General features: G+C 60.5%; 46 protein-coding genes and 1 tRNA gene (1 of these 47 running past the window's edge). 30 read left to right on the top strand and 17 right to left on the bottom strand.

The window, feature by feature from the left end; translation table 11 throughout:
• Positions 1 to 807 carry the 3' portion of a DUF2130 domain-containing protein gene (locus DXD39_RS08090; RefSeq protein ID WP_117803741.1) on the top strand. 951 nt of this gene lie to the left of the window's left edge, so 807 of the gene's 1,758 nt are visible here — the last part of the coding sequence; its start codon lies beyond the left edge, outside the window; it ends in the stop codon at positions 805 to 807.
• A gap of 80 nt (positions 808 to 887) precedes the next feature.
• On the opposite strand, the gene DXD39_RS08085 is transcribed toward DXD39_RS08090, so the two are convergent.
• The 3 genes from DXD39_RS08085 to DXD39_RS08075 all read right to left on the bottom strand — a co-directional run bounded on the left by DXD39_RS08085 (position 888) and on the right by DXD39_RS08075 (position 5,709).
• Positions 888 to 3,569, bottom strand: a complete 2,682-nt coding sequence (locus tag DXD39_RS08085) for an RNA helicase (protein WP_117803740.1) — start codon at positions 3,567 to 3,569, stop codon at positions 888 to 890.
• Between the two features lie 309 nt (positions 3,570 to 3,878).
• Positions 3,879 to 4,718 carry a tRNA (guanosine(46)-N(7))-methyltransferase TrmB gene (locus DXD39_RS08080; protein ID WP_117803739.1) on the bottom strand — a complete coding sequence of 280 codons (840 nt, stop codon included), beginning with the start codon at positions 4,716 to 4,718 and terminating at the stop codon, positions 3,879 to 3,881.
• Positions 4,719 to 4,836: 118 nt separating this feature from the next.
• On the bottom strand, positions 4,837 to 5,709 hold the full coding sequence (locus DXD39_RS08075; protein WP_117803738.1) for a hypothetical protein: 873 nt from the start codon (positions 5,707 to 5,709) through the stop codon (positions 4,837 to 4,839).
• 267 nt (positions 5,710 to 5,976) lie between these two features.
• On the opposite strand from DXD39_RS08075, the gene DXD39_RS08070 reads away from it, so the two are divergent.
• From DXD39_RS08070 to DXD39_RS08055, 4 genes are all read left to right on the top strand, one after another.
• Positions 5,977 to 6,699 carry a helix-turn-helix domain-containing protein gene (locus tag DXD39_RS08070; RefSeq protein WP_117803737.1) on the top strand — a complete coding sequence of 241 codons (723 nt, stop codon included), beginning with the start codon at positions 5,977 to 5,979 and terminating at the stop codon, positions 6,697 to 6,699.
• A complete protein-coding gene (locus DXD39_RS08065) occupies positions 6,699 to 7,595 on the top strand; it encodes a DUF4097 family beta strand repeat-containing protein (protein WP_158565490.1) in 897 nt (298 codons plus the stop codon). Before DXD39_RS08070 ends, DXD39_RS08065 begins: the two co-directional genes overlap by 1 nt.
• 97 nt (positions 7,596 to 7,692) lie before the next feature.
• Positions 7,693 to 9,600 carry an elongator complex protein 3 gene (locus DXD39_RS08060; protein WP_117803735.1) on the top strand — a complete coding sequence of 636 codons (1,908 nt, stop codon included), beginning with the start codon at positions 7,693 to 7,695 and terminating at the stop codon, positions 9,598 to 9,600.
• Positions 9,601 to 10,479 carry a spermidine synthase gene (locus tag DXD39_RS08055; RefSeq protein ID WP_117803734.1) on the top strand — a complete coding sequence of 293 codons (879 nt, stop codon included), beginning with the start codon at positions 9,601 to 9,603 and terminating at the stop codon, positions 10,477 to 10,479.
• 26 nt (positions 10,480 to 10,505) lie between these two features.
• Here DXD39_RS08055 and DXD39_RS08050 read toward each other — a convergent pair whose 3' ends face one another.
• The 5 genes from DXD39_RS08050 to DXD39_RS08030 all read right to left on the bottom strand — a co-directional run bounded on the left by DXD39_RS08050 (position 10,506) and on the right by DXD39_RS08030 (position 18,457).
• Positions 10,506 to 12,950, bottom strand: a complete 2,445-nt coding sequence (locus DXD39_RS08050) for a DEAD/DEAH box helicase (RefSeq protein ID WP_117803733.1) — start codon at positions 12,948 to 12,950, stop codon at positions 10,506 to 10,508.
• Between the two features lie 117 nt (positions 12,951 to 13,067).
• Positions 13,068 to 14,372 (bottom strand): ATP-binding protein, encoded by a 1,305-nt coding sequence (locus tag DXD39_RS08045; protein WP_117803732.1) that lies wholly within the window; start codon positions 14,370 to 14,372, stop codon positions 13,068 to 13,070.
• The gene (locus DXD39_RS08040; protein WP_233541148.1) at positions 14,365 to 16,104 is read right to left on the bottom strand and encodes a TerB N-terminal domain-containing protein; all 1,740 of its coding nucleotides are present in this window, start codon (positions 16,102 to 16,104) and stop codon (positions 14,365 to 14,367) included. The genes DXD39_RS08045 and DXD39_RS08040 overlap by 8 nt, the downstream gene beginning before the upstream one ends.
• Before the next feature lie 87 nt (positions 16,105 to 16,191).
• The gene (locus tag DXD39_RS08035; protein WP_233541147.1) at positions 16,192 to 16,977 is read right to left on the bottom strand and encodes a DUF554 domain-containing protein; all 786 of its coding nucleotides are present in this window, start codon (positions 16,975 to 16,977) and stop codon (positions 16,192 to 16,194) included.
• A gap of 49 nt (positions 16,978 to 17,026) precedes the next feature.
• Positions 17,027 to 18,457, bottom strand: coding sequence for a hypothetical protein (locus tag DXD39_RS08030; protein WP_117803731.1), 1,431 nt, complete (start codon positions 18,455 to 18,457; stop codon positions 17,027 to 17,029).
• Positions 18,458 to 18,508: 51 nt separating this feature from the next.
• Here DXD39_RS08030 and DXD39_RS10185 point away from each other — a divergent pair, with 51 nt between their 5' ends.
• Complete coding sequence (locus DXD39_RS10185) at positions 18,509 to 18,709, top strand: hypothetical protein (RefSeq protein WP_147348102.1); 201 nt, start codon at positions 18,509 to 18,511, stop codon at positions 18,707 to 18,709.
• Positions 18,710 to 18,740: 31 nt separating this feature from the next.
• On the opposite strand, the gene DXD39_RS08020 is transcribed toward DXD39_RS10185, so the two are convergent.
• The 3 genes from DXD39_RS08020 to DXD39_RS08010 form a co-directional block, all read right to left on the bottom strand.
• The gene (locus tag DXD39_RS08020; protein WP_117803730.1) at positions 18,741 to 19,340 is read right to left on the bottom strand and encodes a hypothetical protein; all 600 of its coding nucleotides are present in this window, start codon (positions 19,338 to 19,340) and stop codon (positions 18,741 to 18,743) included.
• Positions 19,341 to 19,430: 90 nt separating this feature from the next.
• The gene (locus DXD39_RS08015; protein WP_117803729.1) at positions 19,431 to 19,940 is read right to left on the bottom strand and encodes a hypothetical protein; all 510 of its coding nucleotides are present in this window, start codon (positions 19,938 to 19,940) and stop codon (positions 19,431 to 19,433) included.
• Positions 19,937 to 20,233: a hypothetical protein gene (locus DXD39_RS08010; RefSeq protein ID WP_089573322.1), complete on the bottom strand. Its 297-nt coding sequence runs from the start codon at positions 20,231 to 20,233 to the stop codon at positions 19,937 to 19,939. Before DXD39_RS08010 ends, DXD39_RS08015 begins: the two co-directional genes overlap by 4 nt.
• Before the next feature lie 346 nt (positions 20,234 to 20,579).
• On the opposite strand from DXD39_RS08010, the gene DXD39_RS08005 reads away from it, so the two are divergent.
• Genes DXD39_RS08005 through DXD39_RS07995 form a run of 3 tightly spaced genes read left to right on the top strand, consistent with a single transcriptional unit; the run spans position 20,580 to position 24,205 of the window.
• Positions 20,580 to 22,181: an FAD-binding oxidoreductase gene (locus DXD39_RS08005; RefSeq protein ID WP_117803728.1), complete on the top strand. Its 1,602-nt coding sequence runs from the start codon at positions 20,580 to 20,582 to the stop codon at positions 22,179 to 22,181.
• 2 nt (positions 22,182 to 22,183) lie between these two features.
• A complete protein-coding gene (locus DXD39_RS08000) occupies positions 22,184 to 22,999 on the top strand; it encodes an electron transfer flavoprotein subunit beta/FixA family protein (RefSeq protein WP_117803727.1) in 816 nt (271 codons plus the stop codon).
• Positions 23,000 to 24,205 (top strand): electron transfer flavoprotein subunit alpha, encoded by a 1,206-nt coding sequence (locus DXD39_RS07995; protein ID WP_117803726.1) that lies wholly within the window; start codon positions 23,000 to 23,002, stop codon positions 24,203 to 24,205.
• Here the strand turns inward: DXD39_RS07995 and DXD39_RS07990 are convergent.
• Entirely contained in the window at positions 24,202 to 25,014 is an 813-nt protein-coding gene (locus DXD39_RS07990; RefSeq protein WP_117803725.1) for an HD domain-containing protein, read from the bottom strand. The two genes, DXD39_RS07995 and DXD39_RS07990, sit on opposite strands and share 4 nt — an antisense overlap.
• A 126-nt stretch (positions 25,015 to 25,140) precedes the next feature.
• Between DXD39_RS07990 and DXD39_RS07985 the strand changes: the two genes are divergently transcribed.
• The 4 genes from DXD39_RS07985 to DXD39_RS07970 all read left to right on the top strand — a co-directional run bounded on the left by DXD39_RS07985 (position 25,141) and on the right by DXD39_RS07970 (position 28,652).
• The gene (locus DXD39_RS07985) at positions 25,141 to 25,833 is read left to right on the top strand and encodes an AzlC family ABC transporter permease (protein WP_117803724.1); all 693 of its coding nucleotides are present in this window, start codon (positions 25,141 to 25,143) and stop codon (positions 25,831 to 25,833) included.
• Complete coding sequence (locus tag DXD39_RS07980) at positions 25,823 to 26,146, top strand: AzlD domain-containing protein (protein WP_035137063.1); 324 nt, start codon at positions 25,823 to 25,825, stop codon at positions 26,144 to 26,146. Before DXD39_RS07985 ends, DXD39_RS07980 begins: the two co-directional genes overlap by 11 nt.
• A 150-nt stretch (positions 26,147 to 26,296) precedes the next feature.
• Positions 26,297 to 27,319, top strand: a complete 1,023-nt coding sequence (locus DXD39_RS07975; RefSeq protein WP_117645720.1) for a 2-keto-3-deoxygluconate permease — start codon at positions 26,297 to 26,299, stop codon at positions 27,317 to 27,319.
• A 343-nt stretch (positions 27,320 to 27,662) separates the two neighbouring features.
• Positions 27,663 to 28,652 carry a diguanylate cyclase domain-containing protein gene (locus tag DXD39_RS07970; protein ID WP_369832335.1) on the top strand — a complete coding sequence of 330 codons (990 nt, stop codon included), beginning with the start codon at positions 27,663 to 27,665 and terminating at the stop codon, positions 28,650 to 28,652.
• 100 nt (positions 28,653 to 28,752) lie between these two features.
• On the opposite strand, the gene DXD39_RS07965 is transcribed toward DXD39_RS07970, so the two are convergent.
• Both DXD39_RS07965 and DXD39_RS07960 read right to left on the bottom strand, forming a co-directional pair.
• Entirely contained in the window at positions 28,753 to 29,688 is a 936-nt protein-coding gene (locus DXD39_RS07965; protein ID WP_117803722.1) for a DMT family transporter, read from the bottom strand.
• Between the two features lie 99 nt (positions 29,689 to 29,787).
• Positions 29,788 to 33,534 (bottom strand): phosphoribosylformylglycinamidine synthase, encoded by a 3,747-nt coding sequence (locus DXD39_RS07960; RefSeq protein WP_117803721.1) that lies wholly within the window; start codon positions 33,532 to 33,534, stop codon positions 29,788 to 29,790.
• A gap of 184 nt (positions 33,535 to 33,718) precedes the next feature.
• On the opposite strand from DXD39_RS07960, the gene DXD39_RS07955 reads away from it, so the two are divergent.
• Positions 33,719 to 35,281, top strand: a complete 1,563-nt coding sequence (locus DXD39_RS07955) for a cation:proton antiporter (protein ID WP_117803720.1) — start codon at positions 33,719 to 33,721, stop codon at positions 35,279 to 35,281.
• 280 nt (positions 35,282 to 35,561) lie between these two features.
• Here the strand turns inward: DXD39_RS07955 and DXD39_RS07950 are convergent, their stop codons facing one another.
• Complete coding sequence (locus tag DXD39_RS07950) at positions 35,562 to 36,311, bottom strand: SDR family NAD(P)-dependent oxidoreductase (RefSeq protein WP_117776084.1); 750 nt, start codon at positions 36,309 to 36,311, stop codon at positions 35,562 to 35,564.
• A 221-nt stretch (positions 36,312 to 36,532) separates the two neighbouring features.
• On the bottom strand, positions 36,533 to 37,876 hold the full coding sequence (locus DXD39_RS07945) for a homoserine dehydrogenase (protein WP_117803719.1): 1,344 nt from the start codon (positions 37,874 to 37,876) through the stop codon (positions 36,533 to 36,535).
• Between the two features lie 495 nt (positions 37,877 to 38,371).
• Between DXD39_RS07945 and DXD39_RS07940 the strand changes: the two genes are divergently transcribed.
• The 7 genes from DXD39_RS07940 (at position 38,372) to DXD39_RS07910 (ending at position 45,037) form a co-directional block, all read left to right on the top strand.
• On the top strand, positions 38,372 to 39,559 hold the full coding sequence (locus tag DXD39_RS07940; RefSeq protein WP_117637819.1) for an ABC transporter substrate-binding protein: 1,188 nt from the start codon (positions 38,372 to 38,374) through the stop codon (positions 39,557 to 39,559).
• A 139-nt stretch (positions 39,560 to 39,698) separates the two neighbouring features.
• Positions 39,699 to 40,580, top strand: a complete 882-nt coding sequence (locus DXD39_RS07935) for a branched-chain amino acid ABC transporter permease (RefSeq protein ID WP_117635470.1) — start codon at positions 39,699 to 39,701, stop codon at positions 40,578 to 40,580.
• Positions 40,581 to 40,589: 9 nt separating this feature from the next.
• Positions 40,590 to 41,669 (top strand): branched-chain amino acid ABC transporter permease, encoded by a 1,080-nt coding sequence (locus DXD39_RS07930; RefSeq protein WP_117635469.1) that lies wholly within the window; start codon positions 40,590 to 40,592, stop codon positions 41,667 to 41,669.
• The gene (locus DXD39_RS07925; protein ID WP_089573307.1) at positions 41,659 to 42,519 is read left to right on the top strand and encodes an ABC transporter ATP-binding protein; all 861 of its coding nucleotides are present in this window, start codon (positions 41,659 to 41,661) and stop codon (positions 42,517 to 42,519) included. Before DXD39_RS07930 ends, DXD39_RS07925 begins: the two co-directional genes overlap by 11 nt.
• A gap of 12 nt (positions 42,520 to 42,531) precedes the next feature.
• Entirely contained in the window at positions 42,532 to 43,233 is a 702-nt protein-coding gene (locus DXD39_RS07920; protein ID WP_035137222.1) for an ABC transporter ATP-binding protein, read from the top strand.
• Positions 43,234 to 43,558: 325 nt separating this feature from the next.
• Positions 43,559 to 44,236, top strand: a complete 678-nt coding sequence (locus DXD39_RS07915; RefSeq protein WP_117635467.1) for a copper homeostasis protein CutC — start codon at positions 43,559 to 43,561, stop codon at positions 44,234 to 44,236.
• Positions 44,237 to 44,239: 3 nt separating this feature from the next.
• A complete protein-coding gene (locus DXD39_RS07910) occupies positions 44,240 to 45,037 on the top strand; it encodes a DUF4931 domain-containing protein (protein WP_117803718.1) in 798 nt (265 codons plus the stop codon).
• 30 nt (positions 45,038 to 45,067) lie between these two features.
• Here the strand turns inward: DXD39_RS07910 and DXD39_RS07905 are convergent, their stop codons facing one another.
• On the bottom strand, positions 45,068 to 46,066 hold the full coding sequence (locus tag DXD39_RS07905) for a bile acid:sodium symporter family protein (protein WP_117803717.1): 999 nt from the start codon (positions 46,064 to 46,066) through the stop codon (positions 45,068 to 45,070).
• 276 nt (positions 46,067 to 46,342) lie between these two features.
• Between DXD39_RS07905 and recJ the strand changes: the two genes are divergently transcribed.
• The 9 genes from recJ (at position 46,343) to rplT (ending at position 57,277) form a co-directional block, all read left to right on the top strand.
• Positions 46,343 to 49,630 carry a single-stranded-DNA-specific exonuclease RecJ gene (recJ, locus tag DXD39_RS07900; RefSeq protein ID WP_117803716.1) on the top strand — a complete coding sequence of 1,096 codons (3,288 nt, stop codon included), beginning with the start codon at positions 46,343 to 46,345 and terminating at the stop codon, positions 49,628 to 49,630.
• A gap of 15 nt (positions 49,631 to 49,645) precedes the next feature.
• Positions 49,646 to 52,006, top strand: a complete 2,361-nt coding sequence (locus tag DXD39_RS07895) for a bifunctional (p)ppGpp synthetase/guanosine-3',5'-bis(diphosphate) 3'-pyrophosphohydrolase (protein WP_117803715.1) — start codon at positions 49,646 to 49,648, stop codon at positions 52,004 to 52,006.
• 84 nt (positions 52,007 to 52,090) lie between these two features.
• Positions 52,091 to 52,774: an MBL fold metallo-hydrolase gene (locus DXD39_RS07890; RefSeq protein ID WP_117629661.1), complete on the top strand. Its 684-nt coding sequence runs from the start codon at positions 52,091 to 52,093 to the stop codon at positions 52,772 to 52,774.
• A gap of 195 nt (positions 52,775 to 52,969) precedes the next feature.
• Complete coding sequence (fba, locus tag DXD39_RS07885) at positions 52,970 to 53,836, top strand: class II fructose-1,6-bisphosphate aldolase (RefSeq protein WP_035137086.1); 867 nt, start codon at positions 52,970 to 52,972, stop codon at positions 53,834 to 53,836.
• 251 nt (positions 53,837 to 54,087) lie between these two features.
• Positions 54,088 to 55,521 carry a transglutaminase-like domain-containing protein gene (locus tag DXD39_RS07880; RefSeq protein WP_117803714.1) on the top strand — a complete coding sequence of 478 codons (1,434 nt, stop codon included), beginning with the start codon at positions 54,088 to 54,090 and terminating at the stop codon, positions 55,519 to 55,521.
• A gap of 39 nt (positions 55,522 to 55,560) precedes the next feature.
• Positions 55,561 to 55,647, top strand: a tRNA-Leu gene (locus DXD39_RS07875).
• A 430-nt stretch (positions 55,648 to 56,077) separates the two neighbouring features.
• Positions 56,078 to 56,647, top strand: coding sequence for a translation initiation factor IF-3 (gene infC / locus DXD39_RS07870; protein ID WP_117635460.1), 570 nt, complete (start codon positions 56,078 to 56,080; stop codon positions 56,645 to 56,647).
• Between the two features lie 32 nt (positions 56,648 to 56,679).
• Positions 56,680 to 56,871, top strand: a complete 192-nt coding sequence (gene rpmI / locus DXD39_RS07865; protein WP_006234422.1) for a 50S ribosomal protein L35 — start codon at positions 56,680 to 56,682, stop codon at positions 56,869 to 56,871.
• Positions 56,872 to 56,917: 46 nt separating this feature from the next.
• Positions 56,918 to 57,277 (top strand): 50S ribosomal protein L20, encoded by a 360-nt coding sequence (rplT, locus tag DXD39_RS07860; protein WP_006234421.1) that lies wholly within the window; start codon positions 56,918 to 56,920, stop codon positions 57,275 to 57,277.
• Positions 57,278 to 57,671 lie beyond the last annotated feature (394 nt).

Here is a 57,671-nt window from a genome sequence, read left to right as displayed (position 1 = left end):
CGCCTGTCCACCAAGATGGTGGGCGAGTCGCTCGAGCAGCACTGCGAGACCGAGTTTAACCGTCTGCGCATGACGGCGTTTCCCAATGCGTACTTCGAGAAAGATAACGATGCATCCGAGGGCACCAAGGGAGACTTCATTTTCCGTGAGTGCGACGCGAGCGGCAACGAGGTCATTTCGATTATGTTCGAGATGAAAAACGAGAACGACGAGACCGCGACCAAGCATAAAAACGAGGACTTCTTTAAGAAACTCGATCACGATCGTCGCCAGAAAGGCTGTGAGTACGCGGTGCTCTGCACGCTGCTCGAGCCCGAGAGCGAGCTTTACAACGCGGGAATCGTGGACGTGAGCTATCGCTATGAGAAGATGTATGTGATCCGCCCGCAGTCCTTCATTCCCATCATTACGCTGCTGCGCAATGCCGCCATGGGTTCGCTTCGCTATAAGCAGGAGCTGGCGGAGTACAAGCAGCAGAATATCGATGTCACGAACTTCGAAGCCAAGATGGAGAAGTTCAAGAACGATTTCGGCCGCAACTACGAAATCGCGAGCCGCAAGTTCCAAACGGCAATCGATGAGATCGACAAGACGATTAGCCATCTGCAGAAAACCAAGGAGGCGTTGCTGTCCTCCGAGAACAATCTGCGCCTTGCCAACAAGAAAGCCGACGATCTTACCATTCGCAAGCTCACGTGGGGCAACAAGACCATGAAAGCAGCGTTTGACGAGGCACGCGGGGCTGCGGCAGAGACAAACGATGAGCCAGCCGAGGCGGATTCGTATGAGGTCGAGGATGCCGAGTAGGGGATAGCGTATCGCGCAAAAAGCGGGGCCGCTGGCGATGTTGCCAGCGGCCCCGCTTTGTTTCGTCCCATTGCGCCCGGCTAGTCCTCGAGCAGGTCCTCGATAAAGCCGACACGGTAGTTCTTGAAGATTACCTCGCCGCCGTCTTGCGTGGCGTCCAGATCGACATCGCCCATGATGCCAAAATCGTGGTCGCCATCCTCGTCAGCAAAGATCTGGTGCACGTGCCATACGTGCGCGGTCTTCTCGTCGGACTCGTCGATGGAAAACATCGCGGCGCTGCGGGCATCTCCGTCGGTGAGGATTTCCTCGTGCTGCTCGTGGTAAGCGTCGAGTGCTTTTTGCCAGCGGATCTCGCTCATGCCCCAGTCGTCGTCGAGCTCGCCCAGGTCGCGAACGTGCTCGCGGGCGGCAAGGGTCACGCGGCGGAAGAGCGCGTTGCGCACCAACAGCGTGCAGCCGCGGCGGTCCGCCACGACCTCGTCGATGCCCTGCGGCGGCGCAGCATCGAGGGCTGCCGGGTTGCCGGCGTTCTCCCACTCGTCCACCAGGCTCGAGTCCACCGAGCGCACCACAAAGCCGAGCCACGAGATAATGTCGCGCAGACGCTCGTCGCGCTTCTCGATGGGCACGGTGCGGTCGAGCGAACGGTAGGCCTCTGCCAGGTAACGCAGCAAAATGCCCTCGGAGCGGGCGATGCCGAGCTTTTGAATGTAACCCTTAAAATCGCTCGCGCTTTCCAGCATATCGCGCAGGACGCTTTTGGGAGAGAGCTGGTAGTCGTTTGCCCAGGGCACTTCCTGGCAGTACTTGTCGAAGGCGGCGTCGAGCAAGTCCTCGAGCGGTTTTTCGTAGGTGACATCCTGGATGCGCTCCAGGCGTTCCTCATATTCGACGCCGTCAGCCTTCATTTCGGCCATCGCGCGGTCGCGCGCTGCGCGCTCCTGAGCGCGCAACACCTGCTTGGGATCCTCGAGCGTTGCCTCGACCATCGAGATCAGGTCCATGGTATAGGTCTCGCTCTCGGGATCGAGCAGCTCCAACGCGGCAAGCAAAAACGGCGAGAGCGGCTGGTCGAGCGCAAAGTCCTCGGGCAGGTCGACCGTCAGTGCGTAGTCGATGTCCGGCGCGGCGTCAGCCGGAGCGTCGGGTGCGGGCGGCACCTCGGTGCGCACGACGACGCCGGAATCGATGAGCGTGGCGCAGATCTCGTCGGCACGAACCTCGAGCTTAGCCTTTTCCTCGGGGGTCTGCAGGCTCGTCTCGATGAGGTCGTGTACGCGGGCTCGGGCATCGCCACCCTGCTCGACCACGCTAATCACCATGGAGTGCGTGATGCGCAGGCGCGGCTTGAGTGTCTCGGGCTGCGTCTCGATCAGGCGCTCGAACGTCTGCTTGTTCCAGGTGACAAAGCCCTCGGGGGCCTTCTTCTTTTTAATCTTGCGGAGCTTTTTGGGGTCGTCGCCCGCCTTGGCCATAAGCTTGGCATTCTCGATCTCGTGCTCGGGTGCCTCGGCGATGACCATGCCCTCGGTATCGAAGCCCGAGCGGCCGGCACGACCGGCAATCTGATGGAACTCGCGGGCGCGCAGACGACGCATCTTGTAGCCATCGAACTTGGTGAGCGCGGTGAGCACCACGGTGTGGATGGGCACGTTGATACCGACGCCGAGCGTATCGGTGCCGCAGATGACGGGTAGCAGGCCCTGCTGCGCCAAGCGCTCGACCAGCAGGCGGTAGCGCGGCAACATGCCAGCATGGTGCACGCCGACGCCGCATCCGAGCAAGCGCTTGAGGATTTTGCCGAAGGCCGTCGAGAAGCTCGTGCCCTTGGCCGCCTCCTTAATGGCCTCGCGCTGCTCCTTGCTGGCAATGCCAAAGTTGGCGAGGGATTGCGCCGTTGCAAGTGCGGCGTCCTGGCTAAAGTGCACGATGTAGAGCGGGGCCTCGCCACGGCGCATGGCGAGCTCGACCGTGCCCTCGAGGGAGGTCGTCACATAGTCGTAGCTCAGCGGAACAGGACGTGGGGCGTCGACAACCAAGTCGCAAGCAGCGCCGGTGTGCTCCTCGAGTGAGGCGGCGATGGCAGTGACATCGCCGAGCGTGGCGCTCATGAGCATGAATTGCGTGTGAGGCAGGGTGAGCAGCGGCACCTGCCAGGCCCAACCGCGATCGGGGTCGGCAAAGTAGTGGAACTCGTCCATGGCGACGCAGCCAACATCGGCATCTTCGCCCTCGCGTAGTGCGTCGTTGGCGAGGATCTCTGCCGTACAGCAGATGACGGGCGCCTTGGTGTTGATATGCGTGTCGCCGGTGATCATGCCGACGTTATCGCGGCCGAGCACCTGCACCAGGTCGAAAAACTTTTCGCTGACCAAGGCCTTGATGGGGGCCGTGTAATAGCAGCGCTTGCCCTGCGCCATGCCCATAAAGAGCATGCCCAGTGCGACGAGCGATTTGCCCGATCCGGTCGGTGTGCCCAAAATGACGTGATCGCCGGCGGCTAGATCCATGAGGGCCTCTTCCTGGTGGTCCCACAGCTCAATACCGCGATTGCTCGTCCATTCAAAGAAGCGCTCGAAGGCCTGGTCGGGCGTGAGCCACGGTTCGGGCTCGCTGCCGTCCTCGGGCTCCCACCAGGTGGGGGAGAGCGCACCGAGTGAGCCGAATTCGGCTTCGGTTCCCGTGCCGCCCGAGAATGAGCTGGCGGCTCCGGCGCCGGAGACGGTGCTGGCGGCGATATCTGTCGTGGTCTGTGCCATGTGTTTGCTTTCTCTCGCGATTGTCCGCCAACTATTATGGCGTAGCGGCGGCGCGGGGTGCCAGCGCGAAAGAAAATGCAGGAAATGGGCGTTCTGCTCAGCCGTTTGGTGCGGCCGCGAGCTAAGTGAGTAGACTTTTTGCGATTTCGCCAGCACATGGCTTTTGCGTAAGTGATTTACCTGCGGTTTTACTTGTTCCTATGCGGGTTGTGCTTGGCTATTGCTAAAAAGTCTACTCACTTAGGCTTGAGGGTCGTTCGTCGGTGCCTATTTGCGCTTGCTCGCTGGCGACGTGACTGTCAAAAGCCCCTATGACTCCTGCGGAAGGCGCTTTTTGCCTTTGCGGGCGCGGTTTCTAAAGTTCTCGACGGCCTCTTCCATGCCCAGGGGTACATAGGTGAGCTCATCGAGGTCGTCGGGCAGGTAGCAGGCAAGACTTTGCTCCTGCATGCGGCCCGCCGCGAGCGCATCGTTACTGGGCTGCGCGCCGGGTGTGGCACAAATGCCATAGACGGTGGCGCCCATATCGCGGGTGCGCTGCTCGTATTCGGTTTCGGGATGCTCGGGATGGTCGTGGCGGACGTCGTCACTTACCCAAAGCGTGTCGTAACCTGCCGCGGCAAACTGTCCCAGGGCGTAGTCGCGCAATGGCTTGCTGTCGGTGCGCAGTGTGACGGTGGCACCGGCTGCAAAGAGCGGGCGGTAGAGCATCAGATGGTCGACATGGACGAGTCGTTTTTTGGCGTACTTGGCCTTGGGCTGTGGCGTGGGAAAGTTGATGGTGATGGCGTCGAGCTCGCCTGCGGCAAACAGCTGCGGCAGCGATGCGGCACCTCGGGGCAGGACGAGTGCGTTGGACAGCTCCTGCTCGCAGATTTTCTGTGCGGCATAGGCAATGCAGATGGGCTCCTGGTCCATGCCGATAAAGAGCGCTTCGGGTTCACGGTGAGCTCGCTCAACCAGATAGGTGCCTTTGCCACAGCCCAGATCCAGATGAAGGCGGGCGAAGGATACGCTGCCGGCCGGCGCGCAGGCTTCGCGCCACTCTCCGGCATAGGCCTCGGGGTTCGTCTCAATTGCATCGGCGTAGCGCTCCAGGCGCTCCTCGAGCACAAAGTTCTTAGGCGTGCGAACGTGGACGGCTCCCATGAGGCTCCTTGGTCATACGTGTGGAACGCATAGCCATGCGTTCCGTCAATGGGTTGGAAAAGGGTGGGCATAGCTTGCCCGAACGTTACGGCGCGGCTCGGTGGCGAGTCGACGATGCCTACAGGCGCTTGAGAATCACATAGCGGTTGAGCTCGCCGCTGCGACCGTCGGCATGGAAACGCTCAAGCTCGCGTACGGGAACCTCGCCACTCTTGTAGAACGTGCGCACGCCGCGCACCAGGTCGGTGATCTGCTGATCGTCAAAGTGATGACAATAGCGGTAGGCGTGGCGGTCGTTTTGCCAGCCAATGAGGTGGTCGCCGGCTTCAAACTGTGCGGAATCGTAACCCTCAAACGGCGGGGTGAGCTCGGCGCGGGCCTCGGCGCGAACGGCCTTGCGCGCCATGCGCTCGTCATTCATAAACTCCCAAAAGCTGATGGCGATGATGCCGCCCGGGCGTGTCTGGCGCACCAGGGCGTCGAGCACGCGTACGCGGTACTCGCACGATGGCACGTGGTGCATAAAGCCAAAGCAGACCGAGATGTCGGCGAGCGGGGCATCGAAAAGCACGTCGGGCGTCTCGGCGGGGTTGAGCCTCATGAGGGCGTCGAGCACGTCGAGTTCCTGGAAGTGCAGGTTGGGAATGCGCAGTGCGTGGCCACGTGCATCGATGGCCAGGTCTTGGCATGAGTCGACGCCGTAGAACTCAAACGGGCAGCTGGCATCTGCCGAGGGGTTTGCGCCATCGACGCCCTTGGCGGCAAGTGCGCCGCCGGCGGCAAAGTTCTCGAATCGCATATTGCCGCAGGCGAGATCGAAGACGCGGACGGGATGCTCGATCGTGGCGACGTCGAGCTGTTCGAGCGCGATGTCCATGGTGCGCACCCAGCCGGGCCACGGGGCCTGGCGCGTATCGGAAAAGGAGGCGGAGTGCTCGCGATAGAACGTATTGTTGAGCTGGATGAGCGATGAGGCGAAATCGCGGTTCACGGCGCGGAACTCCCTCCGTTGGCGGTGCGGAATAAACAGTACGACCATACTACCGTTTACGCCGCAACGGGGACAACCAAGCTACGGGTCATTGCTTTGTTTGGACACATTTCCGCAGCTCATATGCACCCGCAACCGCCGGTTGTCAAAAATCTCACTAGAATAGGTGGCATGCTTTTGGCGGTGGCGGATAGATTTTTAACTGTGCAAGGCGCCTTAAGAAGAAAAACGGTCCGGCGGCACGGCTGGCATCACATAGGAGGAACCATGAATGTAGAAACTGCGCAGCGGCTCGCCGACCTTCGTCGCAGCAAGGGTTTTAGCCAAGAAGGGCTCGCGCGAAAGCTGGGGCTGTCGCGCCAGGCGGTCAGTAAATGGGAGCGCGCGGAGAGCTCGCCCGATACCGAGAACCTGATCTCGCTCGCTAAACTCTATGGCGTGAGTTTGGACGAGCTCCTCAATCCGAGTGACGAGATCGAGGACGATATCGAGTTTGAGAACGAGGACCGCGCTCGTCAGCGCGAGGCCGAGGCGGCAGAGCGTGCCCGCACCCATGAGGCGGCGGCGCGCGCTACCGAGGCGGCAACGCAGGCGAGTGATGCTGCGGCCAAGGCGGCGCAAGCGGCAAGCTGGAGTGCGCAGGCCGCCAATGCCGCTACGGCGCAGGCGACGAGTGGCGGCGCAGTTGGTTCGACTCCGGTGAAGGGCCCGTTCCAGTCGTTCCCGTATTGGGCCGTGTGCTGGCTGCTGTTCTTTTTACTGATGTTCCTGGTTGGTGCCAGCCCCTTTCCCGCACTGATCTTCTTTACGATTCCCATCTATCACTGGGTGGCGCGTGCGCTCGATGGCGATTGGGCACGTGGGGATATCCAGGTTGGTCCGGTGCCGGCGGTCGCTAGGACTAAGGGGGAGGACGTTTCCACTGCGGTTGACGCTGGCATGGCTGCCGCGACCACTGCTGAGTCGAGTGCCAAAGAAGGTGATGAATGATGAAGCTCTCGCATGAGTCTAAGAGGCGCTTGGGCATTGGCATCGGAGCGTTTGTGCTTATCATTGGACTTGTCTTTGGCACTTCGCGGACTTTGATTCATTTTGATGGTCCGTGGGATCTCGACGATGTTGTATCCGGCTTGTCTGGTATGGACGATGCGCTTGACGAGGACGATCTTTTGGATAGCGGTAACTATTCCGCTCGGCCTCAACAGCTTTCGAGCGAAACGTTTGATGCCGACGCGTTCACATCGCTTGACTTGGACGTGACGTCGGGCACGGTCGAGGTCAAGTACGTTTCCGATGGACCGGTGCGTGTCATCGAGAGTGGTCGCGTTGCAAAAGGAGTAACTGCTTACGATGCTGCCACGCAAAATCTGGCCGAGATTAGGGGCTCTACGCTCAAGATTAACCAGTTCGACTGCGATGACGAGCGTGCGCTTGACCGTACGGTCACCATCGAGCTGCCGCGCGAGCTTGCCGATAACATGATGGACATTTCGGCGAATGTGGGGTCGGGGGATCTGACGATTACGGACATTGCGTGCCACGACTTCGATTTGACGTTGGACTCGGGAGACATCGAGTTCGCGGGCACTGTAACTGACACCCTGAATGCCGAGGTCGGTTCGGGCGATGTGGCGTTCGAGCTCTACCAGGCCCCCGCGAAGTCGATGGACGTAAGCGTGGGCTCGGGCGATGTGGAGATATCGGTTCCGAACTCTACGGGCTTTAAGGCGAGCCTCACCGTGGGCAGCGGTGACTTTGAGAGCGATTTCCTTCCGCTTGGCTACGATGGCGAGACCATATTGAATGCTGAATTCGACAACGGTGACAAGTCTGCAACGTATCGTTTTAAGGTCGGTTCGGGCGACATGTCGTTCGAATCGGTGTGACATGCGGTTTTCGGAGATCGGTGCATATAGGCATGCTCTTTGATGGAGGCGTCGGGGCCGTGACGGGCTCCGGCGCCTTTGCCTTTACAATGGGGACATGGAACAGATTATCTTGAACATACTCGAGGCTCTGCGTCGCGGTGAGACCGTGGACGACAAGGCGCTCGTCAAACTGATACATGCCGAGGCGCGCCGTGAGGGTGCCGACAAACGCGATTTGGCCAAGCGCCGTCTGCTGCCGTTCTACCAGCGGGCTAAACGTGAGGAGCCGGCTCGGTGGGCTGCGTGGAATGTCGATGCCGATCTGGAACGCCAACTGCTGCAGGTGCTGCGCATGAAGCCGCGCCGCACGGCTTCGGGCGTGGCGACCATTACCGTTATCACCAAGCCCTGGCCATGCTCGGGCGATTGCCTATTTTGTCCCAACGATCTGCGCATGCCCAAGAGCTATCTGCACGCTGAGCCGGCGTGTGCCCGTGCGGAGCAAAACTGCTTCGATCCGTATCTGCAGGTGAGCGCTCGTCTGACCGCGCTTTCGCAGATGGGGCATGCGACCGACAAGATAGAGCTCATCGTGCTCGGTGGTACCTGGAGCGACTATCCGCAAGGGTATCAGGCATGGTTTATGTCGGAGCTCTTCCGTGCGCTCAATGACGATGCCGTCGCCGGCGTGGCGGCAAACCCCATGTTGGCGCGTCCGGGCATCAGCCGTGCCGAGGCAGGGCGCCTGCTCGATGATGCTCCCGCCGATGCCCTGCCGCCGGTGGTAACAGAGCGCCGCGAGCGCTATCGGGCTGCCGGCATTGCGACAGACGAGGCCAAGCTCGCTGCCGGCGTTGCCGACGAGCAGGGGCGTGTGGATGCTGCCGTGGGCGGCTATAACCGCGCGGTGCGTTGTCTGTACGGCTCCGGCACGCCGTGGGGCGAGGTCGCCGAGTGGCAGACGGCGACGATGAAAGAGCTTGAGCGGCAGCAGCGCATCAACGAGACGGCGAAGCATCGCGTGGTGGGGCTCGTTATCGAGACGCGCCCCGATGCTGTGACACCGCAGGCGCTCACACTCATCCGCCGTCTGGGCTGCACCAAGATTCAGATGGGTATCCAGAGCCTCGACCAGCATCTGCTCGATATCAACGAGCGCCGCATTTCGGTGGCGCAGATCGAGCGGGCGTTTTCGCTCGCGCGCCTGTTTGGCTTTAAGATCCATGCGCATTTTATGCTCAACTTGCTGGGCGCCACGCCCGAGGGGGACAAGCACGACTACGAGCGCTTTATGACCGAGGGCGCCTTTATGCCCGACGAGGTCAAGGTCTACCCGTGTGCGCTCATCGAGGGCTCGCGTCTGGTGGGCTGCTATGAGCGTGGCGAATGGCGCCCTTATACCGAGGAAGAGCTGCTCGATGTGTTGGCCGACGACATCGTGGTGACGCCGGCGTTCTGCCGCATTAGCCGTATGATTCGCGACTTTAGTTCCGACGACATCATGGTGGGCAACAAGAAGCCCAACCTGCGTCAGCTCGTTGAGAACCGCCTGGCTGCTCGGGGTGACGGTGCGACGGTGCGTGAGATTCGCTATCGCGAGATCAGTACCGCGGGTGCCGACCTGGGCGAGTTGACCCTTGACGAGGATGTAGCGTACGAGACGCCGGTGACGCACGAGCGCTTTTTGCAGTGGGTAACGCCGCAGGGCAAGATCGCGGGGTTTTTGCGCCTGTCTCTGCCCGATCGCGCCTTTGTCACCGCACATGCGGACGAGTTGCCGACCAGGCCGGAGGAAGCGATGATTCGCGAGGTGCACGTCTATGGTATGGCGGCACGTGTGGGCGATCAGGGCCAGGCGGCTCAGCATCACGGTCTGGGGCGTCTGCTCGTGGAGCGTGCGTGCCAGATTGCTCGGGACGCGGGCTATGCGCGCATCAACGTGATCAGCGCGATTGGCACGCGCGAGTACTATCGCCATCTTGGTTTTTATGACCATGGCCTTTATCTGCAAAAGGAGCTCTAGATGAACAAACCGAGTGTTTCTGCCGGCGTCGTTGCCAGCGTTGCTCTGGGAGCTGCGGCGCTTGGTGCGGCCGCCGTCGCTGTTCGTGCTGCCTGTCTGCAGGTTGCGCGAACTCGCAATGGGTTGGCGCGTGTGAAACGCATGCACGACGAGAGCGGTGACGAGGTCCGTGTGCTCGTGCAGGGCGGCGTCTACCAAAGCGCGAGTTACGTTGGCGAGCGCTGGGCGGAGCCCGTCTTTGCGTACTATCGTGCGTTTGACGACGTATTTGAGGCCGAGGATGCGATGCGCGACGTTTGTGGTCACGGCGTCGACCGCATGCTTATGCTGGGCGGCGGTGGGTTTGCCTATCCCAAATTTGCGCTGATGTCGCACGAGAGTTTGCGCATGGACGTCATCGAGTATGACGCAGAGATTACGCGTCTGGCACGTCGTTGGTTCTATCTGGACGAACTGGAGCGCACGGTGGGCGACCGCTTGCGGGTGATTACCGCCGAGGCTCGTTCGTATCTGGGCGTGACGAGCGTGGGCCATCGTCGCTACGACGTGGTCGTGAGCGATTGCTTTGGCGGTGCCGAGCCCGTACGCGAGCTGGCGACGGTTGAGGCGTTGCGTTTAGTGCGGGGCAGCCTGAACCCCGGGGGTATCTACGCGGCCAATATCGTGAGCGCAAACGAGGGGAGCGACGTGACGTTCCTGCGCGACTGCGCTGCCACGGCACTCGAGGTATTCGCCCACGCCTGGGTGGTCCCATGTGGCGATGCGGAGTTCGGCGGCGAGGAGAACTACCTGCTCATCGCCAGCGACGGCGACTACGCTTTTGCCGAAGCCGTGCCCTTCGACACCGACTTCCTCGGCACCGTCCTCCACGACAAGTAAGTCTCCCCGTCCCAAAAAGACTGGTTTTATGTGTGGTCGCGCCAGCTGCGGACACGCTGCTTCATGCCCTCTATGTCGAGCACGCCTTCGGCGAAGCCTTTGCGCACAAGCTCCTCGGGAACGTACTCGTCGTAGCGATCAAAATAAGGCACCTCGCCGGGATAGACGAGCTCGATGGGGTCGAAGTCCTTCTCGGCCTCGTCGGCGAGCACCTCAAAGAACGTCTCCTCATCGGCCTTCATCTTAAACTGCATAAAGTATGGACGCGACGGATCGAGCCCGCGAAGGCCCAGCTCCGCGGCGCATTTAATCTTGAGCATGCGCTCGAGCGCCAAAAAGGCGTAGCTTCCCAACCAGGGGAAGAGCACCCAGGTGTCGCCGCCCAGGTTAATGAGCGGTTTAGTTCCCGCGCCCGAAATCTCGGCGGTATGACGAGCCTGTGCAAGGCGTGCCCGCGCGTTGCCCATGAGGTACGGATATGCCGCGTGCTCGTTGAGCGCCTTGCGCATGCGCTCGAGTACGTGTGTATTGATATCGCCGGGACAGTCGCCAAAGTAGGCCGGCACACGGCCCTTGACCTGCGTGGCAAAGACGGTATGACGCTTCCAGTCCACTTCCTCGACAATCCAGCAGTGTCCGGCGATGGCGATGCGCTCACCGGGCGGTGGGGGATTGACGATCGTGCCCAGCTCGGCCGATTCGCTGCGAACGGTAAACTCCTCGTTTTCCTGGAACACGGCGTAGAACTTAAAGTTGTTGATGATGCGCTCGCCCGCGAGGCCCACGATGAGCCCACCGCCCTCGGTGACCTGGATGTGGTCGATCTTGATGAGGTGGCGCAGCAGTACGCGATAGTCATCGGCCGAGACGCGGTGGAAATAGCTGAGCGTGAGCACGCGCTGAGCAAGCTCGGCCGGTGTGAGCTCGCCGGTGCTGGCGAGTGTCGACATGGTCTGGTGATAGAGCAAACTGTAGGGGAGTCGATCGAGCTCGGGCGGCTCGACCCACTTTTCCTCGCGATAGAGTTGTACGAGCGCGATGCCCTGGAGGAGCTTCCATGGAATGGTCTCGGGCATCATCGTGCGCGGCTCGGGTTCCTCCTCGCGCATGACAAACCACATCTCGGGCGGAAGATCGCGGCGTCCCGTGCGTCCCATGCGCTGCAAAAAGGAGCTGACGGTAAACGGTGCATCGATCTGGAACGCGCGCTCCAGGCGACCGATATCAATGCCGAGCTCCAGCGTGGAGGTGGTGACGGTTGTCTGTGCCTGTTCTTCGTCGCGCATGAGCTCCTCGGCGGTCTCGCGTAGCGATGCCGAGAGGTTGCCATGATGGATAAGGAAGCGGTCTGGCTCGTGTCGGCTTTCACAGTAGCTGCGCAGCATGGAGCATACGGCCTCTGCCTCCTCGCGCGAGTTGGCAAAGACCAGGCACTTGCGGCCGCGCGTATGTTCAAAGATGTAGCCCATGCCGGGGTCGGCGTTGTCGGGTGCGGTGTCGGTGGGGTTGAGCAGTGCCTGTTCGGTTGCCTGCGGGATGTCGACTTCGCCCTCGGGGGCTGAGGAAGCGCGACTGTCCTTGGGGGCAGCCTTGCCCCGTGCCCGCTCACGACGTTGACGGCGCTCCTCTTGTGTGAGCTGTCCGCTATGGCGCATGTCTTGGGTGCTGACGGGCAGTGCCGCGGGTGGTGCCGCCTCAATGCGCTCGCATGCGAGCACCTCAGCTTCCTGCGGGCCTGTGCTCGTGAATCTTCGCTGCTGTGCCTGGGGGCCCGAGTTGTAGAAGTGCTCCATGGAGATGCGCCATACGCGGCGCGGTTCCTCAAAACGGGGGACAACGCAGTTGCGCCCCGTTCCCTGCGAGAGAAAGGCACCCGTGCGCTCGGGGTCGCCGATGGTGGCCGAAAGGCCGATGCGACGGGGCTGCACGCCTGCCATGCGCGACAGGCGCTCAATAAGGCAGAGCGTCTGTCCGCCACGGTCGCCGCGCATGAGCGAGTGGACTTCATCGATGACCACATAGCGCAGGTCGCAAAACATGCGCGGGATCGCCATGTGCTTATGGATTAAGAGTGCTTCGAGTGATTCGGGCGTAATCTGCAAGATGCCGCTCGGTCTTTTGATGAGCTTAGCCTTGTGCGACTGCGAGACATCGCCATGCCAGTGCCAGACAGGGATATCGGCCTCTTCGCAGAGGTCGTTGAGGCGGACGAACTGATCATTGATGAGCGCTTTGAGGGGGCCGATGTAGAGGGCGCCCACGCTCGCGGGCGGGTTCTCCCAAAACTCGGTCAGGATGGGAAAGAAGGCCGCCTCGGTTTTGCCGGAAGCCGTGGATGCCGTCAGGAGTACGTTGTCCTGCGTGTTAAAGATGGCGTCTGCCGCCGCAACCTGGATAGAGCGCAGACTCTCCCAATCGTGGGAGTAGATGAAGTCTTGGATAAACGGGGCATATCGGTCAAAGGCGTTCATGGGACCTCCTCTCAACAACGGGCTGATCAACGCAACGGGCAACGGCTCGATATCTTGCAATATCGGCGTTTGCCCAGATAAAACCTGCCAAAATAAACCTGTCCCTTTTTTGGCAGGTTAGATGGTGAACTCGGCGAAATTGCGGTCGCCGCCTGCGGTATCGGTGTCGCCTGTTGCGGTCGCCGGCGCTAGCGTGTCGCCACCGACGCTTTGCAGCAGCTCGGCTACGTTGGCGTCAGGGTTCTGACACAGGATGTCGAGCAGCTCAATAAAGTCGCGGATGACCTCGCGGGGCGTCAGATGCGTGTCGGCCCCCACGCGGCCAAACTCAATCTTGAGGAAGTCCACCAAGTCGTTCTCGGTAAGCGTGGGCGTCCAGCCAAAGTAGCCGGCGTGAATTTGCATGAGCTTTTCGATCAGCACCAGCAGCTCCTCATAGGTGAGTGGCTGCAGGCGGATGATGGGCGCGAGCATGTCCTTAAGGTCTTCGCGCGCAAAGCGGCCCTGAGCGAGTCGACTGCGCAAGGCCTCGTAGGAGAATACGCCACGGCGGCGGTCTTCGATGGAGGTTGGCGTGCCGCCCATGATCACGCCCAGGTACTGCGCCTTGCCCTGAAGCGTGTCGTTGTACATGGTCAGAATCTTCTCGTAGTTGTATTGGCGCGTGATCGCGTTGGGAATCTTGTACAAATTTACGAGCTCGTCGATGAGCACCAGCATGCCCTTGTAGCCGCTGCAGACCAAAAAGCGCGCAATGAGCTTAACGTAGTCGTACCAGTCGTCATCGCTGATGATGGTCGAGGAGCCCAGCTCGGCGCGTGCCTCGCTCTTGGTGCGGTATTCGCCGCGAATCCATTTGGTCACGCGGCTCATGGCCTCTTCGTCGCCCCCGGATGCGGCCATGCGATAGCGGCGGAGCATGCGGGTGAAGTCGAAGCCGTGGACCATCTCCTCGAGCGGGGCCAGTTGGGCATTGACGACCGACTCGTCGACGCCGGCACACGAGGCGACCCAGCGATCCAGAATAAGGTTGAGCGCACCGCCCTCGGGGCGCGTCTTGGTCGATATATTGCGGATGAGCTCGCGGTAGGTGGCAAGGCCCTGTCCCTGACCGCCCTGCAGGCGGCGCTCGGGCGACAGGTCGGCATCAGCGACGACGAATCCCTCGCCCATGGCGTGCGTGCGGATGGTCTGGAGCAAAAAGCTCTTGCCGGCGCCGTAACGACCGACCAGAAAGCGGAAGCTCGCGCCACCGTCGGCGATGAGACTCAGATCGGTGAGCAGGGCGCGGATCTCGACCTCGCGCCCTACGGTGATGTAAGGAAGGCCGATGCGCGGGACCACGCCGCCCTTGAGCGAGTTGAGAATGACGGCAGCGACGCGCTTGGGCACGCGAGGTGCTGCGGATGCGGTATCACTCATGGTCTAGGTATCCTCTCACGTCTGCTTCGTAGTCCTCGATAATCTGCGGCCCTGCCGCGCTAAATTCAATTACGGTGTCGCCCACCAGGTCAAAGAGCGCCTCGTTGATGCTATCGACGAGCATGTCCTCACTCTTGCCCGACTGTTCCACCGCCGATGCCGTCTGTGCTGCGTTTTGCTCGAGTAGTGCTCGAAGATAGGCGTCTGCGGCGGGATCGAGTGCGGACGCGGTGTCGGCGGGCGCGGGCGTTGGCGCGAGGAGCGGGGCTACGACGCCAAACTGCTCGGTGGAGATGGTCGGCACGCTAGCCTCGTCCTGCTGCATAGTCGTCGCGACTGGTTCGGCGATCGTGTCGGCCACGGGCTCGGCTTCCCGTCGTTCGGCAACTGCCACCTCGGCATCCGTAAGCGTGCCGTCCTCGCGCTCCTCATCGATCAAAAGCGCTTCGCGCGTTTGCGCGGCGGCGCTCCGAATGTGCCCCAGCTGGCTCAGGTCGATATCGATCTTGACGGGCTGGTGCGCGGCATCCCACGAAAGCCATGCCACGATCTCGTCATCGATGATCTTGGCCATATATTTGGGGACCTTCTCTTCCTTTAGAGGATGGGCGGGGTCCAGGGCCAGGCGCAGGCGTTGGTCGCAGGCGCGCATCATCTTGCCAAGCTTGCTGCTCTTTTGCCTACTACCGTGGATACGCATGCATTCCCAAAAGCCGTTTTGGCAACGGTAGATATGGATGGGGTCCAGACGGTATTCGCAGTCCTCGTGGCGCTCGGGCGCAAAGAATACGGCCGAGGCAAACATGGTGTAGGGCATGGCCGTCTCCTCCCCAAATAAACTTGCCACGATGCCGGTCTTTCGGTGCGTGTCATAGTAGCGCACCATGCGGACATACACGGCGCACGCCACGTGGCGCAGATCACGGTGGTGGCTGCGGTCGAGCCGCGAGCTACTTAGGTTGTACGTGGAGAGGGCGTTGATGGCGGCCATGAGTCGCTCCTCGCGCACCTCATCGGGCGGAAGGGGGAGCGTGGGCTCGGAGGTTTTGCGACGCTTAGGGGTCTGGCCGGACGGTGCCGGTACAAGGTCTCGTGCCGCGCGCCGCAGTTCGATAAGGGCGTTATCGAACATGACGGTTTTAGAGTCGCGAAGCAGCTTGGGGTCGAGCCCGTGGAACACGGCGTAGTCCTGCAGCCACACGCGCGCAAACCGGTCGATGCCGGGCTCGAAGGCGCGATAGACATCCCAAAAAGCCTTGATCTTGTTAAAACCATCGAGCGGATCATCTACGCCAATGCCGCAGATCAGCTCGTAGAGATACAAGAAGGCAAACGAGGTCGATGTCTCCTCGATATTCCCGCGGCGCACTTGGGCACGCCAGGTAAAGTAGCCGCGCAACTGCCGGTCGCTCATGGCGTTGTAGGTGGGAAAGTACGACTTAAAGGTGCCGTTGTAGGGACAGTCGTCCTCAAAGTCGGCCATCAGCAGGCCTTGGCGGTAGAAAAGTTCGGCTTCCGAAAGCCAACGGCCCGCGCCGCCCTTTGGGTCTTCTTGCCAACGCGATATCTCACGCATCTTGCGGTATTGGTCGGGGAGGAAGTTCTGCATCTGGCGGCCGGTCTTGAGAATCGGCTCGTCTGCGTAGATTTCGTTTGAGAAGCGGGCGGACTGATGGGTTCGGGCCTCGGCCATAATGCGCTCGATGAGCATCTTGATGTCCTGGTCGGCCACCGCTCCTCCTCTCGAACGCAGCTACGATGACCTCATATCATAGCACAGCATCAAACAGATGTTCGAGATACCGCTGCGTTGATAGATTTAGAACAGGAGGGCGTATATGACGGCGATGACGACGGAGGGAAGCATATTGGCCGTGTGGAACGTCTGAGGACGGATGAGGTTGACGCCGACGCAGAAGATGAGCATGGAGCCTACGAGCGAAAGGCTGTTGAGGGCTGCTGTGGTCATGATGGGGGAGAGCGCGCCGGCAAACAACGTGATCGTCCCCTGGAACACGGCGACGGGCAGGGCCGAGAAGATGCAGCCGCGGCCAAGCGAGGCCGTCATGGTGCAGACGATGATGCAGTCCAGTGCGCCCTTGAGGGCAAGCGTTGACCAGTCGCCGAGCAGACCGTCCTGGATCGATCCCACAATGGCCATGGCGCCAATGCACACGGTGAGTGAAGTCGAGACAAAAGCGTTGGTGAACTCGTTATCGCCCTCACTGCCAGTCTTGCGCTTGAGCCATTCGCCAAGGTTCTCGATGGCGGCTTCCAAGTTGACGGCCTCGCCGATGAGCGAGCCGAGCGCAAATGAGACGATGGGCATGGTGGTACCGGTGGTCGCTAGCGCCTTTCCATCGATGATGAGCATCTTTTGCATGGTGCCGCCCAGGCCGATAAACAGGACGCACAGCCCCGATGCTTTCATGAGCGTGTCTTGGATGCGCGGTGTAATGAAGCGGCCGCCCGCTAATCCCAAAAGACCGCCCGCAACTAAAAGCGCAACGTTGATGATTGTTCCCAAGCCCGGCATGAGCCCTCCTGTATTGATGCCAACGTGGCAATCGTAGCAGAACGAAATGCGAGGCACATCGCGACTCATCTAATACGTTATATAAGTGGTATTAGGAATGATGCGCAGCATTTAAGCCTCAGGTGGTTGTCGGGACATAGGGATAGTAGTCAAAGCGCAGTGTCATAAGCCGCTGTGGGGATTCAATAGCCGCGGCGATGATATTGGCATCGCGGGCACGATCAAACCCTTCGAGTTCGATCTGATACGAGACGTCTTGCATAATGTCCAGACGTCGCCAGGCTAGAAGTGTGTCGCCATCGAATTCCAGGGTCTTGCTTCCGTCTGGGGCAACGGCGTATAGACGCAGTTTAGCGGTGGTTGCAGGGTCGACAACCGTGACCTTTTTAATTTCGTTTCGAGTATTCTTGGCGCCCAACAAGGTGAGCAGTGTTGGGGCCACGACCTCGCCCGATGGCAAAAAGACGACTTCGATGGATTCGGGAAATGCGATGATGGCCGACTTGCGGACGGGCTGATTGGCGGCGGCAACTTCGATGCTCGCGGCGTCGATGACCTCTGTGTGGTCGAGGGCGGCAAGCACGCAGCAGTTACCTTCATCGATCTCCTGAGGATCAGCAAGCCCCAGACTGTCCGCGAGCTCGGGATCGTTTGGACCGGTAGCGGGCTCATTCGGTGCTTCGAAAGAAGCTGGGACGCTGTTTGTCGGCGACGGCGTGTCGCCCGCACCTGCTTCTTTGTCCGTGCTCTCTTCTTGTATGGTTGCGTTGATGAGTTCGTCGTTTGAGGGGAGCGTCTTGGCGTCAAGCGCGGAGGGGACAATCCCGATGGCTCCGGATCCGTTCCACTCCATCTCGAGAAGCGCCGGGTCGGCAAGAATGCGTTGCCTGCCTAGCGTGTGGGTATCGATCGCAATAGGGCCTGCCTCCGTCCCGCGCGTAAGGCTGAGCGATCCGGCCGGCTTCTCGAAATGAATGTCTGTGTCTTCGGTACTGGCGGCGTAGAACAGCAGGGATGCTTCTCCCGCCGCGATGGCATCGGTGCCCGCCTTGGTCAGCCGCAGCGATGCCGTGAATGAGAGGGTGGGCTGCACATCGTCTGCATTCGCGGCGGCGCAGCCCAGACATATACCGCCTCCTTTCTCGAAAAACGCACCGTCGAAGGCGACCTTCGCTCCGTTCGCCGAGTCATCGACCGAAGCGATATCGATGCGCAACCCCAAATCGCACGGATCGCCATCTGCATCGAGCACAATCGAGCGCCATGTGCAGACGGCGCACCCCGCCTGGGAGCCGTTTGCCTTGTTCGAACGATTGATATCCACGACTATCGAGCCGTCCGTATTACGACGAAGGCATCCCGAGGTTGAGATTGCGGCCTGTGCGAACGAAAAACGCTTGCACGCAATGGCGCTCGACGGATTTGGTGCGGAGCTTAGGGCTGCTGGTAAGGAGTCTGCCATGACGGGAGTCGCCCAAGCGGCGACAGGCGTTCCGGTTGCGAGCGCGCCGCAGAGTGCGACGACGGGCAAAAGGTTCTTCGATGCCATGGGGTCTCCTTAGCTAATTTAGTGCGGCCTATCCGTGTTTTGTTTCTGGCTGTGTTTGATGTGCAGACCGAGGCCGGCGGTCCCCGCGCCTGCTGCTGTGGCACCTACTGCCAAGAGCCATCGTCTGTCGCCTGTCTGCGCCAACGGTTCCTCGCGGTCGCCGCGGTCGAGTTCCGAGAGATCGACCGTCACTTGCGTGGCGGCCTGTGCCTGTTCTTGCTGGGCAAAGGCCATGGCTGGCCCAAACGCTAGGATGCTGACGGTGGCGGCCAGGGCGATAGCCTTATGCCGTGTGCGCACCGGGCTCGACCGTCCAGGTGATCGTTGCAACCTGATCGCCTTCGCCGGTTACGCGGAAGATGTCGCGCGTGACGCGGGCGACGTTTCCGCTTGTCTTGAGCTTAATTTTGTCCGTGCCGCCGGCAATGCCCTGGTAGCCCATGTCGAAGGCTGCATTCTTGGAAAGATCGAGGCCCGTCTCCTGCATTGCGGCGCTGGCGTTCTGGAGTGCGCCGTCGGGGCCGACCTTAAGGTCGATGGAATTCTGCGCGGTTCCGGCCTTGGCGTCGGCGGCAATGGTCCAGGTGTTCATGGCGTCGATCTTCATGTTGGTGACATGGATGCCGTAGGCCGAATGATTGTCGATGGTGGTCGCGTCTTCTGAGGGGCCCTGAAGCGTGCCGTCGGCCTTGGCGACGAAGGGAATAACCGTCGGAACTTTGAACTCTACGTTGTCGATCTCGGTCCTGACCATTACTTTCGTGGTTCCAACGCGCCCGGCTGCCAGAGCTGGCGTCGGGGCGGCGCCCATTGCGAGCGCGAGCGCGAGCCCTGCGCCCACGACGAGCGCTCTGGCTCCGTTCATGTTCCTGGTGATGTCCATGGTCGTTCCTTTCTATTCGCCGCGGGCCGTCCCCGCGATGATTGGACGAATGCTGGTGAATTGCGTGCGGTGCCGCGTCGGCCGAAAAAGCTAGTTCTCGGCTTGCTCAACCCGTACCCTGACACGTGTCGGATTGCCGTGGCTGTCGAGGGTCTTGGCATCGAGTGCCTGGATCTCGATGTATGCCTCGCCTTCTTTGATGTCGCCGGCGGGGCACGTCTCGATTGTCTTGCCGGTCTCGACCACACCGGATTCGTACATGGTCTCGTCGTTTTGGATGACGCGGAATCGCTGGGGAAATTTATTGTCTTGGACGTTTTGCACGTTGACGCGCAGCTTGCCGTCCTCCTGTAGCTGAGCGACCGGCGCGACCGAAATCGTCATCATGTTGTCGCGGACGATGGCATCGAGCTCATCTTGGATTTCTTGTCGCGATTTGCCCTCTGCCGTCGTGACTGAGGCGCCCGCTTCGGGCACGGGCTGCGACTGCCAGGCGTATAGCCCTACGGCGATGAGGGCGCAGACGATAGCCAGGCAGACAACGACGAGTTTCTTGCGACGCCCCAGTCCTGCGAGGCGGGGCGGCTTCTTCGCACTCATGCGGCGTCCTTGGTGGTGTAGACACGTGCGAACGTGGACGGGTCCGCTCCAAAGAGCATGTGAAGCATCAGGCGGCGCGAGTAGATGAGCTCGTCAAAGTCGTGAGGGAGCTCGATGTCGTGGATACGCGCGATGTGGTGGGCGAGCGCCGAGAACGACTCGGGGTCGCAGATAACATCGGTGGTGACGTGGTAGACCGCCGTATCGGGGAACGCCTCTTCGTCGAAAGGCAGGAGATAGGGATCGTCGTCGACCTCGATGGCGACGCCGTACTGGGGCCAGTAATATGCCATGGGAACCTCCCTGCTTCTGGGGCCAAAACTTCTATCGGTTTTGGTTGTCGACGCCGACCGTATCAGCCGCTACTTGACCAATTTCTGACCAAATGCTTGACGGATTGACATCTCAGCAGGTAAAAGGTGGAAAAAATTACTTCAACTTTTTTCGAGCGACAATCGAGCGGTCGGCGACGGCGGGGCGATATGTGTCAAAAGCATCGTCTGCCGAGGAAGCCTTGCCGTTCGCCGAATTGCACAAACGTAAAAATCGCCAATTATGGAGACGGTCTCGAACACGTCGACGAAACGATGCGGTAACATCTCCCTGCAAACACTGTAGTTAGCTAAAGGGGGAGTTCGCGTGTCTGCAACCATTAAACCCTTCACCGATGAGTTCGAAGAGTATGGCCGCGATGAATCTCGTGCATCGGGCGAAGCATCGAGCATCTCGTTTCCGACAACGGAAGACGAGGTCCGTGCCATTTTGGAAACGCTCCATGCCGAGCGTGTCCCGGTAACGGTTCAGGGCGCCCGAACCGGCCTTGCCGCCGGTGCTGTGCCCCACGGTGGGCATATCCTCAATACTTCCCGTATGAATCGCTACTTGGGCCTTCGCCGCGATGAACAAGGCCAATTTCTGCTGCGCGTGGAGCCGGGCGTTGTGCTCTCGGAGCTGCGTAAGCAGCTGAGCAAGAAGGTACTGCCGACCGCTGGTTGGGACCAGGCATCGCTTGAGGCCTACGAGGAGTTCCAAGAGTCCCCCGAGCAGTTCTTTCCCACCGATCCCACCGAGGCATCTGCCTGTCTGGGTGGCATGGCGGCATGCAACGCCTCCGGCGCCCGCAGCTACGCTTACGGCCCCATGCGCCCGCATATCACGGGACTCCACGTCGCGCTGGCTGATGGCGATTTGCTTGAGCTTCAGCGCGGCGAGGCTTTTGCCCAGGGCCGCCACCTGTCGCTCGTGACGGCAGAGGGTCATACATTCGAGCTTGATCTTCCTGACTACACCATGCCCAAGACCAAAAATGCCTCGGGGTATTTTGTTGCGGACGATATGGACGCCATCGATCTTTTTATCGGTGCGTGCGGCACGCTCGGCGTCATTACCGAGCTCGAGATCGCCCTGCAGGCGGCACCTTCGGTCGTATGGGGTGTGAGTTGCTTTTTCGATAGCGAAGACAAGGCCGTGTCCTTTACCGATTCCGTGCGTCCCGTGCTGTCCCATGCCGCCGCTATTGAGTATTTCGATGCTGGCGCCCTGGATATCCTGCGTCGCCAGCGCGAGCAGTCGACAGCGTTTGCCTCGCTGCCGGCGCTCGACGACGAGGCAAAGGTCTGTGTCTACGTGGAGCTCGACTGCGATGACGAGGCGCAGGCGACCGAGGAGCTGTACCGCCTGGGATGGGTGCTGGAGTTTGCGGGCGGCCGCGACGATGCGACATGGGTCGCCCGCACCGAAGTCGATCGCGAGTGCCAGCGGTTCTTCCGCCACGCGGTTCCCGAGAGCGTCAATATGCTCATTGACGAGCGTCGCCGCATCGACCCCACCATTACCAAGCTGGGCTCGGACATGTCGGTGCCCAACGCACGCTTGGACGATGTCATCGGCCTTTATCGCCGCACGTTAGCCGAAAGTGGGCTTGAATCTGCTGCCTGGGGGCACATCGGTAACAACCATCTGCATGTGAACATCCTGCCGCGCGACGCGCAGGACTACCGTCGCGGTGGCGAGCTGTTTGCCCAGTGGGCTGCGGAGGTAACGGCTATGGGCGGTGCCGTTTCTGCCGAGCACGGCGTCGGCAAGATCAAGGCGGGCTTCTTAGAGACGATGTACGGTCACGAGGCCATGGTCGAGTCGGCGCGGCTCAAGCTCCAGCTCGATCCCGACGGGCAGCTGGGTCGCGGCAACCTGTTTTCGGAGAAGCTCTTGGATGAACTCGTCCAGAAAGGGGGCGCGTGAAGATGAGTGATTTCCATATGGTGGTGTGCGTCAAGGCGGTGCCCGGAAGCACCGAGGTCAAGATGGACCCCAAGACCAATACTATCGTGCGTGATGGCAAGCAGGCGGTCATTAATCCCTTCGATGCAAGTGCTCTCGAATGTGCGCTAGCGCTGAAGGACGACTTTATCGGCTTTGGCATGGACGTGCGTGTGACGGTGGTGTCGATGGGCATCCCCGCGACCGAATCGCTGCTGCGCGACTGCATCGCCCGCGGTGCCGACGACGCGCTGCTGCTGACCGACCGAGCCTTTGCGGGCGCCGATACCCTAGCCACCACCTATGCCCTCAAATGCGGCATCGAGGCACTCGATGAGGACTTTGACCTGATCATCTGCGGCAAGATGGCAGTGGACGGCGATACGGCCCAGATCGGCTCCGAGCTGGCCGGCGCCTTTGGGGTCCCCTGCGTGACCGACGTGAGCTGTGTGCAGAGCGCGGGATTTACGACGTGTGGCTCGCTGGCGCTCGTTCACGGCTGCGATGCCGGCGAGGAGACGGTGTACCTGGAGATGCCGTGTGCGATGACGACTGCCAAGGAGATTGGCCAGCTGCGCATGCCGAGTATTGCCGGTATTCGCGCGGCCGAGGATGCAGACGTGCGCGTGGCCAGCGCTGCCGACGTAAACGCCGATCCTTCGCGTTGCGGCCTTGCCGGATCACCGACGCAGGTCGTGCACTCGTTTGTGCCCGACCGTGACCAAACGTGCGAGGCCGTCGAGGGAACGGCGTCCGAGCAGGCGGTAAAACTTGCCAAGATTATCGAGGGGATGGCATAGATGAGCGGGCTGATTATCGATAGCGAAGCCTGCATCGGCTGTGGTCGCTGCGTTCGCGCCTGCGCCTCGGGCGGCATTGTGGTGGAGGGCGAGCGCCCCAATCGCTGTGCCCGCGTAACCGACGGCTGTATCCTGTGCGGCGGGTGCGTCGACGCCTGCCCCGTCAACGCCATCTCGATTGAGCGCGACGAGGCCGCCGGCGCGGCAGACCTTGACGCATATCGAGACATCTGGATCTTCGTGCAGACTGACGAGCACGATGCCGTTGCATCCGTGGCCTTCGAGCTCATGGGCAAGGGACGCGAGCTTGCCGATGCCCGCGGCTGCCGTCTGGTGGCACTGGTCGGCATGAGCCCCGAGGGCTCACTCGGGGACCTGGAGCATCTGACTTGCGCCGGTGCGGACGAAGTTCTGGTCTGTCGTGACGAGCGCCTGCGTCAGAACGACGCGGAGGTCTACGCCCGCTTGATCTGCGATTTGGTAGCCGAGCGCAAGCCCGAGGCCATCCTGTACGGCGCGACCGCCTTTGGTCGCGAGCTGGCGCCCGGTGTGGCCGTGCGCTTGCAGACGGGTCTTACGGCCGATTGCACGGTGCTTTCTATGGATACGGAGACGGGTCTGCTGCAGCAGACACGCCCGGCGTTTGGCGGCAACCTGATGGCCACCATTATCTGCCCCAACCACCGTCCTCAGATGGTAACGGTGCGCCCCGGCATCTTTAAGGCGCCCGAGTTTGACTATAGCCGCTCCGGCACGATTACCCAGGTAGTGCTTGCGGATGACGTTAAGGCCCGCGTCGAGATCTCGATTCCCGCCGAGGAGTGGGGACAGCAGGCCTCAATTGCCGATGCCGAGCGTCTGGTCGTGGTGGGCCGCGGCATCGGCTCCAAGAAGAATCTGCCCCTGATGCGAAAGCTCGCCGATGCCCTGGGTGCCGAGCTTGGTTGCACGCGTCCCATTGTGGAGGCAGGCTGGTTGGAGTATCGCCACCAAATTGGCCAGACGGGTGTATCGGTCTCGCCCAAGCTCCTCGTGAGCATCGGTGTCTCGGGCGCTATCCAGCATCTCGCCGGCATCGGTGGGGCGGAGTGCATTGTCGCCATCAATGAGGACCCGGATGCCCCCATCTTCGGTGCTGCCCAGTATAAGGTCGTCGGCGATGCCGTTGAGATCGTTGAGGAGCTGCTGGCTCAGCTTGAGCGCTAAGCGCGCGTCAGCCAGTCGCGCATCTCGCCCTTCAGGCGCTCCCAGGTCGCTTGCGTGGCGGGATCGGTAAAGGGGCACGTAATGCCAAAGGGCGCGTCGAGCAGGCGGTAGATATCACCCTGCTCGCGCGCCAGCGCGCGGCTTGCTGGATAGACGAGCTCAAACATAAAGCAGATGAGTCCCACCAGGTAGTCTGCGGGCTCATCGCGCTCATCGCGTGCGACGCAGCGGTGCTCGTCAAAGGCGGTAAGCGCCGGTGCCGAGAAGTGGCTGGCGAGAAATGCGTCCTCATCCACCTTGAGGATGGTCTCGACGGTGCTGTCGGCGATGGTGCGCATAATGTCGATCTTGTCACCATCGCGCACGATATCGCAGAAGCTCCGCGTACGCTCGTCGAGCTGCGCGGGTAGACGAAAATCGCTGTGATAGGCAATGCTCGCTCGGATGAGCTCATCTTCTGCCGGGTCATCGATAAAGTCGCGGATGCTCGTTACGGCGGGTGCATCGGCGGGATTCTCGCCAAAGAGGACCTCGATGCCCAGCGCTGCATGGCTCATGCTCTCGGCGTCCTTAAAGGTGTCCCAGCGCCGCAACTGCTCAAAGCGGCCCATATCGTGTAGCAGGCCGCAAAGCCATGCCAGGTCAATATCTTCTGACGACCAGCCCTGCTCGCGTGCTACGGCATCGCATGCCTCGGCCACGTGGTACGTATGCTCGAATTTGAGCGCGATGCGTGGGTTAGTGGCGTCGTAGGCATCGGTGTAGCTTTTGAAGGCCGCGCGCGCCCGGTCTCGATCGATAGCTGTCATAATGACTTCCTAAAAAGTTGTGTCTTTCGATCCGGTGGCAATTGTAGGTGAACTCGGTTGCTGTCGGATGATGATTCTGCCGTGTCGCTACATGCGGCTCGGAGACCTTGTCAGGATGAGAAGCGTATGGTGCTCAAAATCGTTAGAACCGTCTGGCCAGTGATGCTTACCTATGTTGCAATAGGCGCGCCGTGCGGAATGATCATGGGGCAGACGGGAATGGAACCCTGGATGGTCTTTGCTCTGAGCAGCACGTTCGTGACGGGCAGCGGGCAGTTTATGATCTGCAATCTGTGGCTGGCAGGTGTGCCTGCGGCGTCGATCGTCGCGAGCGTTGCTGCCATCTCCTCGCGCTTTGCGCTTTACTCGGCATCGATCACGTCGCATCTGACGGGTGCCTCGAAGAGTCAGACGCTGGCTGTTGCCGCGACACTTACCGAGGAGGCATATGGCATCTCGCTTGCCAAGTTGGTTGAAGGGGAGGATTGGGGCCCGCGCGAGTCCTTTGTGCTCAACGTGATCCTTATCGCAACATGGGGCGTATCGTGTACGACGGGCGCCATCGTCGGCGCCGTTGTCGATGTTCCCACCGCCATTGCAGCCTTTGTCTGCACCTCGCTCTTTATCTGCCTGCTCTTTTCGCAGCGGCTGTCGCGCGGCAACGTTGTCGCGGCGGTTTCGGGCGCGGTGTCCGTCGCCGTATGCAAGTTCTTGGGCCTCGTGAATATTGCCGTGCCGGCAAGCGTCGTGGTCGGCATTACCATTGCGCTGGCGTGCGATGCTGTATTTGACGGAAGAGGTGCCCGCGATGCCCGTTAACGAGTTCTTGGTTCTGTGGCTGTCGTCGTGGGCTGCTATCGCGTTCTTTCGCATCGCGCCGGCGTTCGCCTTGCGCGGGCGGACCCTGTCGCCCCGTATTACCGAGGCCCTGGGCTATATCCCGCCCGCTGCCTTTGCCGCGCTGGTCGCCAACGACTTGGTGAGTCCCGGCGCGTTCGACGCGGGGCTCTGGCCTGCCTTGGTTCCCTGGATTGCGGCCGCCGGCGTCGTGGTCGTGGCGGTCAAGACAAAATCGATGCTGTGGTGCTGCGTCTCGGGCATCGTACTCTATATCGTCTTGAGCCTTATATAGGGGTGGCGTCGCGGGCGCCGAATCTCGTTCCATCCCAACTTGTCGAGTTTTTCACCGAGCTGGTCTATTTCTTCTGGTACCATGGTCAAACTTTACTGTAGCAAAGCGTGACGTGGGCTTTTGTACCCCGTCAGCGGAAATGGGGGTTTCATGGCACAGGAAGCAACCGCCAACGAGCAAAAGAAATTCAAGGTCCCGCGCATCCCGGGCGACATCATGATTTATCCGATGATCGTCGGTCTTTTGCTCAACACCTTCTGCCCGCAGGTTTTTGAGATCGGCGGATTCTTTACGGCTGCCTGCCGCGGTGGCTCCAATACCATCGTCGCCGCGATCCTGCTGTTTGTGGGCGCCGGCATCAGCTTTAAGTCCACGCCGGGCGCTATCAAGACCGGCATCGTCGTGCTGATTCCCAAGCTGGTCGTCGCAGCGGCTCTCGGCCTGGGCGTGGCATATTTCTTTAACGACAACTTCCTGGGTCTGAGCTCCGTGTCTATCATCGGCGGCATCACGTTTTGCAACATGGCGCTCTATACGGGCATCATGGGCGAGTTCGGTGATGAGTCTGAGCAGGGCGCCGTCGGTATCCTGTTCTTTACGGCCGGCCCCGCCGTCACGATGATCATCCTCGGTGTTTCCGGCCTCGCCAACATTCCCATTGGCACCATTATCGGCTCCATCTTGCCACTCGTTATTGGCATGGTTCTGGGCAACCTGTTCCCGTTTATCAAGAACCTGCTGGTTCCCGGTGCCAATCCCGCGATTGCCGTCATCGGATTTCAGCTCGGTGCGTCCATGAGCCTGTCGAGCTTTATCACCGGCGGTATTTCCGGCATCTTGCTGGGCCTTGTCACGCTGTTTGTCGTCGGTCCCATCACCTTTGCGTTCGAGCGTCTGTGCGGCGGCAATGGCAAGGCCGCTGTGGCTTGCTCCACCATTGCCGGCACGGCTATGACCACACCGGTTGCCCTCGCCGAGGTCGCACCGCGCTACGCCGAGCTTGCGCCCACCGCGTACGCTCAGATCGCCACCGCCGTTATCATCACGGCGATCATGGCTCCGATTCTGACTGGCTGGGTCGACAAGAAGTTCTGCCAAGGCAAGGAGGATCTGTCGCCTGTCGGTGTCGAGGCCATAGAGGAGGCCGTCGCGACTGACATCGATGGCGAGTAGCAATCGATACCCATCAATGATGCCGGCGTGTGCAATTCGCGCCGTATGGGCGCCCGAACAGAAACTGTTTTGCAGTGATGTTCGGGCGCTCTGCTATTATCCCCTTTACCCCTGTGGAGTAAAGGGGTGTTTATTGCCCTGATTCGAATTGGGCGATTCTGACCACTTGGGTATTGAAGGGATGGCGCTAGTGGTTAAGGCACTCAAGATTGAGATATTCGTGCTATGCATGATTGTTCTTATCGGGCTTGCCGTGCGAAGTCGTCGCTCCTTGTTCTCGAGCACCCAGCAGCTATTGTTTAGCATGCTTGGCTACGCCTCTGCCGCGTACATATTATTCGATATGATCTGGACGCTTTCGGACGGTGTGGACGGCACGTTGGGCATTGCTGCCAACTGGATTTCCAACGCGGTTTCGTTTTCGCTCTTTGCTATCGCGTGTCTCATTTGGTTTATCTATTCCGAGACGGTGCAGGGTTCTCGCCTTTTGACCTCGCGCTATAGGGTGGTGCTTGTAGCGTTGCCTACGGCTCTGGTGGTCGTGCTGGCGTTTACCAGTTACTGGACGCACGCCCTGTTCTATATCGATTCGCAGGGCGTGTATCGTCGCGGCTTTGCCTATATGATCCAGCCCATCGTCAGCTACTGTTACGTTATACATACGTCCCTGCATGCATTTGTGCAATCTCGCAGGGTCGAGAGCCTGCAGACGAAGGCCATCTATCGAACCTTGGCATTTTTCGCCATTCCGGCCCTGGTGGGCGGTACCTTTCAGGTCGTATACTCGGTGCCCGGCCTTTGTGTCGGCATAATGATTAGCATGTTGCTGCTCTACATCATCTACCAGGAGCAGCTCATCTCGACCGACCCGTTGACTGGACTTAACAATCGCAACCGTTTTGAGACCTATATGCTGTCGCTCTTCTCAAATGTGGATCAGGCCGAAGATGTATATCTGCTTATGATGGACGCCGACGGCTTTAAGCAGATTAACGATCGCTATGGGCATGTGGAGGGCGACCATGCTCTTCAGGTCATATCCGCTGCGCTCAAAGAAGTCTGCTCGGCGTCTGGCGGCTTTATCGCACGTTATGGTGGCGATGAGTTCGTGGTGCTCCAAAAGGCAGTGGCGGAACAGGATATCATGCATCTGTGCGCGACAATCAACGATGAGCTCGCGCGCGCCGAGGTTCCGTATCTGTTGCGGATGTCCATCGGCTACGCACGGGTCGGTGATGGCGTCGATACCTGGCAAGACTTGTTTCGTGCTGCCGACGCGGAGCTCTACCGCGTAAAGCGCGAGAAGAAGAAAGCCGGCGCCCAGATACGCTAGAAAAAGGGCGCACGCTGGCGGGCGTGGCGGCCCTCGGCTCTCCGATGTACTCCATTAAGCTAAAGCATGTGAACCCCCTCTGCTAAATAGGGGTAGTTCGTTAGACCTTTTTGGGCCTGTTGACGATGATGATGCCGCCGCAGACCAACAGCAGGGCAACAAGTACGGTAACAGGGCTCGTGCCAGCGCCCTCGCCGAGCAGCAGAGCGCTCAACAGTACGCCAAAGACTGGATTCATAAAGCCAAAGACCGACACACGGCTGACGGGGTTGACGGCAAGCAGACGCGACCATAGCGAGTACGCGACGGCGGAAATGAGTGCCATATAGATAATGAGTGCGATGGCGGGGATGATTGCGGTGGGGGAGAGCGCGCCGCCCATCAAAAACCCGATGGTGGTAAGGACCAAACCTCCGACTAAAAACTGCCAGCCGGCGAGCAAGACGCCGTCATGCTTGCGCGAGAAGATGCCGATCAGGCAGGTCGAAAGAGCACCCGCGACAGTGGAGGCTAGGATAAAGCCCTCGCCATCGAGCCTGAAGCCAAAGGTGCCATCTGCGCCCGAGAGGTTGACGAGCGCGACGCCGGCAAAGCCCAGCGCACAGCCAAGCACCTTGGCCGCATTGAGCTTCTCGGTGTGAAATGCCAGGGCGGCAAAGAGGATTGCGAGGAAGTTGGCGCTGGCCTCGATGATGGAGCTCGACATGGCGCTGGCGTGCGAGAGGCCCAGATAGAAAAAGAAGTACTGCCCGATAGTCTGGAAGAGCGACAAGACAAAGATGGGCTTGATGTCGCGAGCCTGCGGAATGAGGGGGCGGCGCTGGGCCGCACTCATCCCAACGACAACCAGGGCGCCGGCAAGCGTGAAGCGCAAGCCCGCAAAGAGCAGCTGCGAGGCGCTATCGCGCGCCGGGATACCAAAGAGTGCGTAGCCGATCTTGATGCAGGGAAAGGCCGATCCCCAGAGCGCGCAACAAACAAGACAGCCCAGGATGAGTCCGGGCAGGGTGGCGAGATACGGCTTGCGGCTTTCCATGATGTCCTTCCTGCATGCGCGAAGCAAAAAAGAACCCGCCACCGGATGTGTCGGTGGCGGGTGTTGTTACCCGAGGGGATTGTACCCGATGGGAAAGGTTTAAGCGAAGTAGGCCACGCCGCTCTCAAAGATCGGCATGAACTTATCGCCGGGGACATGCTCGGGCACGTTGCGGTACAGGTTGTCGCCGCGACGCTCGGCATGGCCCATCTTGCCCAGGACGCGGCCGTCGGGGCTCGTGATGCCCTCGATGGCGAGTGCGGAGCCGTTGGGGTTGACGGAAAGATCCATGCTGGGCTTTCCGTCTTCACCCACGTACTGCGTGGCGACCTGGCCGTTGGCGATCAGCTGGGCGAGCACCTCGTCATTGGCGACAAAGCGGCCCTCGCCGTGGCTGATGGCGACGGTGTAGGGGTCGTCCAGGCTGCACTGCGAAAGCCACGGGGACAGGTTGGACGAGATACGGGTGCGCACCAGACGGCTCTGGTGGCGACCGATGGTGTTGAACGTCAGCGTGGGCGCATCGGGCGTGGCGTCGACGATGTCGCCGTAGGGCACCAGGCCGAGCTTGATCAGGGCCTGGAAGCCGTTGCAGATGCCCAGCATCAGGCCATCGCGGGCCTTGAGCAAGTCGCGGACTGCCTCGGTGACCTCGGGAGCGCGGAAGAACGCCGTGATGAACTTGGCAGAGCCGTCGGGCTCGTCGCCGCCCGAGAAGCCGCCGGGGATCATAACGATCTGGCTTGCACGGATGCGGCGCGCAAGCTCGTGGGTGCTCTCGGCGACGGCCTCGGGCGTGAGGTTGTTGATCACGAAGGTGTCGGCCTCGGCACCGGCGGCACGGAAGGCGCGGGCGCTGTCGTACTCGCAGTTGTTGCCGGGGAACACGGGGATGATTACGCGCGGGCGGGCGATCTTGGCGCCGCCGTACACGTGGATATCCTTGGCGCGGAAGTCGATAGTCTCGACCTCGGGGGTCTTGCCGGCGCTGCGGTAGGCGAAGACGCCCTCGATGCCGCTCTCCCAGGCCTCCTGGAGCTCGGCGAGCTCGATGACCTCGGAGCCGGTGTCGATGACATAGCCCTCGACGGTGGTGCCCAGGGGCTCGACGACAACGCCGTCGGCGACCTCGGGCAGCTCGGCATCCTCGGCGAGCTCGACGATAAAGCTACCGTAGAGCGGGGTGAAGAGGCTCTCCACGTCTACATCCTCGGCAAGCTCGATACCGATCTGGTTACCGACGCACATCTTAAAGAGGCTCTCGGCGCCGCAGCCGTAGCCGGGCGTGGAGATGGCCAGGGCGTTGCCGGTAGCAGTGAGCGCCTCGACGGCGTCAAACGCGGCGAGCAGCTGCTGAGCATCGGGGCGGTAGTCCTCGCCATAGGTGGCGGGGGCGATGCGGACGACGCGGTGCGTGAGGCCCTTGAACTCGGGCGAGACGGCGCGGGCGGCCTTGCCCACGGCGACGGCGAAGCTGATCAGGGTCGGCGGAACGTTGAGCTCGCCGGCCTCGTCCTCAAACGAACCGCTCATGGAGTCCTTGCCGCCGATGGCGCCGGCACCCAGGTCGACCTGGGCCATAAGGGCACCCAGGACGGCAGCCATGGGCTTGCCCCAGCGCTCGGCCTCGGTGCGCAGGCGCTCGAAGTACTCCTGGAAGGAGAGGTAGGCGCGCTTGTGCTCAAAGCCGGCGGCAACGAGCTTGGCGATGGACTCGACCACGGACAGGTAGGCGCCCGCAAACTGGTCGGCCTCCATCAAATAGGGGTTGAAGCCCCATGCCATGGCACTCGCCGTGGTGGTCTCGCCGTCCACGGGGAACTTGGCGACCATGGCCGAGCTCGGGGTGAGCTGCGTCTTGCCGCCAAAAGGCATAAGCACGGTCGCGGCGCCGATGGTGGAGTCGAAGCGCTCGGAAAGGCCCTTGTTGGAAGCGACGTTGAGGTCGGTGACGAGCGAGGTCATGCGCTCGGCGAGCGTGGTACCGGCCCAGCTGGGCTGCCACACACTGCGGGCGCAGACGTGGGCGACCTGGTGCTTGGGCGCACCGTTGGAGTTGAGGAACTCGCGGGACAGATCGACGATGGCGACGCCGTTCCAGGCCATGCGCATGCGCGGCTCGGCGGTAACCTCGGCGATAACGGTCGCCTCCAGGTTCTCCTCGGCGGCGTAGCCCATGAACTCCTCGACGTCACCGTCGGCGACGGCGCAGGCCATGCGCTCCTGGGATTCAGAGATGGCGAGCTCGGTGCCGTCAAGACCGTCGTATTTCTTGGTCACGGTATCAAGGTCGACATACAGGCCGTCGGCAAGCTCGCCTACGGCGACCGAGACACCGCCGGCGCCAAAGTCGTTGCAGCGCTTGATCAGACGGCAGGCATCGCCGCGGCGGAACAGGCGCTGCAGCTTGCGCTCGACCGGGGCGTTGCCCTTCTGGACCTCGGCGCCCGATGTCTCGATGGACTCGGTGTTCTGGGTCTTGGAGGAGCCGGTGGCACCGCCGATGCCGTCACGGCCGGTGCGGCCGCCCAACAGGATGATCTTGTCGGTGGGGGCGGGGCACTCGCGACGCACGTGGTTTGCCGGGGTAGCGCCCACGACGGCGCCGACCTCCATGCGCTTGGCCACGTAACCGGGGTGATAGAGCTCGTTGACTTGACCGGTGGCAAGGCCGATCTGGTTGCCGTAGCTGGAGTAGCCGGCAGCGGCGGTGGTCACGAGCTTGCGCTGCGGCAGCTTGCCCTCGAGCGTCTCGGACACGGGGACGGTGGGGTCGCCGGCACCGGTGACGCGCATGGCCTGATACACATAGCTGCGGCCCGAGAGCGGGTCGCGGATAGCGCCGCCCACGCAGGTGGCGGCACCGCCGAAGGGCTCGATCTCGGTCGGGTGGTTGTGGGTCTCGTTCTTAAAGAGGAACAGCCAGTCCTGGTCCTCGCCATCGACATCGACCTTCACCTTGACGGTACAGGCGTTGATCTCCTCGGACTCATCGACATCGGTCATGACGCCGGTCTTCTTAAGGTACTTGGCGCCGATGGTGCCCATGTCCATGAGGCAGACGGGCTTGGCGTCGCGACCGAGTTCGTGGCGCATCTCCATGTAGCGGTCGAAGGCCTGCTGCACCACAGCGTCGTCGATCGTCACGTCATCCAGGACGGTGCCGAAGGTGGTGTGGCGGCAGTGGTCGGACCAATAGGTGTCGATCACGCGAATCTCGGTGATGGTGGGGTCGCGATCCTCATCGCGGAAGTACTGCTGGCAGAAGGCGATGTCCGCCTCGTCCATGGCAAGACCGCGATCGGAGATAAAGGCGGCAAGACCGGCCTCGTCGAGCTCGCGGAAGCCGTCAAGCACCTCGACGGGCGCAGGCTCGGGGGTCTCCATGTGCAGCGTCTCGGGTAGGTCGAGCGAGGCGATGCGGGCCTCGACGGGGTTCACCACGTAGTGCTTGATGGCCTCGATGGCGGCCTCGTCCAGGGCGCCCGAGATTATATAGACCTTGGCGGAACGCACGACAGGGCGCTCGCCCTGGCTGATGAGCTGCACGCACTCGCTGGCGGAGTCGGCGCGCTGGTCAAACTGGCCAGGCAGGAATTCGACGGCAAAGACGGCGCCATCGCTTGCGGGGAGCTCGTCGTAGGTCACATCGACCTGGGGCTCGCTAAAGACGGTCGGCACGCAGGAGCGGAACAGCTCCTCATCGATGCCCTCGACGTCGTAGCGGTTGATGATCCTCAGGGCCTCGATGCCCTTGATGCCGAGAATCTCGGTCAGCTCGCCCTTGAGCTGCTGAGCCTCGACGTCGAACCCGGGTTTCTTCTCCACGTAGATACGAGAGACCATTGGTTCCTGCCTTCCTGATCGGTTGGGCGTACGGTGCGGTATGCGGCAGCGGTCGGTTTGCGGGGCAAGCCTCGCGGTCGCCTTGAGCCGCATACTTTTAAACCTCACTATGATACGACAGCTCGTGGCGCGTTGAGGACGGCGAGGGTGCTACAGTGGAGCGCAAACAAGAGAAAGGCATCACATGGCATTTGTTTCGCTCGCCATCATCGCACTCGTGGCCTTTGCAAGCCCCTTCATCGCCTCGGCGATTCCCGGAAAACCCGTTCCCGAGACGGTCTTTTTGCTCGTGTTCGGCGCGGTGCTGGGGCCTCATATGCTCGGCATTATCCATGTAGATGCCGAGGTCTCACTCGTGTCCGAGCTCGGCCTGGCCTTTTTGTTCCTGCTTGCCGGCTTTGAGATCGATCCCAAGAACATCACGGGCATCGAGGGGCGCTACGGCATGGCGACGTGGGTCGTCACGTTTGGCATCGCCTGGCTTGCCGTGCGCTTTACCCCGTGGTTTTCGGTCAGTCATTTTGATGGCATCGCCGTGACGCTGGCGTTGACCTCGACGGCGCTTGGGGCGCTCATGCCCATCTTGCGCGAGCGGTCGCTTGCCGGGACGCGCGTCGGCGATTCGATTCTTGCCTACGGTACGTGGGGCGAGCTCGGGCCCGTGCTTGCCATGTCGGTGCTGCTGTCTGCCCGTACGGGTATCGAGACGCTGTTGATCTTGGGACTGTTCGCCGTGGTGTGCGTGCTGCTTGCCGTGGTCCCCAGCCGCTCCAAGCGTATCGGCAGCCGCTTCTTTGCCTTTATTCAGGAGCGCGCCGATACGACTTCTCAGACGTTCGTGCGCCTCACAGTGCTCATCCTGGTCACGCTCGTGGCGTTTTCCGCCATATTTAGCCTCGATATCGTGCTGGGCGCTTTTGCGGCGGGCTTTGTCCTGCGCTATATCATCCCCGAGGGCAACCATACGCTCGAGCTTAAACTCGATGGCCTTGCCTATGGCTTTTTAATCCCGGTGTTCTTTACCGTGTCGGGTGCCAAGATCGACCTGACGGCTGTAGCATCGCGCCCTGGCCTGCTCGTGGGCTTTATCGTGGCGTTGCTGGTTATCCGCGCCGTGCCCATTGTCGTCTCCATGAGCATCTGCCCTAAGACGCGCGATGTTTCTGCCCACGGCCGCATTACCGTAGCGCTCTACTGCACCACGGCGCTGCCGATTATCGTCGCCGTGACGAGCGTCGCTGTCAACGCCGGCGCATTATCGCAGGGCGTCGCTTCGGTTATGGTGGCAGCCGGCGCCATCACGGTGTTCCTGATGCCACTGCTCGCGCAGCTCTTCTACCGCGTGGTCGATGCCGCGCCGGTCGCCGCCGTGGCGGAGGTTGCCGAGCATCCTTCCGATGCGCTCAATATCCTGCGCGCCCATCACGACCTTGCAAGTCTTCTCGCCCGCGAGCACGAGCTGTTGACATCGCATGGACATGGTCGCTCGCTCGACGGTATGCCCACGATTGATTCCATTGCTGACCGCCTTTCGGCCGAAGCGGCGAGCGAACGCATCGATGCCCGTATTGTCGATGCCGCCCATTTGCTGGCCGAGAAAACCTATGGCGATGAGATCGACCCGTCCAAGCTGACTGCGCGCGAGCGTCGCCGCCTAGAGCGCGCCAAGCTCGCCGTTCATGAGTACCGCCGCCGCATGCTGGAGCTCTACGCCCGCGATGAAGCCCAGGACGACGACGGCAGGTAGCCAACGTCGCCGCGGAAAATGCATCCCGGAATTGGCGCCCAGAGTGGGATGCGGTTTCCGTGAGGGGACCGTTTCGGAAAGCGTGTCCCAGAATCCGCGCCCAGAATGGGACGTAGTTTCCGAAAGATGGGCCTGAGGGAAACTGCGCCCCGTTCTGAGCTGAAATACCGGGACGCAGTTTCCCCTATAAACAGAGCAAGGCGCGCTGCCTGCGGTTGATGCAGACAGCGCGCCTTTTGCGTTGAGCTCTGTTGAGGTTCGAAGCCGAAACTTTCGACCTTTAGGAGCGGGCGGCTCCGTCGACGGGGAGCACGGCACCCGTAACATAGGAGGACATGTCGCTCGCCAGGAAAACAAAGGCGTTGGCGACATCCTCGGGCTCGCCCATGCGACCCAGCGGAATGGTGGCGATGATGGGCTTAATAACCTCTTCGGGCAGGTTGGCGACCATGTCGGTCTTGGTCACGCCGGGTGCGACGGCATTGACGCGAATGCCCATGGGGGCGAGCTCGCGCGAGAGCGACTGGACCATGCCGTTGACGGCAAACTTGGACGTGGGATAGCCGACGCCGGAGGGCTGGCCATACTTGGCGACCATCGAGCTCGTGGTGGTGATGGTGCCGCCGTGGCCGGCCTCGGTCATGATCTTGGCGGCAGCCTGGTGGCCGTTAAAGACGGCGACGACGTTGAGGTCCATGACCTTTGCAAACTCCTCGGCCGTGTAGTCCAAAAGGGGAGAACGCTGGGAGATGCCGGCATTGTTGACGACCGTGTCCAGGCCACCCATATCGGCGGCGGCCTGGGTAAAAGCCTCGGTTACGGCCTCGAGCGAGGTGAGGTCGCAGGAGCGGCCCCAGACCTTGGCCTCGGGATAAGCGGTCGTCAGTTTCTCAACGGCAGCGTCGGCAGTCTCCTGGCGCGAGCCAAAGACGGTGACGGCAGCACCTTCCTCGATAAAACGGCAGGCGATGGCATAGCCGATACCGCGCGTGCCTCCGGTGATGATCGCTTTCTTGCCCTCGAGCAACATGGTGCTTCCTCTCTTTGCGGGCGGATATACGCAGCACAGCATAACGGCAGTCAAAATCGGCTCCGGCTGCATGTCGGCGAACGGTATCACCGGCTGTCAGGAGCGGCCAAGTCGTTCAAATGCGGATTGCGCCAATACGCCCCATGCGCGCAAGCAAAGGGGCTCTCGTCCACTGCTGGACGAGAGCCCCTCACGCAATATGCCGTAAAGCGAAGACCGAATTAGTTGGCCATGACGCCTTCGGTCCAAGCCTCGACGTCCTCGATGCGCAGGACGTTGGCGACCTCGGCCACGCAGTCGACGCTGGCAAGCTCGGCGGCGGCAGCCTGGACGTCCTTCTCGAGCGCGCGGTGCGTCAGGAAGATGACCGAGCAGGCATCGCTGACGCCCGACTTGCCGTCCTCGACCTGGTTGATGAGCGAGATCGAGATGTTGTGCTTGGCAAAGATATCGACCGTCTCGGACAGGGCGCCCACGCGGTCGGCGACCTTCAGGCGCACATAGTACTTGGTCTGGAGCTCGTCCATGGGCTTAAAGGCGAGGTTGTGGCCATAGGGCTCAATCTCGGGCAGCGGAGCCACGCCGCGGCTGATCTGCTCGGAGAGCGACAGGATATCGCCCACGACGGCGCTCGCGGTGGGGAAGGAGCCTGCGCCGGCACCGTAGAACATGGTCTCGCCCACGGCGTCGCCTACCACGTAGACAGCGTTCATGGCGCCGTTGACCTTGGCAAGCATGTGGTCGGCGGGGATCAGCGTGGGGTGCACGCGAACGTCGACGCCGGCGTCGGTGTTGCGGGCGATGCCCAGCAGCTTGATGGTATAGCCGAGCTCGCGGGCCTGGGCGATGTCCTCGGCGCCGATGGTGCGGATACCCTGCTGGTATACGTCGTCGGTGGTCACGCGGGTGCCAAAGCCGATGGAGGCGAGGATTGCCGTCTTGCTGGCGGCGTCGAAGCCGTCGACGTCTGCGGACGGGTCGGCCTCGGCATAGCCCTTGGCCTGTGCGTCGGCGAGCACATCGGCGTAATCGGCGCCCTCGGCATCCATGCGAGACAGGATGTAGTTGGTGGTGCCGTTGAGGATGCCGGCGATGGTCAGGATCTTGTTGCCCACCAGGTCGTGCTCAAGCGTGCTGACGATGGGGATGCCGCCGCCGCAGCTGGCCTCGCACTTAATCTGCACGCCGCACGCGCGCGCCTTTTCGGCGAGCGTCTCGACGTGACGGCCCAGCAGGGCCTTGTTGGCAGAGACGACGTGCTTGCCGTTCTCGAAGGCGGTGGTGAAGATCTCGGTTGCGGGGTGCTCGCCGCCGATCAGCTCGACGACGATGTCGATGGCGGGGTCGGTGACGACGTCGTGCCAGTCGCTCGTAAAGGCCTCGCGCTCAATGCCGGCTGCCTCGGCCTGCTCCCAAGCAAGCGCGCAGGCGCGGGTCAGCTTAAGGTCGATGCCGTAGGCTGCCAGGTACTCATCGTGGTGGCTCTTGATCAGACGGGCCACGCCGCCGCCGACGGTTCCCAGACCGATCAGACCGACGTTCACGGTGCGCAGGGGTTCGCTCATAGATAGCTCCTTCGTGCATCTTGTGGATGGATTAACTGCTTATAGGTTGAGTGCATTCTAGCGTGAAGTGCGGGCGCGTGCTTGCCAGGCAGCCGGAGCTGTGCAAAACGCTACCCCCGAAACGCTGCGGAAATATTGGAAACACGCTCGCTACAAACGAACTCCCGTAACAAACTGTCAACGTTTGCGCCATAAGGTTTGCCCTGTACCGCAAGACGGACGCGTCGCGGCCAGCGAAAAAAGGGGGCACCATGTTTATTGAGAGCGGGAACGCTTGTAACAGAATGGAAACATTACTTTTACATAATAAAGTGTCATTACTGCATAAAGTAGTAGGAATACGCAGAACTATGGATAAATGAACAAATCCAAAGAAAAGTTGAAATAATCGCCACTTTTCCTAACTAAAGCGTCTACTATTTTGCGAACGCCGAACACGGCGAAGGATGGCCTGTCGGGCAACCAAAACCCGACGAGATTTGAGAGGAGAGCCGCATGTCGAGCCTCACCGGTAAGTCATTGAACCCTGTTATGAATCGCAGGAGCGTTATCGCGAGCGCAGCAGGTCTGGGGGCGATGTCCATTCTAGCTGGCTGCTCCTCCAACGGCGGCGACAGCGGTTCCGCGTCGGGCGACGCTTCGTTTAAGATCGGCACCATCGGCCCGCTGACCGGCGCTAACGCGTCCTACGGCAAGTCCGTTACACAGGCTGTCGAGCTTGGCTGCAAGGATTTCTCGACCAAGGAGCTGCCGCTTGTCAGCAAGGCCGAGGACGACCAGGCCGATGGCGAGAAGGCCGTCAACGCCTTCAACACCCTGCTCGACTGGGGCATGCAGGCCCTCGTCGGTCCGACCACCACGGGTGCGTCGGTCGCCGTTGCCGCCGAGTGCGGCAACGACCCCGAGACGTTCATGATCACCCCGTCCGCGTCCTCCGAGGACGTTACCAAGGGCAAGGATTGCGTCTTCCAGGTTTGCTTTACCGACCCCAACCAAGGTGTCAACGCTGCCAAGTTCCTGGCAGAGAAGTATGCGAACGAGAAGTTCGTGCTGTTCTATAACTCCGGCGATGCCTATTCTTCGGGCATCGCAGATTCCTTTAAGGCCCAGGCCGCTAAGTCTAAGCTTGAGATTGTCGACGAGGAGACCTTTAAGGACGACTCCGCCACGAGCTTTACCAACCAGCTGACCAAGGCCAAGCAGGCAGGCGCCACCATGATCTTTGCGCCGATCTACTACACGCCGGCGTCCGTCCTGCTCAAGAACGCCAAGGACATGGGCTACGACGTCAAGATGATGGGCTGCGACGGCATGGACGGCATCCTGGGCGTTGAGGGCTTCGACACCTCTCTTGCCGAGGGTCTGCTGCTCATGACCCCGTTCTCCGCCGACGACGAGAAGAACGCCGACTTCGTCAACGCTTACAAGGATAAGTACGGCGATACCCCCGACCAGTTTGCCGCCGACGCCTACGACGGCGTGCATGCTGTGGTCGAGGCTCTCAAGGAGGCCGGCCTGGGCGTCGACGCCGACCCCACCGAGGTTGCCGAGAAGCTTCCCGAGGCTATGCTCAAGATTACTGTTGACGGCCTGACTGGCAAGCTCTCCTGGAACGACAAGGGTCAGGTCCAGAAGGACCCGACGGCGTACGTCATTACCGACGGCAAGTACGTACAGGCCTAATAGGCCGCCTTACATAGAGCGGTTTTGATCCCAAGCAGGGGAGGTTTTGGCCTTCCCTGCTTGCTTGGTATCTAGGGACAACGTAACGTCCCTGTTTCATACATCAACTGGAAACCTATTCGAAAGGGGGATGTGGAACATGACGGTCTTTATCCAATACCTGGTCAACGGCCTGTCCATGGGCAGCGTCTACGCCATCATCGCGTTGGGCTACACCATGGTCTACGGTATCGCCAAGATGCTCAACTTCGCTCACGGCGACGTCATCATGGTCGGTGCCTATGTCTCGTTCTGCGCCACGTCGTATCTCGGCCTCCCGGGCTGGGCATCTGTAGTTCTCTCTTGTGTGGTCTGCACGGTTCTCGGTGTTCTCATCGAGGGTCTGGCATACAAGCCGCTGCGTCAGGCGGGCCCGCTGGCCGTTCTGATCACGGCCATCGGCGTGTCCTACTTCCTGCAGAACGCCGCGCAGCTCCTGTGGGGCGCCACGCCCAAGAACTTCACTTCGCTCGTCACCTTCCCGGTGCCGGAGTTCTTGGCCAAGTTCAACGTAAGCGCCGTTTCGCTCGTCACCATCGTCGCCTGCCTGGTTATCATGGCCGGTCTGATGTTCTTTACAGGTAAGACCAAGATGGGCAAGGCCATGCGCGCCGTGTCCGAGGACAAGTCCGCCGCTCAGCTCATGGGCATCAACGTCAACCGCACTATTTCGATGACCTTTGCCATCGGCTCCGCCCTTGCCGCCATCGCCGGCGTGCTCCTGTGCTCCTACTCGCCGGTCCTGCAGCCCACCACGGGCGCCATGCCTGGCATTAAGGCCTTCGACGCCGCCGTCTTCGGCGGCATCGGCTCCATCCCCGGTGCCTTTGTCGGTGGCATTCTCATCGGCATCATCGAAGCGATGGCGCAGGCTTACATTTCCACGAGCCTTGCCAACTCCATCGTCTTTGGTGTTTTGATCATCGTCCTGCTCGTCAAGCCTGCCGGCCTCTTGGGCAAGTACGTCCCCGAGAAGGTGTAGGTGAGCGTTATGAAGTTCCTTAAAGACAAGCAGACGCGTCACGACTTTGTCACGTACGCCATGTGCATCGTGGCATTCGCCATCGTGTTCTTTATGCAGTCCAACCATATGATCCCGCGCATGATCGCCGGCCAGTTGGTTCCCATCACGGCCTACATCGTTATGGCCATCTCGCTCAACCTCGTTGTCGGCATCGCGGGCGACTTGTCGCTGGGCCACGCGGGCTTTATGAGCGTCGGCGCCTATACGGGCATCGTTACCGCGGTTGCCCTCGAGAGCGCCGTCCCCTCCGATCCAATACGTCTTGTCATCAGCATTGTGGTCGGCGCTATCGCCGCTGCCATCTTGGGCTTCTTGATCGGTATCCCGGTCCTGCGCCTGAGCGGCGACTATCTGGCCATCGTGACCCTGGCTTTTGGCGAGATCATCAAAGAGATCGTCACCTGCCTCATTGTGGGTGTCGACTCCCGCGGCCTGCATGTGATCTTTAACATCACGGGCAACTCCACGATCGACGACCTGCACCTGCTCGAGGACGGCACCGCCATCATCAAGGGCGCCCAGGGTGCCTCGGGCGTGTCGACGTACTCGACCTTCCTCGCCGGTGCCATCCTGGTCATGGTCGCGCTCGTGATTGTACTCAACCTGGTGCGCAGCCGTACCGGCCGTGCCATCATGGCCGTGCGCGATAACAAGATTGCAGCCGAGTCCGTAGGCATCTCCGTCACCGAGTACCGCATGATCGCCTTCGTGGTTTCCGCTGCCCTCGCCGGTGCTGCCGGAGCTCTCTTCGGCGGTAACTTCTCGCAGCTCTCCGCCACCAAGTTCGACTTCAACACGTCGATCCTCATCCTGGTGTTCGTGGTCCTGGGCGGTCTGGGCAACATGCGCGGCTCCGTCATCGCGGCGGCGTTGCTCACGGTGCTTCCTGAGCTGCTCCGTCAGTTCTCGGACTACCGCATGCTCATCTACGCCATCGTGCTGATCCTGGTCATGATCTTTACCAACAACCCGCAGCTCAAGGCGTTCTTCGGTCGCGTCAAGGACCGTTTTGCTTCCAAGAAGGAGGTGGCAGCCGATGCCCAGTAAATTTGAGTTCAACAAGGGCAAGATGGTCCCGTATCCTTCTGGCGCCATCGTTCCCGATCGCGACCTGGGCCAGCGCCCGGCGCTCGAGTGCATCCACCTGGGCATTGAGTTCGGTGGCCTTAAGGCAGTCGACGACTTTAGCCTGACTATCGGCAAGACCGAGATCGCCGGCCTGATCGGCCCCAATGGTGCCGGTAAGACCACGGTCTTCAACCTGCTCACCAAGGTGTACCAGCCCACGCACGGCACCATCCTGCTCGACGGTGAGGACACCTCGGGCAAGTCGGTCTACCAGGTCAACCGCATGGGTATTGCCCGCACCTTCCAAAACATCCGCCTGTTTAACACCATGACGGTGGAGGATAACGTTAAGGTCGGCCTGCATAACCAGGAGCGTTACTCCGGCTTTGAGGGCGTGCTGCGCCTGCCGACGTATTGGAAGCACGAGAAGGCCGCCCACGAGCGCGCCATGGAGCTGCTGTCCATCTTTGATATGGAGCATCTGGCAAATGAGCAGGCCGGCTCGCTGCCTTACGGCGCTCAGCGTCGTCTGGAGATCGTCCGTGCGCTTGCCACCAACCCCAAGCTGCTGCTGCTCGACGAGCCTGCCGCCGGCATGAACCCGTCCGAGACCGCCGAGCTCATGGAGAACATCGTCAAGATTCGTGACACCTTCGGCATCGCCATCATGCTTATCGAGCACGACATGTCGCTCGTTATGAACATCTGTGAGGGCATCTGCGTGCTCAACTTTGGTAAGGTCATCGCCAAGGGCACGGCCGAGGAAATCCAGAACAACGACGCCGTTATCGAGGCGTATCTGGGCAAGCAGGATAAGGGGGAGAACTAAATGGCAGAGCCGATGCTTTCCGTCTACAACATCAACGTCTGGTACGGTGCCATCCACGCCATCAAGGACATCTCCTTTAACGTCAACGAGGGCGAGATCGTGGCTCTGATCGGTGCGAACGGTGCCGGCAAGTCCACAACGCTCAAGACCGTCTCGGGCCTGCTGCGCTCCAAGACCGGCTCCATCAAGTTTATGGGCGAGGACATTACTCATACGCCCGCCGATAAGCTGGTTGGTAAGGGCCTGGCCCAGGTGCCCGAGGGCCGTCGCGCCTTTTTGCAGATGACGGTCGAGGAGAACCTGGAGATGGGCGCCTACACGCAGCCCAAGTCCACGGTTGCTCCGGGCCTTGAGCGCGTCTACGAGCAGTTCCCGCGCCTGAAGGAGCGCCGTCGCCAGGTCGCCGGCACCCTTTCGGGTGGCGAGCAGCAGATGCTCGTTATGGGCCGCGCCCTTATGAGTAACCCCAAACTGCTTATGCTCGACGAACCTTCCATGGGTCTGGCGCCGATTCTGATTGAGCAGATCTTCCAGATTGTCGAGGACCTGCACAAGGCCGGCACCACGGTGCTTCTGGTCGAGCAGAACGCGCAGATGGCGCTCTCGATCGCCACACGCGGCTACGTGCTCGAGACCGGCAAGATCACCATGACCGGCACCGGCCAAGAGCTGCTCCACGACGATAACGTGCGTAAAGCATATCTTGGTGGCTAACTAGTTACGCGGTTTTACCAAACCGCGTAACGGCTCGACGCTGCAAACCCGCCAGGGCGGCAATCTGCCTTTCAACTTCGGCGGCATGACCAGAAGGTCAATGCCGCCTTGTTTCAAGGCACCTTGCTCGCTCTGGCGGGCTTTCGCTGTCGTTGTCAAAACATCGACGTTGTGGCAGATGCCAACGACTACCCCTTTAAGTTGCGGTGGAATAGGGACTAAATGGGAGCCTCAGAGGCCAAAAGAGTCCTTATTCCACCGCAACTTCATGGGGGTGTGTGACAATGCCCGTCGGAAAACATCTGCTGTCTTCGGGGGTCTATCTATGCTGTACGAGTTTTGTGCCGAGAACTTTGAGCGGGTGCCGGCGGCCATTAAGGCCGGTGCGAGTCGTATTGAGCTGTGCGACAACCTTGCCGTTGGCGGCACCACACCTTCCGCCGGCGTTATCAGCGCTACGGTCAGCTACGCTCACGAGCACGATGCGCGCGTGATGTGCATGATTCGTCCGCGCGGCGGGGACTTTCATTACAACCAGGACGAGCTGCGCATGATGGAGATGGATCTGGGCCTTGCCGTAAGCGCCGGCGTCGATGGTCTGGTCTTTGGCTGTTGCAAGCCTTGTGCTGGCGGATGGGCGCTCGACGAACTCACGCTCGGTGCCTTGGTGATGGCTGCGGGGTGTGCGGCCGAGGAGTGCAAGCGCGAGTCCCTTGACATCACCTTCCACATGGCGTTTGACCAGCTCTCGCCCGAGGCTCAGCTCGATGCGATTGATACACTTGCCGACTGCGGCGTTACGCGCATCCTCACGCATGGCGGCGCTGCCGGTACGTCGATCGAGGGCAACTTCGAAAACCTGGTCCGCTTGATCGAGTACGCGGGCGACCGCCTGACCATCCTTCCTGGCGGCGGCATTACCACGGCCAACCGCGATGCCGTGGCGGCAGCACTTGGCGTCTCCGAGCTGCATGGCACCAAGATCGTGCCGCTGGAGGTGTAACCTGTGGCACTGGTATTTGACGTTCAGCAGGCGAGCGGTAAGCCCGACGATAATCGTCGCCCTGGCACCGCGTGCCCCTTTTGTGATACGGAGGGGCTCGCCAGCGTCATCGAGCGCGATGGTGACTGCATCTGGCTCGAGAATAAGTTCAAGACCTTGCGGGCCACCCGTCAGACCGTATTGATCGAGTCGGCCAATCACGACGCCGACCTGGCGACCTATGAACCGGATGAGCTGCATCATGTGATGCGGTTTGCCCTGGGCTGTTGGCAGCAGATGCTCGATTCCCAACAGTACCGCAGTGTGCTCATGTACAAGAACAAAGGCCCGCTTTCGGGCGGCAGCCTCGTCCATCCACACATGCAGATTGTGGGCTTGGAGCAGGAAGACGGCTATGCTTCGCTGGCTTCCGCCAATTTCGAAGGCATCAATGTTTGGCAACAGGGGAGAATCTCGGTCAACATCTCAACCGAACCGATTATGGGATTCTTTGAGGTTAACGTCTCGGCTCCACAGGGAATCGCCGCCAGCGACGACGCCCGCGACCAAGCCGAAGCGGACCTGTTTGCCGATGCGATTCAGGTGGCCCTGCACTATATCCTGCACGAGCACCACGGCGGCCGCGCGGAGTCGTACAACTTGTTCTTCTACCACATGGACGGCCGGACCATTGCCAAGGTGTTGCCGCGTTGGGTGGTTTCGCCCTACTTTGTCGGTTATCGTTTGGCCCAGGTCAATGCCGAGACCACGCTCGATATCGATGCAGAGCGCCTGCGTGCGCATCTGGAAACGCTCGTATAGCAAGACTATCACCCGCGTAATGCGGACAGTCTAGCGTCCCGTGGCGTCGCGGCCGGCCTCGACGCGCTTGCGCTGGGCGGCGCGCTCCTCGCCGGTTAGACGCTCGAAGAGATGTCCGATAAACGAGGCGAGTACCTGCTGAAACAGCGTTCCGCACATGACGGGAAACACGACTTCGCCCGGAAAGTACTGCGTGGCGATGACGGCGCCCGAAGAGATGTTACGCATGCCGCAGGTAAAGCACATGGTAGTCGTCTCGCTATATGGCAGATGCAGCGCACGGGCGATCAGAAAACCGACGATAAAGCCGCTGATGGCGAAGGTCAAAATAAAGAGGGCGACTTCCAGGCGCATCGCGTTCATGTGCAGAACGTACTCGCTCATGGCGGTGGAGTTGGAGGCGATAACGCCCATCATCATGAACTTGCAAGCGGGCGAGAGCGCGGGGGAGAGCTTCTCGTGTCCCCATCCACGTGTGAGCTCGTTGATCACGATGCCGAGCACGGCGGGGATGGCGATCATAAAGGCCATGTCTTGCATCATGCTTGGCACATCGATCGAGACAGTGGCACCCAGCAAGAGCTTAAGCGTGAGCGGAATCGTCGCAGGGGAGATAACCGAGGACGTCAGGATGATGGTAAGCGCGAGCGGGCCGTTGCCGCCGAACATGCTAATCCACATAAAGGCAGTGACCGCCACGGGTACGCTGTACTCGAGCACGATGCCGCAGACAAGGTTGGGGTTGGAGCCAAAGAACAGCGATCCCATGGCATAAGCTGCTATGGGAATAAACACCGCCGAGACGAGCAGCGCCAAAATCAAGTGCAGCGGACGGCGGAACACCTCAGCTACCTGGTGGAAGGTGTTACTGAGCGCGCCTTGGAACGTCATAAAGGCGAAGAGGGCGGGAACGATGGGCTTGAGTACGCCGATCTGCTGGGGAAAGAGCACGCCGAGCGTTACGCAAATCGGAACGATGACCTGCATATGCCCTGCGAGGAACTTTCCCAGTCCAACCCATTGCTTCATATGCTCTTGTGACTCCTTTTGCTCACGAATCCGTTTTGAATGGATATGCTAGACGCTCGCATGCGTCCGTGCGTCAGAAACGCTCGATTATTTCGAGGCTATTACCGGCATCGTTTACCGAAACCACGGCGTGCTGCGAGGCTCTGTGTCCGTGCCGCACGGTATAATAAATCCGTTCAACAGATCTGCCTGCCGAAGCGGGCATACACAGAGGACTCATCGCTATGAACCGTGAGGGGTATCGCGGCGACCTGCCCCTATCGGGGGTGGGCGCCTATGTCATCGCTTAAGACGACGCATCGCTGGGCGGTCGCTCAGCAAAATCCCGAGCTCGAAAAGGAGCTTTCGGCTGGTCTGGGCATACCCGGGCTGGTGGCACGCATTATGGTTGCGCACGGCATTGCCTCGATTGAGGAAGGACAGCTATTTTTGACGCCTTCGCTCGACCGTGATTGGGCCGATCCGCTCGTCATTCCGGGCATGTCGGTTGTTGCCGATCGTGTCGAGCGCGCCATTCGCAACCACGAACGCATCGCCGTCTTTGGTGATTTTGACGTCGACGGCATTACGTCGACTTGTCTGTTGACCGAGGCGCTGCGGATGTTTGACGCCGATGTCACACCATTCATCCCGCACCGCTTTGACGAGGGATATGGCCTTTCGCGCGCGGCGCTCGACCGCGTCAACGAGCTCGCTCAACCCAACCTGATTGTGACCGTCGATAACGGTATTGCTGCCAAGGAAGAGGTCTCCTATCTGGAGAGCCTGGGGATCGATTTGGTGGTCACGGACCATCACGAGCCGTCCGACCAGGTGCCGCAGGGCGTGCCCCTGACCGACCCCAAGCTCGAGGACGAGGGTCCCTCGCGCGAGCTTGCCGGTGCCGGCGTGGCGCTTAAGCTGGTGCAGGTTCTGGGAGAGCGTTTGGGCAAGCCGTCGTATTGGCGTTCGCTGATAGAGGTCGCGGCGCTGGGCACCGTGTCCGACATGATGCCGCTCACGCCCGAGAATCGCGCACTGGTCGCCGAGGGCATCCAGCAGATGCGCGTGACGGCCCGTCCCGGCTATATCGCGCTTGCCGCACTTGCCAAGGCCGACCTTTCTACCATTACGGCCGACGGCCTGTCGTTTTCACTCATCCCTCGTCTGAACGCTGCCGGCCGCATGGCTGATCCCAAGCTGGCGCTTGACCTGCTGCTTGCCCGTGATCCTATTGAAGCAAGTGCACTGGCAGCCGAGCTCGAGGAAATCAATCGCCAACGCCGCGAGATCGAGGCCGAGCTTACGCGCGATGCCATGGCGAAGGTCGAGGAGACTTATGACGGCGGGCGCGCAATCGTCGTGGGCGGCGAGGGCTGGCACGAGGGCGTCAAGGGCATCGTGGCGAGCCGCCTGACCAATCGCTACCACGTGCCGGCGCTGCTCTTCTCGATCGAGGACGGCGTTGCACGCGGATCGGGCCGCTCGGTGGGCAAAGTCAACTTGTTCGATGCCGTCGAGCGTTGCTCCGACCTGTTGATTCGTCGCGGCGGGCATGCCGGTGCGGTAGGTGTGACCATCGAGACATCCAAGCTCGATGAGTTCCGCCGTCGCCTTTCGGCCGTGCTATCGGAGCTTCCCGCCGATGACTTTGAGGACACTGACGAGGTTGCCGCCACCGTTGACCTCTCCGAGCTAAATATCGAGACTATCGAGCAGATTTCTCGTCTTGAGCCGTTTGGCCAGGGCAATAAGGTGCCGCTTCTGGCCGCCGAGGGCGTGACGATGTGCGATCGCGCCGTGGTGGGCAAAACCGGCGAGCACATGCGCTTTGTGGCGACCGATGGCGCTGCGAGTGTGCCGGCCATCATGTTCCGCGTGCCGCAGATCGATAGGCTCATCAATTGCGACAGTGCCGTCGACTTGGTGTTCGAGGCCGTGGCCGAGCATTGGCAGGGACGTGTGAAGCCCAAGCTCATGATTAAAGATGTCTTGGTGCGTGATACCACGGCGCCCAGTATCGACGATCCGACATGTGAGCTTCGCCGCGGCGTGCAGCCGGCGGATTCCGGCCTGCGCCTGGAGTCGCGTAAGCGCGAGACGCTCGCCCAGCTTTCCTATACCGAGCTGACGCGCTCGCTTATCCATAGCTTTATCGGCTCGAACCAGCCACATCGCGCGCAGGTCGAGGCACTCGACGCCCTGGCCGACCACCGCAGCGTCTTGGCCGTTATGGGAACGGGTCGCGGCAAGTCTCTGATTTTCCATGTACATGCCGCACGCGAGGCGGTTCTTCGCGGGCGCGCGAGCATTTTTGTCTATCCGCTGCGCGCACTCGTTGCCGACCAGGCCTATCACCTTTCCTCGACGATGGCCGCGCTCGGCATTGGCGTGGGCGTATTGACCGGCGAGACCGTGGAAGCAGCGCGCGATGACGTGTTTGCCGGCTTGGCTTCGGGCCGCACCGGCATCGTGCTCACGACGCCGGAGTTCCTGTCTATCCATCGCAATCGCTTTGCACGTTCTGGACGTATTGGCTTTGTCGTTATCGATGAGGCGCACCATGCCGGTCTTGCCAAAGGCGGCGACCGGAGCGCATACCTCGACATGCCCGATATTCTCAAAGCCCTGGGCGACCCCGTTGTCATGGCGGCAACGGCTACCGCGACGGCCCCGGTCGTGGCGGAGCTTGCTCGTGTATTGCCGATTACCAGGACGGTGGTCGACGAGACCGTTCGCGAGAACCTGCAACTCGAGGACGACCGTGACCTTGCGAGCCGCGAAAATCGCCTGGTGTCGATCGTGGCGACGGGGGAGAAGACCGTTATCTACGTGAACTCGCGCGACCAGTCCGTGGCACTTGCCAAGACGTTGCGCAAACGCGTGCCCGACTGTGCGACCCATATCGCGTTCTATAACGCCGGGCTTGCGCGCTCCGATCGCCGCCGTGTCGAGGAAGCCTTTAGAGACGGAAGTCTCAGCTGCATCGTTTCAACTTCGGCTTTCGGTGAGGGCGTCAACTTGCCCGATATCCGTCATGTCGTGCTCTACCACATGCCGTTTGGCGCGATTGAGTTTAACCAGATGAGTGGCCGTGCCGGCCGCGATGGACAGCCCGCTGTGATTCACCTGCTCTATTCGTCGCGTGACGCTCGTATTAATGAGCGCCTGCTCGATTGTTACGCGCCCGAGCGTGATGAGCTTGTCACGCTCTATCGAGCGCTGCAGACCATGTGGCGCTCCAACCGTGGCAAGACGGGGGACGATTCATTCTGCGCAAGCGATATCGACATTGCGCAGATGTGCCTTGCAATCGACGCGCGCACGCCGGTCGATGAGCGCTCAGTGGCAAGCGGCCTGGGAATCTTCGAAGAACTCGGTTTCTGCCGCGTTACGGGGTTTGACGATACGCGTCGTATCGCGATGGCCGAAAACCCCGGCCGTGTGCAATTGAGCAGGTCAATTCGCTATTTGGAGGGCTTGCGCTCGCGCATGGAGTTCTCGGCTTTCCGGAGCTGGGCGCTCGATTCGTGCGCTTCTGATATGCTAGCCAAAGTTAACCGCCCGATCGTACCGCGGGCCTAGGGGAAGGGGACCTCGATGGATGCCGCAGCCCGTACCGCCCATGATTCCACCCTCCAGCCGTTCTCGGAGATGGAGCACTATAAGCATGCCGATGAGCTGCCGCCCGAGATTATGGCGGACAGCTACGACAAACTGGAGCGCCTGTGCCTCAAATATATGAATGTGGACGACTTTTCTAAGGTGGAGCAGGCCTATTGCTTTGCTGCCGAGAAGCACTGCAACCAAAAGCGCCGCTCGGGTGAGATGTACATCAACCATCCCGTCGAGGTGGCCATCATTTTGGCCGATCTCAAGATGGACTGCGATGTGGTGTGCGCCGCGCTGCTGCACGATACCGTCGAGGATACCGAGACCTCGCTTGCCGATGTTTCCGGCCTGTTTGGCGATACGGTGGCCGAGCTCGTCGATGGCGTGACCAAGCTCACCAACATCGAAGTCGACAGCATGGACGAGAAACAGGCGCTCACGCTGCGAAAGATGTTCCTCGCCATGTCCAAGGACATCCGCGTCATCATCGTTAAGCTTGCCGACCGTCTGCACAACATGCGCACCCTTGCGGCCTTGCGTGAGGACCGTCGCCTGTTTAAGGCCCGCGAGACCATGGACGTGTATGCGCCCCTGGCCGACCGTCTGGGCATGAGCTCCATTAAATGGGAACTCGAGGACCTGTCCTTCTTCTACCTTGAACCCGACGCCTACCAGCGCATCGCACGCATGGTGGCGGAGTCGCGCGAGGTCCGTGAGCGCTATCTGGCCGAGACCATCAAGACACTCACCGACGAGCTCAACCGCATTGGCCTGGAGGACTTCCAGATCAACGGCCGTTCCAAGCACTATTGGTCCATCTACCAAAAGATGAAGCGCAAGGGCAAGGAATTTTCCGAGATCTACGACCTGGTGGCACTGCGCGTCATCACGCATTCGGTGCGCGATTGCTACTCCACGCTCGGCGCGGTGCATACGCTGTGGCACCCCATGCCCGGGCGCTTTAAAGACTATATCGCCATGCCCAAGGTCAATAACTACCAGTCGCTCCACACGACGGTTATCGGCCCCACGGCTCGTCCGCTCGAGATTCAGATTCGTACCTACGAGATGCACGAGCAGGCCGAGTACGGCATTGCCGCCCACTGGCTATATAAGAAGTCGGGCGGATCGTCTGCGTCTAAGACCAATGATGCCCAGCGTCTGGACGACCAGATTAACTGGCTCAAACATTCGCTCGATTGGGCTGCGTCTGATGAGATTACCGACGCCAAGGAATACCTGCATTCGCTGAAGGTCGACCTCTTCGATCAGGAGATTTTTGTCTTTACGCCCAAGGGCGAGGTCATGGCGCTTCGTGCCGGCTCCACGCCGCTCGACTTTGCCTACGCCGTTCACACCGAGGTGGGAAACCATTGCGTCGGCGCCAAAATCAACGGTGCGGTGGCTCCGCTCACGCACGAGATTAAGACGGGTGACCGTGTCGAGATTCTGACTAACAAGAGTTCCAAGCCGTCGCGTGATTGGCTCAAGATCGTTAAGACACCTTCCGCCAAGTCAAAGATCCGCCGCTATTTTGCCGCTGCGACCAAGGACGACGACGCTGCTGCTGGTCGCGATATGCTGGCCAAGGACCTGCGTAAGCGTGGCTATGGCATTTCTACGCCGCGTTCGACGCGTGCGCTCAACGCCGTGGCGGAGCAGTTTAACTTCAAGCAGCTCGAGGACCTGTTTGCCGCCGTCGGCGCCGGCAAGGTTGCCCCGCGCGCTGTGGGCAATAAGGTCGAGCAAATCTTGGACCCCAAGCCCGAGGAACAGCTCACCAAGGCCGAGGCTATCGCCGAGGTCGTCAAGCAGCCTGCCCGCGGCTCCAACCGCAAGCCGCAAAAGCGCGGCAAGAGCGCCAGCAACGGCATTATCGTCAAGGGCGAGAGCAACAGCGGCCTGCTGGTCCGTCTGGCCCATTGCTGCAACCCCGTGACGGGCGACGACATCGTCGGCTTCATCACGCGCGGTCGTGGCGTTTCGGTGCATCGCGCCAACTGCCCCAACGTCAAGGGTCTTATGGAGCATCCCGAGCGCATGATCGATGTGGAATGGGACGGCGCTGCCGACACCCTCTTCCAGGTCGAGATCGTGGTCGAGTGCCTGGACCGCATGGGCCTGCTCAAGGATGTCACCATTGCCATTGGCGATGCGGGTGGCAATATCCTTTCTGCCGCCACGTCGACCAACCGCGAGGGTATTGCAACCCTGCGCTTTATGGTCGAGATCTCGGACGCGAGTGGTCTGGATCCGCTGCTGGCCTCTATCAGCAGCGTTGACTCGGTCTACGACGCGCGTCGCTTGATGCCCGGCGAGGGTGGAGCCCAGCTTAAGCGCCGCGTTTAGTCGCGACGAACGTGCCACATTATCGATATTCGCTACACTCGAGGCATCGTTTGATGCCTCGAGTTCTATAGAGAGGAGAGGGACATGAGTGCTGTGTCCTTGGATTTAACTCCCAAGGGATCGGTCGAGATCGAGACGCTCGTAAACGGTCCCATTCAGACCAATAGCTATGCTGTCATTTCGGACAATGAGTGCGTGATTATCGACCCCGCATGGGAAGGCGAGCGCTTGGTGGAGCATATTCGAGCCGAACACCCCGATGTGCAGGTGCTCGGCGCCGTTTGCACGCACGGTCACGCCGACCATGTTGGCGGTGTCGCTGGAGTTCGGGCCGCCGTTGGCGCCGACGTCCTGTACGAGCTGTGTGGCAAGGACGCAGCAGTGCCGCATGCGAATATCGAGGAGCAGCGAGCGATGTGGGGCATCGAGACGCCCGATCCAGGTGAGCCGACGCGGCTGCTTGCCGAGGGCGACACCATTGAGCTGGGCGACATTTGCCTGCAGGTAATTGAGGTGCCCGGGCACACACCGGGCGGCATCGTTCTGTTCGCCGCCACTGAGCAGGGGAACATTGCCTTTGTGGGCGACACGCTATTCCCGGGTGGGCATGGCCGCACCGATCTTTCTGGAGGAGACGAGGCGGCGATCCTGCGCTCGCTCTCCAAGCTCGCCCAGCTTCTCCCGCCCGATACCGTTTGCCTAACCGGCCATGGCGATTCGACCACCATGGCACGCGAGCTCATGCAGAGCCCTTTCATGCAGATGTAGCTTACTAGTCGGCTTTTGAAGCACGAGAAGCGTCCAAACGTCAAGCTATTTTTCCCCAACGGGTCGATTCCGTAGGGCAAACGGTCAAAAAAAGTCTGTTTGGACGATATTCGTGAACAAACGAACGTTTATGCTCGGGTGCGCCGTGGTAAAATCTCAGGCGTTATCGGAGCAACCTTACAGGAGGTTTCTTTTATGCTCGTCAACGCAGCAGACATGCTCAAGAAGGCCGAAGCCGGCAAGTACGGTCTCGGTGCCTTCAACACCAACAACCTCGAGTGGACCCTGGCTATTCTCCAGGCCGCCGAGGAGGCCAAGTCTCCGCTGATCCTTCAGTGCACCGCTGGTGCCGCTAAGTGGATGGGCGGTTTCAAGGTCTGCGCCGACATGGTCAAGGCTGCCGTCGAGGCCACGGGCGTTACCGTTCCCGTCGCCCTTCACCTCGATCACGGTTCTTACGAGGACTGCTTTAAGTGCATCGAGGCCGGCTTCACGTCCATCATGTATGACGGCTCTCACGAGGAGACCTTCCAGCTTAACCTCGACCGCACCAAGGAGCTCGTTGAGCTTGCCCACTCCAAGGGCATGTCCATCGAGGCCGAGGTCGGCGGCATCGGCGGCACCGAGGACGGCGTGACCTCCAGCGGCGAGCTCGCTGATCCTGCTGAGTGCAAGCAGATCGCTGACCTGGGCGTCGACTTCCTCGCCTGCGGCATCGGCAACATCCACGGCGTGTACCCCGCCGACTGGGCTGGCCTTTCCTTCGAGCGCCTGGGCGAGATCAAGGCCCAGACCGGCGACCTGCCCCTCGTCCTGCACGGTGGCACCGGCATCCCCGAGGATCAGATCAAGAAGGCCATCTCCCTGGGCATCTCCAAGATCAACGTCAACACCGACCTGCAGCTCGTCTTCGCCAAGGGCGTCCGCGAGTACATCGAGGCTGGCAAGGATCAGCAGGGCAAGGGCTTTGACCCCCGCAAGCTCCTCAAGCCTGGTCGCGACAACATCGTTGCCCGCACCAAGGAGCTCATGGAGGAGTTTGGCTCCGTCAACAAGGCGTAAGCGTCGCTAAACTTCCCGCCGGAAGCCCCGTCCCCCTACACTGTTTCCTTTGCGCTCACCTGGCTTTGCCAGAAGTCGCGCTAAGGAAACAGTTCCGGGGGACGGGGCTTCCTTTGTTTAACGCCGCAGGGTTACGAGTCTGAATTCATTTTTAGAGGTACCGTTTATCGGTATTGAGAGCCCCTTTGCTGGGGCTTTCTTTTTATCTCGCTACAATGTGCTTCAAGAGTTCTAATGACTTGGAGTTTGGTATGGCTGTTATTGATGTGCTGCCTTCGGATGGGAAGGTTATTGACGAGGGTCCTGTTGGTTGCTCTGTTGATGTTTGCTGTGATGACTTTCGTCATCTCGATGTTGGACTGCCGCCCGAGATTCTTCGTCTTAAGGATGCCGGGTATTTGACGCAGGCTGTTGCTGCCTGCGATCGCCTTTTGGAGCAGAACCCCGAGCCTTCGCTGGCTGCTTGTGTTCGTGCCGAGCGGTATCGCATGCTCGAGACGCCGCTTCATTTTTCGGTGTCTCGCGATCAGGCTATTGCGATGATTCGCGAGGAGTGGCCAGAGTTTACCGAAGAGCAGTTTGATGACCTGATTAATCGTAAGCGTATTGACTGGCGCTTTATCGATGGTGAGCTGTTCGTTCTCGACAACTTCCTCGATTCGCTTCGCGTATATCCCAAAGAGGTTCCCGGCATGCGGCCCGATTCTGCGGACGGAATAGCACTGCGCAACGAGATGCTCAAGGAGATGGAGTCGCAAAACGGATTGGCTCGCGTCATTACGCTTAAAGCGTCCGTGTCTGTCCCCGGCGCTCTGGAAGGGGAGGCCGTTTGCGCTTGGCTTCCCGTCGCGGCTGCCTGCCGTCAGCAGTCTCGGGTCGAGATTCTCGACATGACGCCGGAGGGTGCTGTTGCTCCCGCGAATGCTTCGGCGCGTACCGTCTCGTGGTCTTCCTCGAGCGAGCACTTATTTTCGGTGACCTATCGTTATCACATCGATGCTGCTTATTGTGATGTCTACGGTGGCACACTTCCGGTTCACCCGCTTATGGATGCGCCTCTGCCCGAGGATATTTCCGAGGACCGTCCGCACATTGCATTCACGCCGTATCTGCAGCAGCTGACGGCCCGTGTCATTGACGGGCTCGAGGATCCGCTCGATCGCGCCCGTGCTATCTATGATTACCTGACGCAGTATATCGACTATCGCTATCAGCCGCCGTACTTGCTTTTGGGATCTATTGCCGATGACTGCGCGCATTCGCTCCGCGGCGATTGCGGCGTTATGGCGCTCACGTTTATCACCATGTGCCGTATCGCGGGCGTGCCTGCCCGTTGGCAGAGCGGCCTGTATGTTGCGCCCGATTCGGTGGGGTCGCACGACTGGGCAGAGTTCTATACGCCGCAGACCGGTTGGCTCAACGCCGACGTGTCATTTGGATCTTCTGCTCGCAGGATGGGGGAGGAGTGGCGCCGCCGTCACTACTTTGGCAATCTCGACCCGTGGCGTATGGTGGCCAACAATCGATTCCAGGCAGAGTTTGAGCCCTCTTTCGACGGCATGCGCGAGGACCCTTACGATAACCAGATGGGTGAGGCTTCGGTTGACGGTCGCGGATGCCGTCGGCGCGAGATGCTCCGCACGGTCGAACTCATCGAAATGCTCGAAGTTCCATTTTCGGACTAATCGGTAGAAAGCTGTGATAAACTAACTCACGCATTGTGTGCCCGAGTGGCGGAATTGGCAGACGCAGTGGACTCAAAATCCACCGTTGGCAACAACGTGCGAGTTCGAGTCTCGCCTCGGGCACCATTCATGCAAGCGAGCGTTCAAGGGGGTTGCGGCCCCCTTTTTCGTGCCGAACTCGCGTGAGCGCGCGAAGCGTTAAGCAAACAGGCTTGTGGCCTGTTTGTAGCGGAGCGTGGCGAGGGCGCCACGCGCCCGAAGCCCGGGGCTTCGCGAAGCGAAGGCCCTTCGAGTCTCGCCTCGGGCACCATACATACAAGCGAGTGTTCAAGGGGGTCAAGGCCCCTTTTTCGTGTACGTAATGTGATAACGCGCTGTACGTGTTATTATTCGCAAGGCGTTGTTCCCGCAATGCCCTGAAGAGGAACCTGAGGGTTCCCACCTTTTGGCGCCAATGAGCAGCTGACTGGTCATACAACTTAGATTCCCTTCCTCAAATCGAGGAAGTCTATGTGTACGACCTGGTTGCTGAGAAGCGCCGGGTTATTTTTTATGAATGGAGGTAGGGAAAATAGCTAAGTCTGATGACACCCGCATCAACGACGAGATCACTGCATCTTCGTGTCGTTTGATTGGCGTCGATGGCTCTCAGCTCGGCCTGTTCGCCATCCGCGATGCCCAGCGCGTCGCCGACGATCAGGGTCTCGACCTGGTCGAGATCGCTCCCAACGCGGAGCCGCCGGTCTGCAAGGTCATGGACTACGGTAAGTTCAAGTACCAGCAGGCCATGAAGGCCAAGGCTGCTCGTAAGAACCAGTCCAAGGTCGAGGTCAAGGAAATGAAGTTCCGACCCAAGATCGACGTTGGCGACTACGAGACCAAGAAGGGCCACGTTTTGCGTTTCCTCAAGAAGGGCGCACGCGTTAAGATCACCATCATGTTCCGCGGCCGTGAGATGGCTCACCCGGAGCAGGGCCTTAACGTTCTCGAGCGTCTCGCCGAGGATCTCAAGTCTTACGCTACGGTCGAGTCCAAGCCTAAGATGGAAGGCCGTAACATGCTTATGCTGCTCGCCCCGATTAAGGGCGCCTTCGATGAGGATAAAGCGGCAAGCGATAGCAAGTAACTAGTGTTCTGTAACCGATTAAGGAGTATTTCATGCCTAAGATGAAGTCCCACAGCGGCACCAAGAAGCGTTTCCGCAAGACTGGTACCGGCAAGCTTATGCGCGCCAAGGCTTTCAAGAGCCACATCCTGAGCAAGAAGTCCACCAAGCGTAAGCGTGGCTTCCGTCAGGAGACCGAGATCGCCGCTGCCGACCGCAAGGTCATCAAGTCGCGTCTCGCCTAAGTTCGCGTTCCCGTTTTTCGTTTTACCGTCTAGGAGTTGATAGAACATGGCACGTATTAAGCGCGCTGTTGCCGCCAAGAAGAAGCGCCGTACCGTTATGCACCGTGCGAAGGGTTACTACGGTGCCGCTTCGCGTACTTACAAGCATGCTAAAGAGCAGGTCCAGCACTCCCTGCAGTATCAGTATCGTGATCGCCGCAACAAGAAGCGCGAGATCCGTTCTCTCTGGATCACTCGTATCAACGCTGCTGCTCGCCTGAACGATATTTCTTACTCTCAGTTCATGCACGGCCTGAAGGTTGCCGGCATCGAGCTCGACCGCAAGGTCCTGGCTCAGATGGCTTACGAGGACATCGAGTCCTTCAACGAGCTGGCCACCATCGCCAAGAAGGCTCTCGAGGCCTAATAGATTCTCTTGAATCGCTAGGGGAGTGTCGCGTTGTGCGCGGCGCTCCCTCTTTTTATCTGAAGCGCGGTTTACATTGCTAAAAGCGCGGGTAGATAGACACTTACAGGTGACCGATCTCTATATATTCCTGAACCAAAGGGTCATCATCTGATACGTGCGGAAGATCCGCACCAGTCTTTCTATTAGCTATAGAAAGCGATATGTTGTGTAGGACTTGTGAAGAGTGGAATTGACGTCCCACAGGGCTTCGCGGTCTGGCAATATATCTCCTTGCCGCGCGGCCCGGTCGGACCGGATGAGCCGCGGGGCGTGCACCTTGAGAACCGGATACTGCGAGGATGGACACTTACTTCAGTGTCGCATCCGGGCAGACATCGAACCATTTGAAATG

This window comes from Collinsella sp. TM04-29 (assembly GCF_003466565.1).
Taxonomy (GTDB): Bacteria; Actinomycetota; Coriobacteriia; order Coriobacteriales; family Coriobacteriaceae; genus Collinsella.
This window is presented reverse-complemented; position numbering and strand designations above follow the sequence as displayed.

Coding starts and splice junctions, on each gene's coding strand:
- DXD39_RS08085 (WP_117803740.1), bottom strand. CDS start 3,569: ATGGCACAGACCACGACAGATATCGCCGCCAGCACCGTCTCCGGCGCC.
- DXD39_RS08080 (WP_117803739.1), bottom strand. CDS start 4,718: ATGGGAGCCGTCCACGTTCGCACGCCTAAGAACTTTGTGCTCGAGGAG.
- DXD39_RS08070 (WP_117803737.1), top strand. CDS start 5,977: ATGAATGTAGAAACTGCGCAGCGGCTCGCCGACCTTCGTCGCAGCAAG.
- DXD39_RS08065 (WP_158565490.1), top strand. CDS start 6,699: ATGAAGCTCTCGCATGAGTCTAAGAGGCGCTTGGGCATTGGCATCGGA.
- DXD39_RS08060 (WP_117803735.1), top strand. CDS start 7,693: ATGGAACAGATTATCTTGAACATACTCGAGGCTCTGCGTCGCGGTGAG.
- DXD39_RS08055 (WP_117803734.1), top strand. CDS start 9,601: ATGAACAAACCGAGTGTTTCTGCCGGCGTCGTTGCCAGCGTTGCTCTG.
- DXD39_RS08050 (WP_117803733.1), bottom strand. CDS start 12,950: ATGAACGCCTTTGACCGATATGCCCCGTTTATCCAAGACTTCATCTAC.
- DXD39_RS08045 (WP_117803732.1), bottom strand. CDS start 14,372: ATGAGTGATACCGCATCCGCAGCACCTCGCGTGCCCAAGCGCGTCGCT.
- DXD39_RS08035 (WP_233541147.1), bottom strand. CDS start 16,977: ATGAGTCGCGATGTGCCTCGCATTTCGTTCTGCTACGATTGCCACGTT.
- DXD39_RS08030 (WP_117803731.1), bottom strand. CDS start 18,457: ATGGCATCGAAGAACCTTTTGCCCGTCGTCGCACTCTGCGGCGCGCTC.
- DXD39_RS08020 (WP_117803730.1), bottom strand. CDS start 19,340: ATGGACATCACCAGGAACATGAACGGAGCCAGAGCGCTCGTCGTGGGC.
- DXD39_RS08015 (WP_117803729.1), bottom strand. CDS start 19,940: ATGAGTGCGAAGAAGCCGCCCCGCCTCGCAGGACTGGGGCGTCGCAAG.
- DXD39_RS08010 (WP_089573322.1), bottom strand. CDS start 20,233: ATGGCATATTACTGGCCCCAGTACGGCGTCGCCATCGAGGTCGACGAC.
- DXD39_RS08000 (WP_117803727.1), top strand. CDS start 22,184: ATGAGTGATTTCCATATGGTGGTGTGCGTCAAGGCGGTGCCCGGAAGC.
- DXD39_RS07995 (WP_117803726.1), top strand. CDS start 23,000: ATGAGCGGGCTGATTATCGATAGCGAAGCCTGCATCGGCTGTGGTCGC.
- DXD39_RS07990 (WP_117803725.1), bottom strand. CDS start 25,014: ATGACAGCTATCGATCGAGACCGGGCGCGCGCGGCCTTCAAAAGCTAC.
- DXD39_RS07985 (WP_117803724.1), top strand. CDS start 25,141: ATGGTGCTCAAAATCGTTAGAACCGTCTGGCCAGTGATGCTTACCTAT.
- DXD39_RS07980 (WP_035137063.1), top strand. CDS start 25,823: ATGCCCGTTAACGAGTTCTTGGTTCTGTGGCTGTCGTCGTGGGCTGCT.
- DXD39_RS07975 (WP_117645720.1), top strand. CDS start 26,297: ATGGCACAGGAAGCAACCGCCAACGAGCAAAAGAAATTCAAGGTCCCG.
- DXD39_RS07970 (WP_369832335.1), top strand. CDS start 27,663: ATGATCTGGACGCTTTCGGACGGTGTGGACGGCACGTTGGGCATTGCT.
- DXD39_RS07965 (WP_117803722.1), bottom strand. CDS start 29,688: ATGGAAAGCCGCAAGCCGTATCTCGCCACCCTGCCCGGACTCATCCTG.
- DXD39_RS07960 (WP_117803721.1), bottom strand. CDS start 33,534: ATGGTCTCTCGTATCTACGTGGAGAAGAAACCCGGGTTCGACGTCGAG.
- DXD39_RS07955 (WP_117803720.1), top strand. CDS start 33,719: ATGGCATTTGTTTCGCTCGCCATCATCGCACTCGTGGCCTTTGCAAGC.
- DXD39_RS07950 (WP_117776084.1), bottom strand. CDS start 36,311: ATGTTGCTCGAGGGCAAGAAAGCGATCATCACCGGAGGCACGCGCGGT.
- DXD39_RS07945 (WP_117803719.1), bottom strand. CDS start 37,876: ATGAGCGAACCCCTGCGCACCGTGAACGTCGGTCTGATCGGTCTGGGA.
- DXD39_RS07940 (WP_117637819.1), top strand. CDS start 38,372: ATGTCGAGCCTCACCGGTAAGTCATTGAACCCTGTTATGAATCGCAGG.
- DXD39_RS07935 (WP_117635470.1), top strand. CDS start 39,699: ATGACGGTCTTTATCCAATACCTGGTCAACGGCCTGTCCATGGGCAGC.
- DXD39_RS07930 (WP_117635469.1), top strand. CDS start 40,590: ATGAAGTTCCTTAAAGACAAGCAGACGCGTCACGACTTTGTCACGTAC.
- DXD39_RS07925 (WP_089573307.1), top strand. CDS start 41,659: ATGCCCAGTAAATTTGAGTTCAACAAGGGCAAGATGGTCCCGTATCCT.
- DXD39_RS07920 (WP_035137222.1), top strand. CDS start 42,532: ATGCTTTCCGTCTACAACATCAACGTCTGGTACGGTGCCATCCACGCC.
- DXD39_RS07915 (WP_117635467.1), top strand. CDS start 43,559: ATGCTGTACGAGTTTTGTGCCGAGAACTTTGAGCGGGTGCCGGCGGCC.
- DXD39_RS07905 (WP_117803717.1), bottom strand. CDS start 46,066: ATGAAGCAATGGGTTGGACTGGGAAAGTTCCTCGCAGGGCATATGCAG.
- recJ (WP_117803716.1), top strand. CDS start 46,343: ATGTCATCGCTTAAGACGACGCATCGCTGGGCGGTCGCTCAGCAAAAT.
- DXD39_RS07895 (WP_117803715.1), top strand. CDS start 49,646: ATGGATGCCGCAGCCCGTACCGCCCATGATTCCACCCTCCAGCCGTTC.
- DXD39_RS07890 (WP_117629661.1), top strand. CDS start 52,091: ATGAGTGCTGTGTCCTTGGATTTAACTCCCAAGGGATCGGTCGAGATC.
- fba (WP_035137086.1), top strand. CDS start 52,970: ATGCTCGTCAACGCAGCAGACATGCTCAAGAAGGCCGAAGCCGGCAAG.
- DXD39_RS07880 (WP_117803714.1), top strand. CDS start 54,088: ATGGCTGTTATTGATGTGCTGCCTTCGGATGGGAAGGTTATTGACGAG.
- infC (WP_117635460.1), top strand. CDS start 56,078: ATGGAGGTAGGGAAAATAGCTAAGTCTGATGACACCCGCATCAACGAC.
- rpmI (WP_006234422.1), top strand. CDS start 56,680: ATGCCTAAGATGAAGTCCCACAGCGGCACCAAGAAGCGTTTCCGCAAG.
- rplT (WP_006234421.1), top strand. CDS start 56,918: ATGGCACGTATTAAGCGCGCTGTTGCCGCCAAGAAGAAGCGCCGTACC.